This is a genomic window from Bacillus sp. AK25, assembly GCF_048270685.1.
GTDB lineage: Bacteria > Bacillota > Bacilli > Bacillales > Bacillaceae > Bacillus > Bacillus altitudinis.
Genome location: NZ_JBLUWC010000001.1, coordinates 2211981 through 2269651 on the forward strand (window position 1 = coordinate 2211981; position 57671 = coordinate 2269651).

61 protein-coding genes (1 of these 61 only partly in view) are annotated in these 57671 nt (G+C 41.3%); 10 read left to right on the top strand and 51 right to left on the bottom strand.

Features of this window, described 5'->3' with window-relative positions:
* Positions 1–77: 77 nt before the first annotated feature.
* Together ACNO7B_RS11490 and ispG are read left to right on the top strand one after the other, a co-directional pair.
* Positions 78–380 carry a hypothetical protein gene (locus ACNO7B_RS11490; protein WP_052320616.1) on the top strand — a complete coding sequence of 101 codons (303 nt, stop codon included), beginning with the start codon at positions 78–80 and terminating at the stop codon, positions 378–380.
* Positions 381–486: 106 nt separating this feature from the next.
* Positions 487–1602 (top strand): flavodoxin-dependent (E)-4-hydroxy-3-methylbut-2-enyl-diphosphate synthase, encoded by a 1116-nt coding sequence (gene ispG, locus ACNO7B_RS11495; protein WP_008342357.1) that lies wholly within the window; start codon positions 487–489, stop codon positions 1600–1602.
* A 48-nt stretch (positions 1603–1650) separates the two neighbouring features.
* Here the strand turns inward: ispG and ACNO7B_RS11500 are convergent, their stop codons facing one another.
* Positions 1651–2013 (bottom strand): DUF308 domain-containing protein, encoded by a 363-nt coding sequence (locus ACNO7B_RS11500; RefSeq protein ID WP_008342359.1) that lies wholly within the window; start codon positions 2011–2013, stop codon positions 1651–1653.
* Positions 2014–2152: 139 nt separating this feature from the next.
* Between ACNO7B_RS11500 and ACNO7B_RS11505 the strand changes: the two genes are divergently transcribed.
* Positions 2153–2731 (top strand): 5' nucleotidase, NT5C type, encoded by a 579-nt coding sequence (locus ACNO7B_RS11505; RefSeq protein WP_366964946.1) that lies wholly within the window; start codon positions 2153–2155, stop codon positions 2729–2731.
* A gap of 226 nt (positions 2732–2957) precedes the next feature.
* On the opposite strand, the gene ACNO7B_RS11510 is transcribed toward ACNO7B_RS11505, so the two are convergent.
* From ACNO7B_RS11510 to ACNO7B_RS11530, 5 genes are all read right to left on the bottom strand, one after another.
* On the bottom strand, positions 2958–3875 hold the full coding sequence (locus ACNO7B_RS11510; protein WP_417901523.1) for an ROK family protein: 918 nt from the start codon (positions 3873–3875) through the stop codon (positions 2958–2960).
* 141 nt (positions 3876–4016) lie between these two features.
* Positions 4017–4445: a Fur family transcriptional regulator gene (locus ACNO7B_RS11515; protein ID WP_003217433.1), complete on the bottom strand. Its 429-nt coding sequence runs from the start codon at positions 4443–4445 to the stop codon at positions 4017–4019.
* Positions 4423–5283 (bottom strand): metal ABC transporter permease, encoded by an 861-nt coding sequence (locus ACNO7B_RS11520; RefSeq protein ID WP_007501274.1) that lies wholly within the window; start codon positions 5281–5283, stop codon positions 4423–4425. Before ACNO7B_RS11520 ends, ACNO7B_RS11515 begins: the two co-directional genes overlap by 23 nt.
* The gene (locus ACNO7B_RS11525) at positions 5283–6059 is read right to left on the bottom strand and encodes a metal ABC transporter ATP-binding protein (RefSeq protein WP_008342368.1); all 777 of its coding nucleotides are present in this window, start codon (positions 6057–6059) and stop codon (positions 5283–5285) included. The genes ACNO7B_RS11520 and ACNO7B_RS11525 overlap by 1 nt, the downstream gene beginning before the upstream one ends.
* Positions 6060–6195: 136 nt before the next feature.
* The gene (locus tag ACNO7B_RS11530; RefSeq protein WP_007501276.1) at positions 6196–7077 is read right to left on the bottom strand and encodes a YitT family protein; all 882 of its coding nucleotides are present in this window, start codon (positions 7075–7077) and stop codon (positions 6196–6198) included.
* A gap of 140 nt (positions 7078–7217) precedes the next feature.
* Here ACNO7B_RS11530 and ACNO7B_RS11535 point away from each other — a divergent pair, with 140 nt between their 5' ends.
* Positions 7218–7472, top strand: a complete 255-nt coding sequence (locus tag ACNO7B_RS11535; protein ID WP_008342377.1) for a DUF2624 domain-containing protein — start codon at positions 7218–7220, stop codon at positions 7470–7472.
* A gap of 49 nt (positions 7473–7521) precedes the next feature.
* Here the strand turns inward: ACNO7B_RS11535 and ACNO7B_RS11540 are convergent, their stop codons facing one another.
* Together ACNO7B_RS11540 and ACNO7B_RS11545 are read right to left on the bottom strand one after the other, a co-directional pair.
* Positions 7522–8415, bottom strand: a complete 894-nt coding sequence (locus tag ACNO7B_RS11540) for a deoxyribonuclease IV (RefSeq protein WP_113747182.1) — start codon at positions 8413–8415, stop codon at positions 7522–7524.
* A gap of 9 nt (positions 8416–8424) precedes the next feature.
* Entirely contained in the window at positions 8425–9744 is a 1320-nt protein-coding gene (locus ACNO7B_RS11545; protein ID WP_417901524.1) for a DEAD/DEAH box helicase, read from the bottom strand.
* 155 nt (positions 9745–9899) lie between these two features.
* Here ACNO7B_RS11545 and ACNO7B_RS11550 point away from each other — a divergent pair, with 155 nt between their 5' ends.
* Positions 9900–10622 (top strand): YqfQ family protein, encoded by a 723-nt coding sequence (locus tag ACNO7B_RS11550; protein ID WP_254505603.1) that lies wholly within the window; start codon positions 9900–9902, stop codon positions 10620–10622.
* Positions 10623–10779: 157 nt separating this feature from the next.
* Positions 10780–11724 (top strand): 4-hydroxy-3-methylbut-2-enyl diphosphate reductase, encoded by a 945-nt coding sequence (locus ACNO7B_RS11555; RefSeq protein ID WP_007501283.1) that lies wholly within the window; start codon positions 10780–10782, stop codon positions 11722–11724.
* A gap of 36 nt (positions 11725–11760) precedes the next feature.
* Here the strand turns inward: ACNO7B_RS11555 and ACNO7B_RS11560 are convergent, their stop codons facing one another.
* The 25 genes from ACNO7B_RS11560 to rpsU form a co-directional block, all read right to left on the bottom strand.
* Positions 11761–12882 (bottom strand): Nif3-like dinuclear metal center hexameric protein, encoded by a 1122-nt coding sequence (locus ACNO7B_RS11560; protein WP_017367619.1) that lies wholly within the window; start codon positions 12880–12882, stop codon positions 11761–11763.
* A complete protein-coding gene (locus ACNO7B_RS11565; RefSeq protein WP_417901525.1) occupies positions 12875–13591 on the bottom strand; it encodes a tRNA (adenine(22)-N(1))-methyltransferase in 717 nt (238 codons plus the stop codon). The genes ACNO7B_RS11560 and ACNO7B_RS11565 overlap by 8 nt, the downstream gene beginning before the upstream one ends.
* A gap of 120 nt (positions 13592–13711) precedes the next feature.
* A complete protein-coding gene (gene cccA / locus ACNO7B_RS11570) occupies positions 13712–14071 on the bottom strand; it encodes a cytochrome c550 (RefSeq protein WP_008342390.1) in 360 nt (119 codons plus the stop codon).
* 301 nt (positions 14072–14372) lie between these two features.
* Positions 14373–15494 carry an RNA polymerase sigma factor RpoD gene (gene rpoD, locus ACNO7B_RS11575; protein WP_008342392.1) on the bottom strand — a complete coding sequence of 374 codons (1122 nt, stop codon included), beginning with the start codon at positions 15492–15494 and terminating at the stop codon, positions 14373–14375.
* 203 nt (positions 15495–15697) lie between these two features.
* Positions 15698–17527 carry a DNA primase gene (gene dnaG, locus ACNO7B_RS11580; protein WP_008342393.1) on the bottom strand — a complete coding sequence of 610 codons (1830 nt, stop codon included), beginning with the start codon at positions 17525–17527 and terminating at the stop codon, positions 15698–15700.
* A 33-nt stretch (positions 17528–17560) separates the two neighbouring features.
* Complete coding sequence (locus ACNO7B_RS11585; protein WP_008342395.1) at positions 17561–18061, bottom strand: YaiI/YqxD family protein; 501 nt, start codon at positions 18059–18061, stop codon at positions 17561–17563.
* Between the two features lie 261 nt (positions 18062–18322).
* On the bottom strand, positions 18323–19144 hold the full coding sequence (locus ACNO7B_RS11590) for a pyruvate, water dikinase regulatory protein (RefSeq protein ID WP_008342399.1): 822 nt from the start codon (positions 19142–19144) through the stop codon (positions 18323–18325).
* Positions 19145–19169: 25 nt separating this feature from the next.
* Positions 19170–19808, bottom strand: coding sequence for a helix-turn-helix transcriptional regulator (locus ACNO7B_RS11595; RefSeq protein ID WP_024423017.1), 639 nt, complete (start codon positions 19806–19808; stop codon positions 19170–19172).
* 166 nt (positions 19809–19974) lie between these two features.
* Positions 19975–22020, bottom strand: coding sequence for a glycine--tRNA ligase subunit beta (gene glyS / locus ACNO7B_RS11600; RefSeq protein WP_417901526.1), 2046 nt, complete (start codon positions 22018–22020; stop codon positions 19975–19977).
* Complete coding sequence (gene glyQ, locus ACNO7B_RS11605) at positions 22013–22900, bottom strand: glycine--tRNA ligase subunit alpha (protein ID WP_003217487.1); 888 nt, start codon at positions 22898–22900, stop codon at positions 22013–22015. Before glyQ ends, glyS begins: the two co-directional genes overlap by 8 nt.
* A 329-nt stretch (positions 22901–23229) precedes the next feature.
* Positions 23230–24000: a DNA repair protein RecO gene (gene recO, locus ACNO7B_RS11610; RefSeq protein ID WP_008342406.1), complete on the bottom strand. Its 771-nt coding sequence runs from the start codon at positions 23998–24000 to the stop codon at positions 23230–23232.
* Positions 24001–24035: 35 nt separating this feature from the next.
* On the bottom strand, positions 24036–24179 hold the full coding sequence (locus tag ACNO7B_RS11615; protein WP_008342408.1) for a YqzL family protein: 144 nt from the start codon (positions 24177–24179) through the stop codon (positions 24036–24038).
* 147 nt (positions 24180–24326) lie between these two features.
* The gene (gene era / locus ACNO7B_RS11620; RefSeq protein ID WP_007501305.1) at positions 24327–25232 is read right to left on the bottom strand and encodes a GTPase Era; all 906 of its coding nucleotides are present in this window, start codon (positions 25230–25232) and stop codon (positions 24327–24329) included.
* Positions 25225–25623 carry a cytidine deaminase gene (locus ACNO7B_RS11625; RefSeq protein WP_008342410.1) on the bottom strand — a complete coding sequence of 133 codons (399 nt, stop codon included), beginning with the start codon at positions 25621–25623 and terminating at the stop codon, positions 25225–25227. The genes era and ACNO7B_RS11625 overlap by 8 nt, the downstream gene beginning before the upstream one ends.
* Before the next feature lie 112 nt (positions 25624–25735).
* On the bottom strand, positions 25736–26122 hold the full coding sequence (locus tag ACNO7B_RS11630; protein ID WP_008342413.1) for a diacylglycerol kinase family protein: 387 nt from the start codon (positions 26120–26122) through the stop codon (positions 25736–25738).
* The gene (ybeY, locus tag ACNO7B_RS11635) at positions 26100–26579 is read right to left on the bottom strand and encodes an rRNA maturation RNase YbeY (protein ID WP_017358013.1); all 480 of its coding nucleotides are present in this window, start codon (positions 26577–26579) and stop codon (positions 26100–26102) included. The genes ACNO7B_RS11630 and ybeY overlap by 23 nt, the downstream gene beginning before the upstream one ends.
* Positions 26580–28694, bottom strand: coding sequence for an HD family phosphohydrolase (locus ACNO7B_RS11640; RefSeq protein WP_370539207.1), 2115 nt, complete (start codon positions 28692–28694; stop codon positions 26580–26582). It lies immediately after the preceding gene.
* Between the two features lie 114 nt (positions 28695–28808).
* The gene (locus tag ACNO7B_RS11645; RefSeq protein WP_008342419.1) at positions 28809–29768 is read right to left on the bottom strand and encodes a PhoH family protein; all 960 of its coding nucleotides are present in this window, start codon (positions 29766–29768) and stop codon (positions 28809–28811) included.
* Between the two features lie 3 nt (positions 29769–29771).
* The gene (gene yqfD, locus ACNO7B_RS11650; protein ID WP_041506935.1) at positions 29772–30962 is read right to left on the bottom strand and encodes a sporulation protein YqfD; all 1191 of its coding nucleotides are present in this window, start codon (positions 30960–30962) and stop codon (positions 29772–29774) included.
* An 18-nt stretch (positions 30963–30980) separates the two neighbouring features.
* On the bottom strand, positions 30981–31262 hold the full coding sequence (gene yqfC / locus ACNO7B_RS11655) for a sporulation protein YqfC (RefSeq protein ID WP_003217398.1): 282 nt from the start codon (positions 31260–31262) through the stop codon (positions 30981–30983).
* A 207-nt stretch (positions 31263–31469) separates the two neighbouring features.
* Positions 31470–31967, bottom strand: a complete 498-nt coding sequence (locus ACNO7B_RS11660; protein WP_366968155.1) for a hypothetical protein — start codon at positions 31965–31967, stop codon at positions 31470–31472.
* A gap of 31 nt (positions 31968–31998) precedes the next feature.
* The gene (floA, locus tag ACNO7B_RS11665; RefSeq protein ID WP_007501317.1) at positions 31999–32991 is read right to left on the bottom strand and encodes a flotillin-like protein FloA; all 993 of its coding nucleotides are present in this window, start codon (positions 32989–32991) and stop codon (positions 31999–32001) included.
* Between the two features lie 27 nt (positions 32992–33018).
* Positions 33019–34332 carry an NfeD family protein gene (locus ACNO7B_RS11670; RefSeq protein WP_417901527.1) on the bottom strand — a complete coding sequence of 438 codons (1314 nt, stop codon included), beginning with the start codon at positions 34330–34332 and terminating at the stop codon, positions 33019–33021.
* Between the two features lie 141 nt (positions 34333–34473).
* Positions 34474–34923: a GatB/YqeY domain-containing protein gene (locus tag ACNO7B_RS11675; protein ID WP_007501319.1), complete on the bottom strand. Its 450-nt coding sequence runs from the start codon at positions 34921–34923 to the stop codon at positions 34474–34476.
* A gap of 14 nt (positions 34924–34937) precedes the next feature.
* Positions 34938–35111: a 30S ribosomal protein S21 gene (gene rpsU / locus ACNO7B_RS11680; protein ID WP_003152957.1), complete on the bottom strand. Its 174-nt coding sequence runs from the start codon at positions 35109–35111 to the stop codon at positions 34938–34940.
* A 182-nt stretch (positions 35112–35293) separates the two neighbouring features.
* Here rpsU and ACNO7B_RS11685 point away from each other — a divergent pair, with 182 nt between their 5' ends.
* The gene (locus ACNO7B_RS11685) at positions 35294–36223 is read left to right on the top strand and encodes a Na/Pi symporter (protein ID WP_417901528.1); all 930 of its coding nucleotides are present in this window, start codon (positions 35294–35296) and stop codon (positions 36221–36223) included.
* 40 nt (positions 36224–36263) lie between these two features.
* On the opposite strand, the gene mtaB is transcribed toward ACNO7B_RS11685, so the two are convergent.
* The 12 genes from mtaB to gpr form a co-directional block, all read right to left on the bottom strand.
* Positions 36264–37622: a tRNA (N(6)-L-threonylcarbamoyladenosine(37)-C(2))-methylthiotransferase MtaB gene (gene mtaB / locus ACNO7B_RS11690; RefSeq protein WP_017367626.1), complete on the bottom strand. Its 1359-nt coding sequence runs from the start codon at positions 37620–37622 to the stop codon at positions 36264–36266.
* A complete protein-coding gene (locus ACNO7B_RS11695) occupies positions 37622–38392 on the bottom strand; it encodes a 16S rRNA (uracil(1498)-N(3))-methyltransferase (RefSeq protein ID WP_019743217.1) in 771 nt (256 codons plus the stop codon). Before ACNO7B_RS11695 ends, mtaB begins: the two co-directional genes overlap by 1 nt.
* Positions 38393–38415: 23 nt before the next feature.
* Complete coding sequence (gene prmA / locus ACNO7B_RS11700) at positions 38416–39351, bottom strand: 50S ribosomal protein L11 methyltransferase (RefSeq protein ID WP_019743216.1); 936 nt, start codon at positions 39349–39351, stop codon at positions 38416–38418.
* Positions 39352–39373: 22 nt separating this feature from the next.
* Positions 39374–40507: a molecular chaperone DnaJ gene (gene dnaJ, locus ACNO7B_RS11705; protein WP_008342467.1), complete on the bottom strand. Its 1134-nt coding sequence runs from the start codon at positions 40505–40507 to the stop codon at positions 39374–39376.
* 165 nt (positions 40508–40672) lie between these two features.
* Positions 40673–42514 carry a molecular chaperone DnaK gene (gene dnaK / locus ACNO7B_RS11710; RefSeq protein ID WP_007501326.1) on the bottom strand — a complete coding sequence of 614 codons (1842 nt, stop codon included), beginning with the start codon at positions 42512–42514 and terminating at the stop codon, positions 40673–40675.
* A 24-nt stretch (positions 42515–42538) separates the two neighbouring features.
* The gene (gene grpE, locus ACNO7B_RS11715) at positions 42539–43096 is read right to left on the bottom strand and encodes a nucleotide exchange factor GrpE (protein WP_008342471.1); all 558 of its coding nucleotides are present in this window, start codon (positions 43094–43096) and stop codon (positions 42539–42541) included.
* A gap of 63 nt (positions 43097–43159) precedes the next feature.
* Entirely contained in the window at positions 43160–44191 is a 1032-nt protein-coding gene (gene hrcA, locus ACNO7B_RS11720; protein WP_008342473.1) for a heat-inducible transcriptional repressor HrcA, read from the bottom strand.
* 81 nt (positions 44192–44272) lie between these two features.
* Positions 44273–45412, bottom strand: coding sequence for a radical SAM family heme chaperone HemW (hemW, locus tag ACNO7B_RS11725; RefSeq protein ID WP_417901529.1), 1140 nt, complete (start codon positions 45410–45412; stop codon positions 44273–44275).
* 114 nt (positions 45413–45526) lie between these two features.
* Complete coding sequence (gene lepA, locus ACNO7B_RS11730) at positions 45527–47365, bottom strand: translation elongation factor 4 (RefSeq protein ID WP_008342476.1); 1839 nt, start codon at positions 47363–47365, stop codon at positions 45527–45529.
* 165 nt (positions 47366–47530) lie between these two features.
* Entirely contained in the window at positions 47531–47863 is a 333-nt protein-coding gene (locus ACNO7B_RS11735) for a YqxA family protein (protein ID WP_017358024.1), read from the bottom strand.
* Between the two features lie 13 nt (positions 47864–47876).
* The gene (locus tag ACNO7B_RS11740; protein ID WP_410685104.1) at positions 47877–49085 is read right to left on the bottom strand and encodes a stage II sporulation protein P; all 1209 of its coding nucleotides are present in this window, start codon (positions 49083–49085) and stop codon (positions 47877–47879) included.
* Between the two features lie 66 nt (positions 49086–49151).
* Positions 49152–50267 carry a GPR endopeptidase gene (gene gpr / locus ACNO7B_RS11745; RefSeq protein WP_008342483.1) on the bottom strand — a complete coding sequence of 372 codons (1116 nt, stop codon included), beginning with the start codon at positions 50265–50267 and terminating at the stop codon, positions 49152–49154.
* A 198-nt stretch (positions 50268–50465) separates the two neighbouring features.
* Between gpr and rpsT the strand changes: the two genes are divergently transcribed.
* The gene (gene rpsT, locus ACNO7B_RS11750; RefSeq protein ID WP_008342485.1) at positions 50466–50732 is read left to right on the top strand and encodes a 30S ribosomal protein S20; all 267 of its coding nucleotides are present in this window, start codon (positions 50466–50468) and stop codon (positions 50730–50732) included.
* Between the two features lie 134 nt (positions 50733–50866).
* Here rpsT and holA read toward each other — a convergent pair whose 3' ends face one another.
* A complete protein-coding gene (holA, locus tag ACNO7B_RS11755; RefSeq protein ID WP_017358025.1) occupies positions 50867–51886 on the bottom strand; it encodes a DNA polymerase III subunit delta in 1020 nt (339 codons plus the stop codon).
* A 238-nt stretch (positions 51887–52124) separates the two neighbouring features.
* Between holA and ACNO7B_RS11760 the strand changes: the two genes are divergently transcribed.
* Positions 52125–52259: a YqzM family protein gene (locus tag ACNO7B_RS11760; protein WP_008342491.1), complete on the top strand. Its 135-nt coding sequence runs from the start codon at positions 52125–52127 to the stop codon at positions 52257–52259.
* A gap of 39 nt (positions 52260–52298) precedes the next feature.
* Here ACNO7B_RS11760 and ACNO7B_RS11765 read toward each other — a convergent pair whose 3' ends face one another.
* From ACNO7B_RS11765 to ACNO7B_RS11775, 3 genes are all read right to left on the bottom strand, one after another.
* On the bottom strand, positions 52299–54626 hold the full coding sequence (locus ACNO7B_RS11765) for a DNA internalization-related competence protein ComEC/Rec2 (RefSeq protein ID WP_417901856.1): 2328 nt from the start codon (positions 54624–54626) through the stop codon (positions 52299–52301).
* Entirely contained in the window at positions 54619–55188 is a 570-nt protein-coding gene (locus ACNO7B_RS11770; RefSeq protein ID WP_008342495.1) for a ComE operon protein 2, read from the bottom strand. Before ACNO7B_RS11770 ends, ACNO7B_RS11765 begins: the two co-directional genes overlap by 8 nt.
* A gap of 65 nt (positions 55189–55253) precedes the next feature.
* Complete coding sequence (locus ACNO7B_RS11775; protein WP_417901530.1) at positions 55254–55883, bottom strand: helix-hairpin-helix domain-containing protein; 630 nt, start codon at positions 55881–55883, stop codon at positions 55254–55256.
* 90 nt (positions 55884–55973) lie between these two features.
* Between ACNO7B_RS11775 and comER the strand changes: the two genes are divergently transcribed.
* Positions 55974–56822, top strand: a complete 849-nt coding sequence (gene comER / locus ACNO7B_RS11780; RefSeq protein WP_076822247.1) for a late competence protein ComER — start codon at positions 55974–55976, stop codon at positions 56820–56822.
* A gap of 48 nt (positions 56823–56870) precedes the next feature.
* Here the strand turns inward: comER and ACNO7B_RS11785 are convergent, their stop codons facing one another.
* Both ACNO7B_RS11785 and rsfS read right to left on the bottom strand, forming a co-directional pair.
* Positions 56871–57614 (bottom strand): class I SAM-dependent DNA methyltransferase, encoded by a 744-nt coding sequence (locus tag ACNO7B_RS11785; protein ID WP_417901531.1) that lies wholly within the window; start codon positions 57612–57614, stop codon positions 56871–56873.
* Positions 57611–57671 carry the final stretch of a ribosome silencing factor gene (rsfS, locus tag ACNO7B_RS11790; protein ID WP_008342502.1) on the bottom strand. It continues 296 nt past the right edge of the window, so the window shows 61 of its 357 coding nt (coding positions 297–357); the start codon falls outside the window, past its right edge; its stop codon occupies positions 57611–57613. Before rsfS ends, ACNO7B_RS11785 begins: the two co-directional genes overlap by 4 nt.

Below are 57671 nucleotides of genomic sequence, written 5' to 3' on the forward strand. Positions count from 1 at the left end.
TAGCTTTTCACTCTTTTTTGTTCTATCAACTCAGGGACATGCATAATCTGAAGTAAACTCTTAAAAGCGGTGAGAAAATGCGGCGAATTATTTTTTTACTAGTCAGTTTGTTTGTCCTCTTTATTATCTTTTTTGATTTGAAAAATGGAACGATCCCCGTTCAGGAAGGCCCTGCTGTTCCCGCCAGCGCCTTTCAAACAGCTGATAAACAGGCATATAAAACTGTCACTGTTAAACAAGGCCAAACCGTCGTCTCTATCGTACATACAAGTAAGCCATTAGATGAAGTGATCGAAGACTTTGAAGCACTGAATCAAGGCGTCAAAGCGAACGAAATTCGGGCAGGCAGCACATACAAGTTTCCGGTCTATAAGAGATAAAACGTTAATTCCTTGTCATTCATACAAAGAGACTGTTACAATATGAGATGTAAAACACGTCGTACACTGCAAACGAATTGCATGTACACTAAGGAGCGATTGACAAGTGAGTGAAGTCACACATCGTACAAAAACGCGTCCCGTCAAAGTGGGACCTTTAACTATAGGTGGAAACAATGAAGTCGTCATTCAAAGTATGGCGACAACCAAAACACATGATGTCGAAGCGACAGTAGCTGAAATTAAACGTTTAGAAGAAGCTGGCTGTCAAATCGTGCGTGTCGCATGCCCAGATGAGCGTGCAGCAAATGCGATTGCGGACATTAAAAAACAAATTAACATTCCCCTTGTTGTCGACATTCATTTTGACTACAAGCTTGCACTGAAAGCGATTGAAGCAGGTGCAGACAAAATTCGTATCAACCCAGGAAACATCGGAAGACGAGAAAAAGTCGAAGCTGTTGTGAAAGCGGCAAAAGAAAAAGGCATTCCAATTCGTATTGGGGTAAACGCCGGTTCACTCGAGAAAAAGATTCTTGATAAATACGGCTATCCAACAGCAGATGGTATGGTTGAAAGTGCACTGCATCACATTAAAATTTTAGAAGACCTAGACTTTCATGACATCATTGTCAGTATGAAAGCATCTGATGTAAACCTTGCGATTGAGGCATACGAAAAAGCAGCAAAAGCCTTTGATTATCCTCTTCATCTTGGGATTACAGAATCAGGTACGTTATTTGCAGGTACGGTCAAAAGTGCTGCTGGTCTTGGCGCAATCTTGAATATGGGGATTGGTAACACACTCCGTATTTCATTAAGTGCTGACCCGGTCGAAGAGGTCAAAGTGGCACGTGAATTATTAAAATCATTTGGTCTTGCATCAAATGCAGCAACACTCATCTCTTGTCCAACTTGTGGACGAATTGAAATTGACCTCATTAGCATTGCAAATGAAGTCGAAGAATATATTTCTAAAATTAAAGCACCGATCAAAGTAGCTGTTCTCGGATGTGCTGTAAACGGTCCGGGTGAAGCGCGTGAAGCTGATATCGGCATCGCTGGTGCTAGAGGTGAAGGCCTCTTATTCCGCAAAGGTGAAATTGTTCGGAAAGTGCCAGAAGAAACAATGGTCGAAGAACTGAAAAAAGAAATCGATAAAATCGCTGAAGAACATTATGCGAAAATGGAAGCTGAAAAAGCAAAACAAGCGAACGCATAACAAAGAACGCCTGACATCACTGTCAGGCGTTTTTCTGTTCCTGTCCTGTTAAAAGAACGGGGTGATAAAGATGCCGAGGATGACGGAAACGATTCCGATCCCGATTGACCATGCGCCAAGCGCATGTGCTCCTTTTCTTCTTGCAATATAACCAACGACGATTGCCGCTACGCCTAATAGCACCGGCAAGACAAATAGTGAGATAATCGCAATCGCGAGTGCTGTATAGCCTATCCCCTTACTGCCTGAATCGTCACCTACATGGTCACGTTCTCTTCTGTCTTCACGATCTCTTGATGCTTGATATGGCTCTGCTATTTCAGCAGCTGTTTCCTCTAAATAGCCATCATCATTACTAAAGTGTGTGTCGATTTCACGATCATTTCTTCTGAAATCTTCGTCTCTTTCCATGATCAATTCCCCCTTTTGGTTAATAGAAAGGAGCTTTTTTAGTATGAGCAAAAATGTCTGTTTCATGTTTGCTAAAACTTGCTGGAATTGTGAATTGATTATGTTACACTTTAAGAGGATAAATATGAGGAGTGTGGGCATGTTACGTTTAGGAATTGATATCGATGGCACAGTCACGGCGCAGGACACCTTTGTCCCCTACTTAAATGAGTCGTTTCAATGTGACATCACACTAGATGATATGACGGAATATGATTTGACGAAGCTTTTAAAGATTTCAAATGAAGAATTTTGGGGCTGGATGAATGAGTACGAGCCTCTTATTTATAAACAGGCAAAGCCTGCCGAGGGTGCAAAAGAAATCCTCAATCAAATGAAACTTCATCATCAATTGATTTATATCACAGCCAGAAGGCAGCATCACTCAGACATCACCTACAAATGGTTTGAGGAGAATCATGTCCATTATGACGATATCGAGCTTGTTGGCGGACATCATAAGGTGGAAGCTGTTCAAAAACATAAGATCGATGTGTTTTTTGAAGATCACCATGGCAATGCCACAATGATTGCAAAAGAAGCTGACATTCCAGTGATTCTGTTTAACTCACCGTATAATCAAATGCCAATTGATGAACGGATCATTCGCGTGAATAACTGGCAAGAAGCATCCCAATGGATCAAACAGTATGAAAAGCGTCTGCAAACTGCTTACTAAAACAGATCAAAAGCCGATACGTTTTTAATGTATCGGCTTCAGATTGTTGACAAAGGGCTAAAATGAACTTTATTTTAGCCCTTTGTCTTCGTTTCAGCGTGATAGAAAACCTTTGCAGTCTAGAAAGGACGAGCACCGGAGCGGAGCGAATTTGACATTCGTGAGCACCGAAGCGCAGGACTGACAAAGAATGCGAGGGTTTGTCTGCGCGCTGAAGCCGATACGTTTAATGTATCGGCTTTTTGATTGTACGATGATGTCCTTCTTTTATTAAAAAATGATAAAGTGCACCCATCATACCTGCCTGATTGAAGTAATAGCACGTTTCCAGTGTCACCTGTATGTTTTTCCATGCATGCAAAGTATGTAAATGTTTTTCAATGTTTGGAATCAAATCGGGCCTTGCACTCACGCCCCCGCCAATGAGGATTTTCTCTGGATTGAGAACTGTTGCCACATTGTAAATGCCAATTGCGATTCGCTTGTACCACTGATCAATCATCTTCTCAATGGCCGGATCTTGCTTGGCTTTTTCAAAGATTTCTTGACCGTCGATTTGCTGACTTTGTGGAATTCCTTGCTGCTCTTTGTAGCTTCGTATCAATCCAGCTGTCGAAGCACTGCTGTTGAGTGTGGTAAACTGACCATTTTCTGTTTCTGTCAGCATCATACCAAATTCACCGCCGCGAAAAGAGGCACCGCGAACAAGCTCGCCACCAGCAAAAATACCACCGCCGACACCAGTCCCAAGCGTCATACATATAAAGCTGTCACACTCTTTCGCATGACCACTAAATTTTTCAGCCAGAGCTGCACAGTTCGCATCATTTTCTACTTCTACACGAAGTGATGTTTTTTCTTCTAAAAGCGTTTTGACATTTTGGCCATTTAAAGCAATAATCGCTCCTGCAAATTCCGTATAACCCGTTTGACTGTCAACAAAACCCGGAAGACTCATCGCAATCCCTTTGATATCCCAAGTGCTTTGATACTCTTTCACCACGTTCTCCATGTCCTCTAAAAACGGCTCAAGCTGCCTGCAGTTTGTTTCGTAGTCGCCGCTCGTGATCAGCTCACCATGTCGATCCATGACCCCATGCTTTGTTTTTGTCCCGCCTACATCGAATACGATATAATACGCCACTTTTGACCCCTCCCCCTATTTCTAAAGACTCAAATCTGCTTCTATAGATGATCTGTTGTTCTCATTTTAATGAAACAGCTATCCTTTGTAAAACGTTTTCAACATGACAAAACAAAAAGCCAGCCCATCGGCTGGCTTCTTTCACGAATGAACTTCTTTCGGTTCGCAAGAAGGACACGTTCCGTAAATTTCAAATTTATGTCCGCTAATATGATAATCCTCTAGATCAGCATCAAGCTTGTCCATAGGGCAAGCGTCGATTTCCTTTGTTTTACCGCACGTCAAACAAATAAAGTGATGATGATGATGGGAAAACGAACATTTAAAACGGAACAGTTTCTCCCCTGATAATTCCGTTGTCTCTAATATCCCAAGATCTTCATATAAAGACAGGTTTCGATAAATCGTATCAAAACTAAGCCCTGGGTAATCTTCACTTAAAGCTGTTAATACATTTTTAGCGGTCAAGTATTTATCAGAATCAGAAAACAATTGAAGCATATCTTCACGTTTGCTTGTATATTTATAGCCTTTTTCCTTTAATAAATCAAGCGCTTCTTGTACGTTCATGATGATTCCCCCTTCTGAATTTCCCAATACTAATACACCCGATTAAAATCAAGATAGACAGCATCACAATGGTTCCACCCGGCGCTAAATCAAGATAATAACTTAAAATCAAGCCGACCATGACAGACAATTCCCCAAATAAGATGGAAAGGAAAATCGCCTGTTTAAACCCTTTGGCAATCCGAATACTTGCCGCAACTGGCAGTGTCATGAGTGCGGACACTAGGAGTGTACCGACAATACGCATCGATGCTGCGATGACAAGTGCAACGACTAAAATAAAAATAAAATGAATCCACTTAGCTGAAATACCAGAAGCCTTCGCATGTTCTTCATCAAAAGAAAGCAAAAACAATTCTTTATACAAGAGCACAACCACTAATACAACGACAAGTGAGATTCCAACAATAATCCAAAGATCGAGTCTTGAAACCGCACTGACACTTCCGAACAAATAACTGAACAAATCTGTATTAAAACCATTTGCAAGTGAAATGAAAATAACAGAGATCCCAATACCACCTGATAAAATAATGGGAATCGCCAGCTCCTGATAATGTTTATACACAGAGCGCAGACGTTCAATAAACAACGAGCCAGCCACAGAAAAAGCCATTCCTAAGTAAAGCGGGCTAACCCCTGTCAAAAGTCCAAACTTTTTATCAAGGAATAAACTTGCCGCTATCCCAGCAAGTGATACGTGACTAAGCGCATCTGCGATGAGAGAGAGCCTTCTCACGACAATAAATACACCAAGTAAGGGCGCAATAAAGCCGATCAGCATACCTGCGATAAACGCATTTTGTAAAAATTCATAATGAAAAAATGGAAATAGCATTATTCATGTCCCCCATGATGGTGATGATCGTGATGAATCACTTGAATGTCATGCCCGTAAAACTGAGAAAGCGCCTGATCATCCATCGAATCAAACGTTTCCGCATCTCCATGAAAATGAAGTGTCTGATTTAAACAAGCCACATGCGTGACTTTGTCAGAAACGGTTCCTACATCATGTGTAACGAGAATTAAAGACATTCCTTTTTCTTTGTTCAATGTTTCTAACAGCTGATAAAAGCCTTCTACTGTTCTTTGGTCTACACCCACAGTCGGCTCATCTAAAATAAGCAGCTTCGGCTGACTGACGAGTGCACGGGCAATAAATGTACGCTGCTGCTGCCCGCCTGAAAGCTCACCAATGTTTTGGTGTTTTAAGTCTTGTATGCCAACTGAACGTATGGCCTCATCTACTTGAAGCTTATCCTGCTTACTCATGCGTTTGAATAAACCAATCTTCGCCGTTAAACCACTTGCCACGACCTCGTATACAGAAGCAGGAAAACCTGTATTAAAGCTATTCGCCTTTTGAGAAACAAATCCAATTTGATCCCAGTCTTTAAATTTTTGAGCAGGTGTGCCAAAGAGCTTCAATTCTCCCTGCTGGGGTTTAATCAAGCCAAGCAGGCATTTTAATAAGGTTGTTTTACCAGATCCATTCGGTCCAACAAGTGCTAGAAAGTTTCCTTCCTCTACCGTTAAATGAATGTGATCGATGACATTTCGCTGTCCATATGAATACGAAATGTCCTTCATTTCAATAATTGGCTTTGCCATAAAACTTTCCACCTTTAATCCAATATAAAAAGAATGATTACGATTTATACAACAAAAAGAAAATGGCAAAAGCCATTTTCTTTGTCCATACATACATTTCATTATATAAAAGAAAGATAAAAAAGTAAAATAAAAGCTAATGAATGGCTGTTTTGAATTTACCGCCTTTTGTTTCATGCGTATCCATAATCGTAATAAAGGCTTGACCATCAATTTCAAACACGATAGATTTCAGCTTCGTAATTTCAAGTCTTGTCACGACGGCGTAAATGACATCTTTTTCTTCATCAGTATAGCCGCCTTTTCCTCTAAGCTTGGTGGTTCCCCTGCCGAGACGATGAAGGATCGCATCTGAAATTTCATCATAATAATCCGAAACGATAATGACAGCTTTTGTTTCATCTAGTCCTTGAATGACAGCATCAATTGTTTTCATTGCCAAATAATATGTCATGACAGAATACATAGCCTGCTCTGGTCCGAAGACAAAGCCTGCCCAAATAAAAATGAACACATTGACGATCATGACAAACTCACCGACGGAGAAAGGAATTTTTTTCGTCAGAAGAATTCCTAAGATTTCCGTTCCGTCCATTGAACCTCCATTCCGTATCACAAGCCCAACGCCAAACCCGAGTAACAGCCCTCCAAATACAGTAGCTAAAATCGGCTGCGTCGTAAATGCTTCTACATGATGGAGTGAAGATTCAATCACGGCCAAGCTGACAATCCCAATCACAGTGGAAATCAAGAAGGTTTTCCCAATATGTTTGTATCCTGATATCATAAATGGAATATTTAAAATGACAACAATCGTCGCAAAATTAATGAATGGGTTATCCGTAAAAAGATAATCCAAAATAAGCGAAATACCGATGATGCCTCCATCAATAATATTGTTTGGCACTAAAAATAATTCAATGCTGACTGCTGCACATGCAGCTCCTACTAGAATCAGAAAAATTCTCAAAATAAAATGAGGCACTGATTCCTTTTTATGCTGTTTACTATTTGCCATACGTTCTCCCTTCTACACATGTTTAGTTTTCAATGAACATTTTATTCACTTTACTATTTTATCATTTCACAGAGTAAAATAAAATTTTTTGCACATTTTCCGTTTTCGCCCATACATTGATACAGAGGGGAGGAATGGAATTGATTTTAATTCAAAAAATTGTGTTACAGCGTCTGAATCAGATCACAGCAAATGACTTGTTAAGGTATGCGAAACAGTATGGGGTCAGCTTAACATCCAATCAGGCTGCTGAGGTCGCCAAACTCATGAATGGGAAAAACGTCAATATTTTTAACGATGCAGAGCGCAACCGGCTGCTTAAGCAAGTGGAAGCGATTACGTCTAAACAAACTGCACAGACCGTCAATGATCTGTTTAATCAATTCACAAATTAGGCAAAAAAGGGCCGCATTTAGCGGCACCTCATCACATTGCATGCACTTTTTATTGACCCGTAATCTTATCTAGTAAACCTTCATCAAATTGCTTAGCTTTCAGCATCGCAATTTCGAATTTATAAGGTGGTTTCTTGTTCTTTTTATCTTCACCTACATAAGGCGTTTCTAGAATCTTCGGCACATCTTGAAGCTGTGGATGATGAACGATATAGCTCAGGGCATCAAAACCAATTTCTCCAAAACCGATATTTTCATGTCGGTCTTTTCTTGCGCCTTGTACATTTTTACTATCATTAATATGAAGAACTTTGATTCGGTCGATCCCGACAATTCGATCAAATTCTTCTAAAACTCCATCAAAATCACTCACAATGGGATAACCTGCATCGTGCGTGTGACACGTATCAAAGCAGACAGAAAGTGCTTCGTTATGTGTCACACCGTCAATAATTTGAGCAAGCTCTTCAAAGCTTCTTCCGCACTCTGATCCTTTTCCCGCCATTGTTTCCAGCGCAATTTGAACCTCCTGCCCCTTCACAATGACTTCATTGAGGCCTTCAATGATTTTTTGAATTCCAGCATCTGCACCTGCTCCGACATGCGCACCTGGATGAAGAACAATTTGTCTTGCACCTAGCGCTTCTGTACGCTCTATCTCAGAGCGAAGGAAATCCACTCCAAGCTCAAATGTCGCTGGATTCACTGTGTTCCCAATATTGATAATATACGGTGCATGAACGACGATATCTGTCATACCATGCTCTTTCATATGCGCTTGTCCAGCTTCAATATTGAGATCTTCAATTTTTTTACGGCGCGTATTTTGCGGTGCACCTGTATAAATCATAAAAGTATTTGAACCATAAGAGGCAGCTTCCTCACTCGCTGCAAGTAGCATATGTTTTCCGCTCATGGATACATGTGATCCAATCTTCAACAATGTGTCCCCCTACTTTCCGTTACGCTTTGACTTTCTACGTTCATGTCTTTTGATCTTATCCATCTCACGTGTCATTTTCTTTTTATATCCAGGTTTGACGGCTTTCGGTTTTCTGACAAGGCGTTTTGCTTTTTCTTCAATTTCATTTGGTGCTTTTTTACGTCTTTGACGCTTCAAACGATCATCTGCATCTCGCCATTCGCCATGAACAATTGTTTTGTTTTCAAACACAACACCCATTTTTTCAATTTGAACGAGTGCATCCTCATCAGCAAGATCATAAATGGTCATTGCAATGCCAGATGAACCAGCGCGAGCCGTTCTTCCCACACGGTGAACATAAAAATCAAGATCGGATGGGAGCTCATAGTTAATCACGTGGCTGACGCCCTTAATATCAATCCCGCGGGCAGCAAGATCAGATGCCACAATATAGGTGAACTCCAAATCTTCAATTTGTTTCATCACTTTTTTACGTTCACGAGGCGTTAAACCGCCATGAAGCACCCCAATTTTCATTCCTTTTTCCTGAAGGAATGAGGCAATTTCATCAACTGTTGATTTCGTGTTGGCAAAGATGATCCCTAAATAAGGCTGTACATTCGTCACCATTTCATGAAGTAATTTTAATTTATCACGCTGTTTAGATGGAACTAAAATATGCTGAATGTTTTCAGCCGTAATGCGTTTCGGTTCAACATGTGCATATTTCGGATTATCCATATATTTTTTGAGGAAAGGTTTTAATTTTTCTGGAATAGTTGCTGAGAACACGAGCATTTGCAACTGTTCTGGCATTTGTGAACCAATACGATCCACATCTTCTAAAAAGCCCATATCTAGCATAAGGTCTGCTTCATCAATGACAAGAGATGTTGCTTTGTACACATTCAGCGCTTGCTCATGAATAAGATCTGCAATACGTCCAGGAGTGCCGACCACTAAGTGCGGCTGATTCTTTAACTTTTGAATGGATTTCTGCTTGTCCGTTCCGCCAATGTAAAGCTTTGCCTTGATTTCTTCTTCTGGAGGCGTATTTTTTAAGATCGTTTGTGCTTCTTTAAAAATTTGATTCGCTAATTCTCGTGTTGGTGCAGTAATGACCACTTGTACTTGCTCTTTGCTTGGATCAATTGAATGAATAAGCGGCAATAAATACGCATGGGTTTTCCCTGTTCCTGTTTGAGACTGTCCAATCACACTTTCACCTTTTAAAACAGCAGGGATGATTCTTTTTTGAATATCAGTCGGCTCATAAAAACCCAGTTCATGAATAGCATCTATAATAAAAGACTTTAATTCATATGTCGTAAATTTCGTTTCTTTCATGTTTTCACTCCTTAAGGCAATGCCTTTTTGCTCATCTCCTCATTATAGCTGATTTTCAGCAAAAAAACCATGTCCGCTTTTCTCACAGGAAACCAAATGATACTTCCCTGCATAACCTATGAAGAGAAAGAGAATGCAGTAAGGGAGGTACAAGTATGTTAGGGCAAAGGCCTATGGGCGATTTTCAGCCGCATCGCCCCTCACGCCGGCACCTTGGAAATGGCGGACAGCCCGGGATTTTTCAACGGAGACAGCAGGCTCCGATCGAACAGCCTTTTCAAGGGCAAGGCAACCAATTTCAACAAATGATGCCTCGCTCTCCGTCTGTACAAGGCGGCGGTCTACGCGGGATGGGTGGCATTCCTGGAGGCGAAAGCCGTGCACTAGGCGGCGGAGCCGGAATTAAGGGCATGCTGGCAAAATTTCTTCCTGGAGCTGGAGGTGCAGGGATCTCTGGAGCTGGAGGTGGTGCGGGATTACAAGGAATCCAGAGCTTCGCAAACCCTGCGAACCTTTCAAGCATGTTAGGAAATGTTCAAAAAGTACTCGGAATGGCGCAGCAATTCACGCCTATGATTCAGCAATACGGTCCTTTAGTCAGAAATTTGCCTGCCATGATTAAACTCTATAGCCAGCTTGGCAGTGCGGATGATGATGAAACAAATACGAATGATGCAGACGAAGAACCAAAAGAAATCACTGCAGAAACAGACGTTCCGCACGAACAAACAGCACCGGTTGATGATGAAATAGAAGAAGGAAAAGAAGAAGAACCAGAGGACATCCTTGTCAAAAAAGGGACTGTACACACATCAACTGCTCCTGAAGTAAAACCGAAAAAAAGATCGGGTAGTTCCATTCCGAAACTATATGTCTAGTGATCTTTTAAAGCCGAAGTGTTTCCCATGTATAACAATCTTTGATATATGCGCTTACTTTGGCTATAATGAAGGAAGAGAATGATCAAAAGCCGTTTTTTCACGGCTTTTTATATTGTTCTTCTCTAGCAGCACTTCCCTACAGGAGGACGAATAAATGAATGTAATTAAAATTTCGCCGCGTGGCTATTGCTATGGCGTTGTAGATGCAATGGTCATTGCTAAAAATGCCGCACTTGATAAAAACTTGCCACGCCCAATTTATATATTAGGTATGATTGTGCACAACAAACATGTCACAGATGCCTTCGAAGAAGATGGAATTTACACACTGGACGGACCAAACCGTCTGGATATTTTAAAGCAGGTTGAAAGTGGTACAGTCATTTTCACCGCTCACGGCGTATCTCCTGAAGTCCGTCAAATTGCAGAAGAAAAGGGCCTTGTCGCCATTGATGCGACCTGTCCAGATGTCACGAAAACACATGAACTCATTTCAGAAAAAACAGCTGATGGATATGACATTATTTATATCGGGAAAAAGGGTCACCCTGAGCCAGAAGGAGCCGTCGGTGTTGCACCTGACAAAGTCCACCTTGTCGAAACAGAAGCTGATATTAAAGCGCTCGATTTAACGTCAGATAAACTACTCATCACCAATCAGACGACAATGTCTCAGTGGGATGTTCATGATCTGATGGAGCTCATTAAAGAAAAATATCCTCACGTCGAGTACCATCAAGAAATCTGCCTTGCGACACAGGTACGTCAGGAAGCTGTGTCACAGCAAGCAGGCCAAGCTGATCTTACCATTGTGGTCGGCGATCCAAAAAGCAACAACTCAAATCGTCTGGCGCAAGTGTCAATGGAGATTGCAGGAACGCAGGCTTACCGAATTGGTGATCTCAGTGAGTTAAAGCTTGAATGGCTCCAAGGGGTAAAAACAGTTGCCGTTACTGCAGGTGCTTCCACACCAACACCTATAACAAAAGAAGTCATTCGTTTCTTAGAAAACTACGAACCTGATGATGAATCAACATGGAAAATTGAACGGACGGTTCCTCTTTCTAAGATATTACCTCGGGTGAAAACAAAGAAATAAAAAAACGTCAGAGCTGCTATGCTCTGACGTTTTTATTTACACAAATTGAAACGGGTTTGTGTTTGATTCTGATACAAAGAATTGCACATCATATTTTTTATCTGTACATAGCGATTCTAGCTTTGTCTTCACGCCTTCTTTCATGATCTTTTCTGCGTAATGACCTGGGTCCACTACATTCAGTCCGAGCATCATGGCATCGTGAGCGACATGGAAATAAAGGTCGCCAGTCACGTACACATCTGCACCCATTCTTTTCGCTTGATGGATATATTTATTTCCGTCTCCTCCAAGCACAGCTACTTTTTTCACGACCGCTTCCTGATCTCCTACAAAACGCGCTCCATTCACATCTAACTTCGTTTTCACAAATTGAGTGAAGTCTTTAAGTGTCATAGGTTCTTTTAATTCTCCAATACGGCCAAGGCCTTTTTGAATAGGAGGAAGATCTGTCGTGTGTACACTGTAAGCCACTTCTTCATAAGGGTGTGCTTTGATCATTTCACGAATCACTTGTTTTTCAATACTTGCTGGGAAAATGGTTTCGATTCGTACTTCTTTCACAAATTCCAATTTACCCGTCTCACCAATAAATGGCACAGCTTCTTCTGATGGCAGAAAACTGCCTGTCCCTTCATTTGAAAAAGCGCAATGACTGTAGTTGCCAATATGGCCAGCTCCCGCATTTCCTAAAGCCGTCCTGATGGCCTCTTCAAATTCCACTGGGACATACAAAGCTAGCTGCTTAATTGGATCTTCGTATGTCGGAACTAGCACTTTTGTTTCCCCGAGCTCTAAAGCGTCTGCAAGCAAGTCATTGACTCCTCCATCAGCCACATCCAGGTTTGTATGTGCTACATACACCGCAATATCATGTTTGATGCATTTCTCAATGATCCGTCCTGCCGGCTGATCTGTCGCCACATGTTTTAATGGACGGAAAATTGGCGGATGGTGGGCAATAATGAGATCCACCTTCCGCTCAATTGCCTCATCTACCACATTTTCTAATACATCTAAGGTGATCATGACATTGGTCACTTTTTTATTTAGCGTTCCAATCTGGAGCCCAATTTTATCACCTTCCACCGCATATGCCTTTGGTGAGAATTGCTCAAATAATTGGATGATTTCATGCCCGTTCACTGTTTTAGCCAACAGTCAAAACCTCCTTTAGCATTTTTATTTTCGCATTCAGTTCTTTCAGACGTTCTTTGTTCTCTTCCGTCGGCGCTGCTTTTTGAATCTGGCCTTCTATATGCTCCATGTGCTGAAGCTCATTCATCCATTTGCGCTGGAAGACATCATTTTGCTCTTTGGCAAGAAACGGACCAACGAGCATGCCTGTTTCAATCGACATGCCTTCATAAGCTTTATCTTTGTCTCCTGTTTCGGCAATGATGATTTCGTATATTTTGCCATCCTCTTCTAAAATCACTTCATCCATCAGTTCATACCCCTCTTGATAGAGCCATAAACGAATATGGTGAGCATGAATATTAGGCTGAAGAATAAGCCGCTCCTGCCCTGTGAGCTTGTGTTTACCTTCATTTAGAATGCTTGCAATAAGTGCTCCGCCCATCCCTGCAATCGTGACAGCATTTACCTCGCCTTTTTCAATCACTTCAAGGCCATTTCCTTTTCTGACTGAAATTTGCTCATCTAATTCAAGCCTATGTACTTGCTGCTTCGCAGATTGAAGCGGTCCATCAGTAATTTCACCAGCAATGGCTTTCAATGCTTTATGATGTAATATCGCAAAACATGGCAAATAGGCATGATCTGAGCCAATATCAGCAAAGACCGCCTCTTTTGGTAAAAAGTCTGCGACTCTTTTTAATCGTTTTGACAAATTCATTTCATTCATCCATATCACTACTTTTCTTTAATGTTCATACTTGTCTATCTTATATAAATTATGGACTTTTTAAAAGTCGTTTTCAAATGAAAAAAGCTCTTCTGATGAAAAAGAGCTTTTTGTGCTTTATTATTTAATTTTGGATACCCATTCTGACATTTCATCGAGCTTTTCATTCGGAATTAGCCCGCCCGGCATCCCATTTCCGCCTTCTTGAATTTTCTTCTTGATGTCTGCTACTTCAAGCTTGTCGCCAACACCTTTTAATGCAGGACCAGCGCCACCTTCGTAGTTTTCCCCATGACAGCTAATACAGTTCTGCTTATACAATTCTTCCGGCGTTGCATTTGCGGTCTCTTCTTGCTTTTGCTCTTTGCCCCCAGAGGCAATTTTGTCTTCATCTTTCAGCCCCTTCATTGATAAGAAAAAAGTGAGTCCAATACCTAAAATGGCAATCAATAAGAATGGTATAAGTGGATTCCGTTTCATTTCTTTCATCCTCCCCTTTGTGAAAAACCCCTTTGAGACTATGCAAACAATTCTAATTCTACTTTAATTTTACAAAAAGTAAACGAATTATGATACAAAACTTTGGTCAAGTTCACAGATTAGACAAAAATGATTCAAAATGAGAAAAGAAGCCTTCAGCACATTTAGATGTATTTTTTATACATCTTTTCTCTAAGAACGTTGCAAATTCATTTGTTATTCAGTAAAATATAATCAGATCAAAAAAGCGTTTTCATTTTGATGAAGAAAGAACGGATCTCTCTCAAGATCCGTCCGGTTTCTATTCTAAGAAGTCTTTTAATCGTTTACTTCTGCTTGGGTGTCTTAATTTACGAAGAGCTTTCGCTTCAATTTGGCGAATACGCTCTCTTGTTACGCCAAACACCTTTCCTACCTCTTCTAATGTGCGTGTTCTTCCGTCATCTAGTCCGAAACGCAGTCTCAGCACATTTTCTTCACGGTCCGTTAGCGTATCTAATACATCTTCGAGCTGCTCTTTTAAGAGCTCATAGGCAGCATGGTCTGATGGAGAAGTCGCCTCTTGGTCTTCGATAAAATCACCAAGATGCGAGTCATCTTCCTCACCAATAGGTGTTTCTAAAGATACTGGCTCTTGCGCAATTTTAAGAATTTCTCTTACTTTCTCTGGTGTTAAATCCATGTCTTCCGCAATTTCTTCTGGCGTTGGTTCTCTACCTAGATCTTGTAGAAGCTGTCTTTGAACACGGATTAATTTATTAATGGTTTCCACCATATGAACCGGGATCCGGATTGTTCTCGCCTGATCGGCAATCGCACGTGTGATCGCCTGTCTAATCCACCATGTCGCATATGTTGAGAATTTGTATCCTTTGCGGTAATCAAACTTCTCAACCGCCTTCATGAGCCCCATGTTTCCTTCTTGAATCAAGTCAAGGAACAGCATACCACGACCAACATAACGTTTCGCAATGCTGACAACGAGACGAAGGTTCGCTTCCGCTAATCTTCTTTTTGATTCCTCATCGCCTTCTTCAATCTTTTGAGCATACGTAATCTCTTCTTTAGCAGATAGCAAATTGACGCGCCCGATCTCTTTTAAGTACATACGAACAGGATCATTAATTTTGACGCCTGGTGGTACGCTTAAATCATTCAGGTCAAATTCCTCTTCTGCCTTAGCCAGCTGCTGAACATTTGGGTCTTCAGTCTCTTCATTTTCACTGATGAGTTCTACACCCTGTTCGCCTAAGTATTCATAGTATTCATCCATCTGGTCTGATTCAATTTCAAAGCTAGACATACGCTCTGCAATTTCTTCGTATGTTAAAACGCCCCGTTTTTTACCCGTTTCAGTGAGCTTATCTCTCACCTGTTCAAAGGTTAATTCAGTTTCAGTTTCGTGGGCTTGTTTATCAGCCATTATGGATCCCTCCTTCCAAAGCTTGCAACGAATTCTAAAGTAACTTGCGATTTGCTTCTGCTCTGCCTTTCTCTCTCTATCAAACAGAATGAGCAAATAGGAATAAAATAAATAATGATGAAGGCAAGATGCTTGCGGTCTTATGCTCCTCCCATTAAAGGATTCATTGCCAGCCGTAAGTCTTGTCATAAATAGTAGACGTATTACTTCAGCGAACGGTTCAACTGAATAATTTCTTTTGCAAGTGTTGCCGCTTTGAAGAAATCTTTTTGCCTCTCCGCTTCTGCACGTTCTAGTTCTTTTTCCTTTATCATTGACAAATTCCGATGATTCAACACTTTTTTTACATAATCACTTAATTCAGCTTCACTTAGTTCGTCTCCAACTTGAATCATGAATATATCCGTCAGGAGCTGATTGATCACATCATCTTCTATACGGTTCATAAGATGCTGCGGGGTCGGCTCCTTGCCTTCTTCATACAATGCATAAATGTATGTTGCCAGCGCTCTGTGCGAATCTATATTAAATTCAAACCCTATCCTATCAAGCACTTTTCGGATCACGTCATCATTTTTCAACATATGTGCAAGGAGCATTCGCTCTGCGTTTTCATATGCCGGCCTTAGACGTTTTCGTCTTACCTGTGTTGACAGATGTGCACGCCGCTTTTCAAGCCCATTTTCTTCTTGCGAGCTCTTGGCCTCTTGTCGCTGCTGCTTTTCAAAAAGCTCCAATTGCTCCTTTAATGAGTCAAGTGAAATGGAGAACTCCCCGGCCAGCTGCTTCATGTAAATCTCTTGTTCCAAGGAACCGTTTAATCGGCTGATTTCTCGGAGAACCTGCTTCATGTAAGTCAGGCGGTCTCCTTCGTCAGACAAATTCTTTCCTCTTCGGAAAAAATTCATCTTAAATGTCATTAATGTCACACTTGCATCTATGATGTCATTCCTAAATTTCTCGCCGCCATATTTACGAATGTAATCATCTGGATCAAGTCCATCTGGTATCATGGCAACGCGAACTTTACATCCTCTTTTTCCAAGCAAATCTGATGCTTTCATGGTCGCTTCATACCCGGCCGTGTCAGAGTCATAACATAAAATGATCTCTTCTACGTTCCGCCTAAGAAGCTTTACGTGCTCTTCTGTTAAAGACGTACCCATTGTTGCAACACTTTCGCCAACACCACTTGTGACAGCCGAGATGACGTCAGCAAATCCTTCGAAAAGGACTGCACGTTCGCGTTTTCTAATATGCATACGCGCGTCATGAAAGTGATAAAGCAGCTTACTTTTATGAAAAAGTGGCGTTTCAGGACTATTCATATACTTTGGCTGCTGATCACCAAGTGATCTTCCAGAAAAAGCGACGACCGTCCCGTGATGATCATGAATTGGAAACATGACACGATCTCTAAAGCGGTCAAAAAAACCTGTGCCGTTTTCTCGTTGAATCAAAAGACCAGCTTTCTCCATCATCGCAGGATCAAACCCTCGTTTTTCTAAAAACTTGGTCACGAAATCCCACGAGTCGAGAGCATACCCGATCTCAAACTTGGCAATTGTTTCATCCGTAAAGCCCCTGGACCTTAAATAATCGAGTGCGTTTTGACCTTCCTTTGTATTTACCAGCAAATGGTGGTAAAATTTCTTAAGAAGCTCATGCGCCTCAATCATTTTATGATCTGCTGTATCCTCTTGCTGTGAGGAACTGATCTGCGCATTCGCTACATGATCCGGCAAATCAATATGGTACTTATCAGCAACATGTGAAACGGCTTCAATAAATGAGTAGCCTTCCATTTGTCTGAGGAACGAAAATACATTACCTCCTGCACCACAGCCAAAACAATGGAAGATTTGCTTATCTGCTGAAACAGAGAATGAAGGAGTATTTTCACCATGGAATGGACAAAGACCGAAGTAATTCCGACCTTGTTTTCTAAGCTGTACGTATTCTCCAATCACTTCGACAATGTCTGCGTTTTTTTGGATTTGCTCCAAAAGTTCATCTGGTATACGTTTGCTCATCCTAATAACACTCCGTCGTACATTATTCGCCTTTTAATTCAAAAATCCTTCATGATTCGACAGGATTTTTTGTAGTTGGGCAATAAATCGCTTTTTATCCTCTTCTAAAAGCTTTTTGGGACCTTTTCCGTATACACCTTTTCTTCGCTGTTTACTGGAAACATGCCTGCGTTCCAAATCAAAATCAATTGTTTCGTTTGTGTACATTCGTCCTCTTTCAGACAGAACAATGACTTGTCTTGGAAGCAGTAAGGAGGCCAGACCAATATCCTGGGTGACAACAATATCGTGCTTGACAGCTAAGTTCGCAATGACTAAATCTGCTGCTTCCTTATGTGTATCAACAAACCGCCAATCTTCAAGTGGTGATCGTTTGGTTTGAAAATGCTCATATGAAGCAATGAAAGTCACAGGTACTTGAAATTGAGATGCGACAGAAAGGATTTCGTCTTTTACAGGACAAGCATCTGCATCGACATAAATCGTTCTTTCTTTTTTACGTTCATTCAGGTGACTAATTCTCCATCCCTCCACCTTATTCCTGCTTTAGAGAAGCAAAAAGACCATACTTTTCCCCCATAAAGCAATCAACAGTAAAACTCATTTTGTCGAAAAGTTATGTTCAGAATCACTTGACTTCTGCCAATATTAGTTTATTCGTTCTTGACTTAACTTAAACCTAAAATCAATCATTTTATCACAATTTTTTATTATAATACAAATGCAGCAAATATGCTATTGTTTTTGATTACCCGTTTCCCACCATAGGAAAAACCCAGGAGGAGCATCCTGAGTTTATTCGGAACCTCTTTTGGTCAGCATTTGATGAATGACATTTGCTGTCTCCTCAACTGCTTTATTCGATACATCAACAACTTGACAGTTAATGCGGTCAACCACTTTTTCAAAATATTCTAGTTCCTCTTTAATCCGCTCGATATTCGCATAAATGGCACGGTCATTTAAACCGAGTGATTTTAAACGTTCTTTACGGATATGATTTAGTTTGTCTGGACTAATTTTCAGGCCAATGCATTTTTTGGGATCAACTGAGAATAACTCCTCTGGCGGATCAACTTCAGGAACAATCGGAACGTTTGCTACCTTCAAGCGTTTATGTGCTAAGTATTGAGAAAGTGGTGTCTTAGACGTACGCGATACACCAATCAGCACAATATCAGCCTTTAGAATACCTCTTGGGTCCCGGCCATCATCATATTTCACAGCGAACTCAATGGCTTCTACCTTTTTAAAATAGTCCTCATCTAATTGACGTACACGACCTGGCTCATGTTTCGCTTCATTTCCATATGCCGTCTCCATTTTATCAATAAGTGGACCGATAATGTCATAGTACACGACGCCATTCGCTTCTGCTTCTTCTATTAAGAATTGGCGCATTTCTGGCACAACAAGAGTAAAGCAAACGATCCCATTATCTGCTTTCGCCAATGAAATCACTTCTTTAATCGTACCGACATCCTCTACATATGGGATTCTTCTAATATTTGAATGGTCGGATGAGCCGCCATCAAATTGGCTAAGTGCCGCTTTGACCACGAGCTCTGCCGTTTCTCCTACTGAATCTGATACAACAAAAATTACGCGATTACTCATAACATCCCCTCGCAGTCTTCTGTAATTAGATAATTTCGTTCTCTGATAAGCTAACCAGTATTTTCGTCATGTTTGTTTTCGTAATTCTGCCGACCACTTCAAAGCCTTTATCCGTATCTTTTATAACAGGAAGTGCATCTATTTGCTTTTCAATCAAGTGCTTGGCCACATCCATAATAAAATCTTCTTTGCGGCAAACGGTAATGTTCGGCATTCTTGTCATAATAATATGGACAGGTATAGATGGAAGCTCTTGTTTCCCAATACTTGCTCGAAGGAGGTCTTTTCTTGATAACACGCCTGTTAAAATAGAGTGATCGTCCACAACGAATAATGTACCCACATCCTCTAAAAACATCGTACAAATCGCATCATAAACCGAAACATTCTCGTGTATCACGACCGGAATGGACTGAAAATCTTTCACTTGAAGTTTTTTCAGCTTATCTGCCAGAAGCTGCGTGCCTGTTTTGCCTGTAAAAAAGTAGCCGACCCTTGGTCTTGCTTCTAAAAAGCCAGACATCGTTAAAATGGCTAAATCCGGTCTGAGGGTAGCCCTTGTTAAGTTCAGCCGATCGGCGATATGCTCTCCAGTGATCGGACCATTCTCTTTGACAATCTGTAAAATCTGCTCTTGCCGTTTATTTAACTCGATTGTACTCACCACCTTTAAATAGAGAGAGCGAATCCTTACTTTATGTATATCAATTTCATAACTCATCATATTATAGCGCATCTTCGTCCGAATGAAACAAAAATCCACTCAAAAACCGTGAATTAAATGAGTAAAAAACGATTGCCCTTCGAAAAAGGCAACCGTTCTTAGGTATTTATTTTACAATTAAATTGTTCATATTCGCAAATGATTGAATGACTTTTGCAAGTTTGACCATTTGTGCCAAACGATTTTGTTTCAGTTTTTCATCATCGGCATGAACCATGGTATGGTCGAAATAATGAACAATTGGTGCTTTTAATGTATCTAGCGCTTCAAGTGCTGATTGGTACTGACCTTTTGCCATATACTCGTTGACGGCTTTTTCCGCTTGCTGATACGCTTCAAATAGCTTTTGTTCGTGTTCATTTTCAAACAGTTCAGGCTGAATCTGTGCGTCTTCCCCTTTTTTACTGATTGAAATGACGCGGCCTAGTGCCTCAGCCGTTTCTTTGAAACTCTCCTGTTTCACGCTCTCTTCAAGAACAGCCGCTTTTTTCACAACCGCATATGGTTCAATATTTTCAACATCAAGGACTGCTTCCACCACGTCATGACGGATATGTTCTGCTTGGAGGACATATTTCAAACGGTGTGTTAAAAATTCAATGAGAGCCGCTTCATGTTTTGCATCTACTTGAGCTAGTGCTAAAAGCTCTTTAAATGAAAGATTCCATTGGCGGTCTAGCAGGATTTGAACGATACCGCTCGCTTGTCTTCTTAATCCATAAGGATCTTGAGAGCCCGTTGGAATGACATCAATTGAGAAGAATGAACAAATAGAATCTAGCTTATCCGCCACTGCAACAATCGCCCCAATAAGTGTTGACGGCGCATCGTCACCGGCAAAACGCGGCATATAGTGCTCGTTGATACTCTCTGCCACTTCTTCATGCTCGCCAAGTGCTCTAGCATATTTTTCACCCATGATTCCTTGCAGTTCTGGGAATTCATAGACCATCTGAGTCACAAGGTCAAATTTAGAAATACTGGCTGCTCTTGCAGCGCGTTTAGACGTTTCTTCATCTGCACCCACATGACTAGCAAGGCGAACGGCAATGTCTGTTACTCTTTTCAGCTTGTCGCCAATCGTGCCAAGTTTCTCATGGAATACGACTTTATCAAGTTTTTGAATGTTGTCTTCAATGACGAGTTTTTCGTCTTCTTTATAGAAAAATGCCGCATCTGATAAACGTGCACGAAGGACCTTTTCGTTCCCTCTTGCCACATTTTCAAGTGCCTCACTGTTTCCGTTTCTGACCGTAATAAAGTGCGGCAGTAATTCCCCTTGTTCATTTTTCACTGGGAAATAACGCTGATGCTCTTTCATTGTCGTGACAAGCACTTCTTCCGGCAGCGCAAGAAATTCTTCTTCAAAAGAACCAAATAGAACGGTTGGATATTCAACGAGATCGTTCACTTCTTCTAGAAGCTCAGGATCAACTGGAATGACCCAGCCTTTTTCGGAAGAAAGCGCATGTAATTGCTCAGTAATTAATTGTTTTCTTTTATCGGAATCTACAATGACAAATTGATCTCTTAATGTTTGCTCATAAGAAGCTGGTGTGTCAATGCTGGCTGTCGTTCCTAGGAAACGATGTCCTCTAGTCTCCCGTCCGCTTTTCACTCCTGCAATTTCGACAGGAATGATCTCTTGACCAAATAAACAAACAATCCATTTAATTGGACGGATATAGCGTAAATCTTCGCTTCCCCATCTCATGTTCTTTGGAAAACTCAATGAAGCGGCAATGTCCCCCAATGCTGGAAGAAGGTCTTTGACTTGTTTTCCTTCTTGAAACTTTTGGACATGGACATAATCCACACCTTTGATGTCTTTGAAATACAGATCATCAGTTGAAGCGCCTTGTCCGCGGGCAAAACCTTCGGCAGCTTTTGTCCAATTGCCTTCAGCATCTTGAGCAATCTTTTTAGCCGGTCCTTTTGCTTCTTCTTTGATGTCCTCTTGTTTTTCTGCAACACCTTTAACGAGTACAGCTAGACGTCTTGGTGAATTAAATAAAGCAACGTCTTCGAATGAAATATTTTGCGCTACGAACCAAGCTTTTACTTTGTCACCTAGCTGCTTTGTGCTTTCTGGCATGAAACGAGCCGGCATCTCTTCTAAGCCGATTTCAAGTAATACATCTTGTTTATTCATGAGAAGCCGCCTCCTCTTTTAGCATAGGGAATCCTAGTTTTTCTCGTTCTTCGTAATATGTTTTGGCTACTTTTCTCGCTAACTGACGTACTCTTCCTATATAACCTGTTCGCTCAGTCACAGAAATCGCGCCTTTGGCATCAAGCAGGTTAAATGTGTGAGAACATTTGAGTACATAATCATATGCCGGGTGAACAAGCCCTTTGTCCATTTGGCTATGTGCTTCTTTTTCATATGTTGTAAATAAATCGAACAGCATATCCGTATTAGATGTTTCAAACGTATACACAGAATGCTCGTATTCAGCCATTAAGAATAAATCTCTTACAGTAAAGCCATCTGTCCATTCAAGGTCAAACACATTTTCTTTGTCTTGGATGTAAGAAGCAAGACGCTCAATTCCGTATGTGATTTCAACAGAAACTGGCTTACATTCTAAACCGCCGACTTGCTGGAAATACGTAAATTGCGTAATTTCCATTCCATCAAGCCAAACTTCCCAGCCAAGTCCTGCGCAGCCAAGAGATGGGTTTTCCCAGTTGTCTTCAACAAAACGAATATCATGTTTCAGTGGGTCAATGCCAAGCGCCTTCAATGATTCTAGATACAGTTCTTGAATATTGTCAGGTGATGGCTTAATGATCACTTGAAATTGATGATGTTGATACAATCTGTTTGGGTTTTCTCCATATCTGCCGTCAGCCGGGCGTCTTGAAGGTTCTACATAAGCTACCTTCCATGGCTCTGGCCCAATGCTTCTGAGGAACGTGTATGGACTCATCGTTCCAGCACCTTTTTCTGTGTCATATGCCTGCATTAATACGCAGCCTTCATTTGACCAATGCTTTTGCAGTGTCAAAATCATGTCTTGAATATTCAATGATCGCACCTCCATCTTTTTTACACCATCCGCTATGTATGGCGGTGGGGCCTAGAACCTTTTTGCAAAACACAAAAACTCCCGTCTCTATGCTCACAAGGTTCCTTGCAAACATAGGGACGAGAGTTTTTCCCGCGGTTCCACCCTATTTGCTGGTGTCGTAGCACCCAGCCGCTTTGTTTTACGTTGCTCAAGAATGCCTTTCGTTACGTGTCCATCCTTAGCTCACACCGCCCTAAGGTCGCTTTTATGGCTGATACGTAAGTACTTCTTTCTGTCAATGCAACATATTTGATCTTAGATGATCTTACAAAAAGTCACGAGAGATGTCAACTTTTGTTTTCACCGTCCATTAGTTTTTTCATGGATTCCATTTGATTCATGAATTTTTTTGATTTTAAATAAAGACCTGAATACTCTTCATAATAATGATCGAGCACTTGACGAATTTCTTGTTTCGTTTGTGGTTTCACGTCAACCTGACCAAGCCTTGATAAATCAAAATAATGAAACAAACGGAGCAGTCTTGCTGCTGCTGGGGATAAGGGCAGTTTATATGGATCTTTAGAAAAGCATTGCTTACAGATGAATCCGTTATCTCTAATTGAGAAATGGAACTGCCCTTCTTTTTGACCGCAGTGTACACATTGGTCCAGTTCAGGCTTCAACCCCATTACTGACAGCATTTTAACCTCTACGATAAATAAAATAATATCAGCATCTGTGCCTTCATTGAGATGGCGTAAAGATTGAAGAAGAAGTTCAAACAAGTAAGGGTTTGGCTTCTTTTCTTCTGTTCCTTTATCAAGTAATTCTGTCATATATGCGGCATATGCGGTCAGAAATAAATCTTCCCGAATGGTTCGCATGCTTTCCATCATTTCACCTTGCTGGAGCGTTCCAAGTCCTGTTGATGATTGGATCAGGAAGGTTCCGTATAAAAACGGCTGGCTTATGGCTGACAGGCGGCTGTTCGATTTCTTAGCGCCTCTTGCCATCACACCAATTTTCCCATGTTCTCTAGTGAGCAGCGTGACAATTTTGTTTGTTTCGCCATAATCTGTTGTTCTAAGGACGATTCCTTCACTTTTAATGAGCATTTGTCTACACTCCGAGCATTGGAGGGGGTCAAGAATTATAAGATTGGAAAATCAAGTCGTGCTATTTCTTCTTCAAGTACATCGGGTCTTTCCAGGTTCTCCTTTTCTAACTCTTTGAAAAGCAGATACGTGTCAACGCTTCCTGTTTGTGAAAATACGTTCCATGTAAAATTCAACATAAAAACCCCACCTTTCTTTATTAGAAGCAGCAACGCTACATCCAACATATTAACTTTATCTTGACCAGGCTACCTCCATTTCATGATAAACAATTTTTACTAATCGAACCGCACCATTGTCAGATCTACTAACAACTGTATCGGTTTTTAATATTCGTCTTCTCTAAATCCGAAATCACGAAGGTGTGTGGATTTATTACGCCAGTCCTTCTGCACTTTTACCCAAAGCTCTAAATACACCTTTGAGCCTAAAAGTGCTTCAATGTCTCTGCGCGCTTTTTGTCCCACTTCTTTTAATAAGCTGCCGCGCTTACCAATCACAATTCCTTTTTGTGAATCACGTTCTACGACGATGGTCGCTGCAACATGAATCTTGCCGTTTTCATCTGGCTTGATCGATTCAATCGCAACCGCAATACTGTGAGGAATCTCTTCTCTCGTTAAATGCAGCACTTTTTCACGAATTAATTCAGAAATAATAAATCGCTCTGGGTGATCTGTTACTTGGTCTGCCGGATAAAATTGAGGGCCTTCTGGAAGATAACCTTCAATTTGCTGAAGAAGCGTATCAATGTTGTTGCCTTCAAGTGCTGAAATTGGCACAATTTCCTTAAATGGGTAACGTGTGCGGTATTCATCAATTAAAAGGAACAGTTCATCCGGATGAATTTGGTCAATTTTATTGACGACAAGGAACACCGGTGTCGATGTTTGCTTTAGTCGTTCAATGATGAATTCATCACCTTTGCCATAGCCTTCCTGTGCGTTGATCATAAACAAGATCAGGTCGACTTCCTTGAGTGTATTTTGAGCCACCCTCATCATAAAATCGCCAAGTTTGTGCTTCGGTTTATGAATTCCTGGTGTATCGATAAAAATCGTTTGTGACGTGTTCGTTGTCAGAACACCTTGCACTTTGTTTCGAGTCGTTTGGGGCTTATCACTCATAATCGCAATCTTTTGTCCAATTACACGATTAAGAAAGGTCGATTTCCCTACATTTGGTCTTCCAATAATTGATACAAATCCTGATTTGAAGCTTTCGTTAGTCATTTAAATCCTCCGGTGAAAATGCGCCTGGCAATAGTTCGTTTACTGTCGTTTCGTATATATGTCCTTTTAAGTTCGTTAGAATCACTGGCATATCAGGTGCACATAGCTCTGAAATGACCTGTCTGCATGCGCCGCATGGTGAAACAGGCCGATCTGTATCAGCCACTACTGCAAGCATTTGAAAAGATGTGATGCCCTCTGAGTACGCTTTAAAAAGTGCTGTTCTTTCCGCACAATTACACATACCATATGCTGCATTTTCAATATTGCAGCCGCCATACACTTTTCCGTCATGCGATAATAATGCTGCACCGACTTTGAATTTAGAATAGGGTACATATGCAAAATCTCTTGCTTTGACTGCTTCTGAAATCAACTCTTGTTTGTTCATTCTAGTTCCCACTTTCAGAAGAAATGGTACCACTGTCACATTTATATTTTACATAATTCACGTGACATTTTCACGCCCATTTCTAAAAATGTTAATAAATAGTAATATTGTTCTATTGCATGATCTTCGGTAAGAAGATGATCAACCCAATCATAACCGAAATGGCGGCGTAAACGCAAACAGCGCCTGCTGCGGCGTCCTTCGCTCTCTCAGCAAGAGGATGCTTCTCTTCTGTGAAAAGATCTACTGTATGTTCAATCGCTGTATTCACAAGTTCTAACGCAAACATCCCGCCGCATAAAAGCAGAATGATCATCCATTCAACCGGATGAATGTGAAACCAAAAGCCGCAAATCACCACGATGATGGCTGCGACTGTGTGGAATCGAAAATTCCGTTCATTCAAGAAAGTTCGCCATATTCCTCTAAATGCATAATAAAAACTCCGAAAAAAACGGACAAGCGGCGTTCGCTTCTTACGATGATCTCGAAAGGCCATAATCATCCAAAATTTTTGTCTGTTTGGCGAACATTTCTTTTTCATCTTCTTCTGTCATATGATCATAACCAAGCAAATGAAGAAAACCATGAATCGTTAAAAATCCTAGCTCTCTCATAAAGGAATGTCCATATTCCTCTGCTTGCTCTTTCGTTCGATCAACACTAATGATAATGTCACCTAGTACTGGCGGAATGTCATCAGCACCAATGATTTCAATTTCCCCTTCGCCTTCTTCCTCAAGTGCAAATGAAATCACATCTGTTGGTGCATCTTTTCCTCGGTATTCTTTATTAATTTGATGAATTTCCTCATTCGAAACGATCGACACTGATACTTCCGCTTGATCTTTTACCTCAAGGGCATCCGCAGCAAATTGAAGAAGCTTTTCCACTTCTTCAAGCTGCTCTTTCGTTACTTGTCCTGTTTCATCTATTAAATCGATTAACAATGTCATTTACTTCACCTTCTGCTTCGGGGCATCTGGATATTCAATCCGAGAATGGAAAATCCCCTTTAATGTTGTACAAATTGTTTGGCTAATAATATTTAATTCTTTAAATGTCAGATCACATTCACTAAATTGTCCATCCTGCATCTTATCTGAAATAATGCCTTTCACAAGCTTTTCAATCCGCTCAGGGTTTGGATTATGCATCGAACGAACCGCCGCTTCCACGCTGTCAGCTACAGAAATAATGGCCGCTTCTTTCGATTGCGGTTTTGGACCAGGATAACGAAATTCTTCTTCTGTCACCTGATCATCCCGTTCTTTTGCCTTATAGTAAAAGAACTTCAGCAGAGACTTTCCGTGATGCTGTTCTGCAATGTCCACAAGTTCCTCTGGAAACTTCTTTTCTCTCAGCATTTCAGCACCATCTGTCGTATGGGCAATAATAATATTCTTGCTCAGCTGAGGAGAAAGCTTGTCGTGCGGATTATCAATGTTCATTTGGTTTTCAATAAAGTATTGGGGTCTTTTCGTTTTTCCAATGTCATGATAATAAGCTCCAACCCTTGCTAACAATCCATTTGCACCGACTGCTTCACATGCAGCATCCGCTAAATTCGCCACCATGACACTATGATGATATGTACCTGGCGTCTCTGTTAAGATCTTTTTCAGCAGCGGATGATTCGGGTTCGATAATTCAATAAGCTTCATGGTCGAAAGAATACCAAACATGCTCTCAAAGACTGGCATTAACCCAATAACCAAAATAGCCGATGCAAACCCTGACACAATCGCCATGATGAGGTTCACACCTATTTCAAGCCCTGATGGAGAAGAATTTTGAATCAGCGTAATGGACAGCACAACAAGTACATTCACCAAAGCTACCCAAAGCCCCGCCTGCAAAATTTTCGATCTCGCATTATGTTTTCTCAAAAATAAAATCCCCGCCATCCCGCTTATTAGATAATAAGCACAGATGACATAGTTAAAGACGCCTGTTACTCCTTGATTAAACATCATACTGCCGCAAAGGGCAAATACAAGGCCGGAGAAGATCGCCAGCCGCTCATTGATCAGCAGCTTAATCAGCATCGTACCAAGTGCCACAGGCACGACGTAGCCGATGGTTGTATATTTGGTTTCCTGGAAGAGACTGAATACTTCCATGATGATTAAAATAATGGTGAAAATGAGCGAGTACAGCAGTAACGATTTATTCTTATGGACGAGCGACTTTTTCCGCGATTCCAGTGAGTGGACAATCGCCGCTAAGAAAAGACCGATTAAGATGATAAGACCGCTTACAGGCTTAAACAAATTGGAACTGTTTAAAAGGCCGGTCAGTTCTAATTTGCGATACACTTCGCGGTCAATGAGCTCTCCTTCTTCCACTAAAATTTGCCCTTGCTTGATTTGAACCGGCTGGATATTATCAGCTGCTTCTTGTCTTTTCTTCTCTGTTGCCACCGGGTCAAATACATAGTTTGGAATAATCGCAAATTCACCAATTTCTTTCGCTGCATTTAAATATTTTGACGGAATCGAATTGTTTTCAAGCTCTGCTTTCACTTGTTTCTTTTCATCTTGCAGCTTAGAAGCTGTGATTTCTTTACTCATGAGAGAATTGACCACTGTGATGATGGAATCTTTTGTAAAAGAAAGATTTTCGTCACTTGCTTGGAGCAACGCTTTAATCGATTGATCCGAAACAGCTTCCTGCATATCGGTTGTGAGTTTCTCTTTTACACGCTTCACCATCTCTTGATCTGTTGGCGGGTTCTCTTTGTCATCAGCTGCTGCTTTCTTCTCCTCTTTAATGGCTTCAAAGAGGGATGAAATGAGGTCAACACGATTATCAGAATACGCTTTTTTGAGTGTATATTGGTCTTCCACTTGATCCGTTGCTTCTTGTTTCTTTTCTTCTGTAGCTTCTTGGTCATCAACGGTAGACGGAGAATAGATGGTCTGTTCGCTCACTGAAAACAAATCTAGGTCGAGCGATTCAGGCTTTACATGGAAGAAGAGCACCACAAACAGGATGGCCGCTAAACCAGCATATAGCAGTACGTTTAAATAGCGTGAGCGCTCCATTTTCTGAGGTTCTTTTTTAGACAGCAGCCTTTTGCGCTTACTGCCTTTCTGATTCTTTCTCAAGGAAAGTACCTCCTTTTTTACTTTAAACCACGATCGAAACAAAATGACCCGATTAAGGCGATCGGGTCACTCAGTTCATTTTTGCTTTTCGTATGCTCCAATGATCTTCGCCACTAGCGGGTGTCTGACCACATCTGTCTGATCTAATTCAATGAATGAGATACCCTTGATCTCAGCAAGCATGTCCTTTGCAGCCGCAAGACCTGACTGCATACCTTTAGGCAGATCAATTTGTGTAATATCTCCTGTAATGACCATTTTAGAACCAAAGCCTAGTCTCGTCAAAAACATTTTCATTTGAGCTGGCGTTGTATTCTGCGCTTCATCTAAAATCACAAATGCATCATCAAGCGTCCGCCCTCTCATATAGGCAAGAGGGGCAATTTCAATCACTCCGCGCTCAATTAAACGTTCCGTATGATCACTACCAAGCACATCGTGCAGAGCATCATATAGCGGTCTTAAATAAGGATCGACTTTTTCTTTTAAATCTCCTGGCAAAAAGCCAAGACTTTCTCCTGCTTCAACAGCTGGCCTTGTCAGGATAATCCGTTTGACATGTCCATTTTTGAGGGCATGTACGGCGTTGACCACTGCCAAATACGTTTTACCTGTACCAGCAGGTCCAATCCCAAAGACCAGATCATCTTTTTTCATTGCCGCAGCATATTCACGCTGGCCGATCGTTTTGACTCTGATCGACTTTCCTTTGGCATTTTTCGTAATTTCATCTTCATACATATTTTCAAAATAATTGAGCTTGTCTTTTTGCGCCATTTTAATGGCATAGACGACATCCCGTTCAGAAATCTCAATTCCTTTACGAATGAGATGTAAGAGAGATGTAATCAAACGGCTCACAGTATCTCTTGATGCTTCCTGACCAGAAACATACACTTTCTCTCCACGTGTAATGATGGAGACATTCAGCTCGTTTTCCATCAGTTTCAGATAAGCATCTTGATTGCCAAATAAAGCAATGGCTTCGTTTGGGCTATCCAATTTTTGTTGAATCTCAAGTAAATGTTCTGTCATTCTCTAGTCTCCCTGAACAATAGGTGTTGGTTGAACAATATCTTCTATTACTTGGTAAAGGATGATTAACTTAACTTTACCATTCCCTGTTGTCTCGTGCAAAACTTTTTCACTTTTCACCTCACCTGTTTGACCTAGCTTTTCTTCTAATTCTTTTTTACCCATTTTAATCCCTGCTTGAACCGCTTCTTTATTTGTGTATTCTCGATTTATTTTTTCACTTTCTCGTGTGATTTCCTTTTCATAGGAGAACGGCAACTGCATATTCAAGAAATGAAGCGGGTGAACTTCTTTTTCTGTTTTCGGCTGCTGAAAATCATCTTTTTTAAAGGAAAATCCCCAAAATGGGATGGAGCCTCCAAACAAGGAGAGCTTGTGCTTTGTCTTCATTTTACCCGTAAAGACATCAAAAGATGTTCGAAGAGGGACAGAAACTTCAGATCGGTACCATGTTTCACCATAGATTTTCGCTTTGGCTCCGACCGTTTTTTTCTGATCTTCACTCCCAATTAAACCTGAGACGAGCATCTGCCCTTTTTTCACATGCTCATCGACCTGGGCAAGCGGTTCCCCCTTTTCTACATACATTCTCGTGATGACCGCCTTTTTCTTGGCAACGATGTGCTGAGGACTCGTATATTTCTCCTTTTCAGGCTCATTTTTTTCGACCACTTTCATTTGAAACGTCGTTCCGTTCAATTCAACCCCGACCCATGTAATGCTCTGAATATTGGTCGTCAATGACTTTTGTATTTTTTCAGGTGTCCCCATAAGAAACTGAAAACGCCCTTTTTGTACCCCAATTTCATCTAAATGCTTTCTCATTTGATGTTCTGTTTCTGGATTCGCACCTTTAATCTCAATTTTCCACACCATATTTGAAAGAGCCAATATCGTCACTAGGAAAAAAGCCATCCCGAGGGTGAAGCCAATATTTCTTCTCGACCATAGAAGAAGAAACGGGAACCCTTTCTTTTGATGAAATGAACATTTTACCTCATGATGTCTGCGCACTTTTCTAAAGGCATGTACATCTGAGAGGCGAATAAATAAGCGCACGCTGTCTTGACGGCGGCTCACTTGAAAAATTGTGATCCCCTGTCTCGTGCACTCATTGATTAGCCGCTCAATACCGCTTCCTCTTATCTCCACTTCCACTCTGCCAATGAAATAGGCAAACCATTTGTTCTTCACGTTTCTCCCCTCCGTCAGTTAAGAATCAATATAACGGACCTCATCGATTTTCCCCTCTAATAAGATCTCTTCTGGCAAAATCGTTTTAATCACAAAGTCTTTTCCTGAAATAATGCACTGTCCTTGCTTGAGCATCAGCCTTACCTCTTGATCACTGAAAAGTAAAAGCCCTTTATGGTTCTCTATGTAAATATGGAGTCTGCCAACCATCGTAATACGGGGAAGATCCATCATCACGTCCGGAGGGATTTCAAGTGTTCTTGTCAGCCATGCTTTAAGTTGATTTTTTCTTTTTCCCATTCAATAAGAACCCCTTCCCACCTCATGTGTATGAGATCAAACTGAAAGATGGTGAGACTGATGAGAAAGCCTCTATATCATCCTATTCCTCAGCGGTTCATATCATGCTAATGAATCCCGTAAAACAGCCGTTTCATCATTTTGCTTTTAAAAAATCGCTATAAATCCACAAAAAAAGTCCCCTTTCTACCAAGGGGACTTTCTACATTATCTTTTATAGGGCCGTTTCATCGTTCTGTGAGGATTTTTTGCACGCGGCTCTCCAAATACTTCGCCAAGTAGCATGCCTTGAACAACGGTATTTTGGTTAAGCTTGTCAATGACGTGCGGCTTCATTTCCGCAGAAGAAGCTTTCGGCCTGGTCAACTGCCTTTCAAGAGATTTGAACTCTTTATTCAGCTCGCTTTTTCTTTCTTCCATTTCGGCAAGTGTAGCGGTATAACGATCCTGTAAGGACTGTGAACCTTGTTTCTTCATCCCGCCATGATCATGTACATCGCCAAAATCGTCAAGCTGGTCCGTTACGACCGGATCTGGACTTGTTTGTTTTGTTTGCTTTTGCGGCACTGGTTTACGCTGAGGAGCCGGTTTGTTTTGCTGGTTCTTTTGTTCGTTCTCCTCTTGTTTGCCGATTTTCCCAAAAACCGCAGAGATAATACCGATGATAATCGCTATTAGTAACGGATTTTCAAATAGAATGTCCAATGGGCTCCCTCCTTAAAGCGTGAGAGGATGCTTATTTGTTTTCATTATCAGATGGACCTTTTGTCATTTTGCCAAATGAATCTCTCATATCCGTATCAGCATCGATATTCTTAATGTTCATGTAGTCCATAACTCCAATATTACCTTCACGTAGTGCTTCGGCCATTGCAAGTGGTACTTCAGCCTCTGCTTCTACTACTTTCGCGCGCATTTCTTCAACTCTCGCACGCATTTCTTGTTCTTGTGCAACAGCCATCGCGCGGCGTTCTTCTGCTTTCGCCTGTGCAATGTTTTTGTCGGCTTCTGCTTGGTCTGTCTGCAGGATCGCCCCGATATTTTTACCGATATCAACATCTGCGATATCAATCGAGAGAATTTCAAATGCTGTACCTGAATCTAATCCTTTACCAAGAACCGTTTGAGAAATCATATCAGGATTTTCAAGAACCTTTTTATGATTATCTGATGAACCGATTGTAGAAACAATCCCTTCACCTACACGAGCAATGATGGTTTCTTCTCCTGCACCACCGACAAGTCTGTCAATGTTTGCACGAACTGTAATACGAGCTTTTGCTTTTACTTCAATCCCGTCCATCGCAACACCTGAGATAAATGGTGTTTCAATGACTTTAGGGTTTACACTCATTTGTACAGCTTCAAGTACGTCACGGCCTGCTAGGTCGATTGCCGCACAGCGAGCAAAATTCAATTCGATATTCGCACGCTGAGCTGCGATCAGTGCGTTAACAACTCGGTCTACGTTACCACCTGCAAGATAGTGGCTTTCTAATTGGTTAATCGTCGCATCAAGACCTGCTTTATGCGCTTTGATGAGCGGGTTGACCACTCGGTTTGGAATCACTCGGCGAAGCCTCATTCCTACAAGTGTAAAAATGCTCACTCTTACGCCAGCCGCTAGGGCAGAAATCCACAGCATCACCGGTACAAAGGTGAAGAAGATCGATAGAACGATCAAACCTGCTGCGATAATCACAAATAATAGTAAAGTAGATGGATCCATTTTATTCCTCCTATAAAATCAGTATATCTATACTTTCCTCACGACAATGCGTGAGCCTTCCGCTTTCACAATTTTTACTTGTTCATCCTTATCGATAAAAGCACCTTCTGACACAACATCAATGCGCTCGTCTCCGAATACAATCGTACCAGATGGACGAAGTGCTGTTGCTGTCACTGCGATTTGTCCTACAAGATCATCTCTTGTTTCATTTGAGACATAACCACTTTCTTTATTGGTTGAATCGGTTAAAATGAACTTTTTAAAAAATTTCATACGTTTCCCCAACACCTTTGTCAATAAAATAACTGCTATGATTGAAACAGCAGTGGCAATCAAGATGGAAATCGCCATTTCTGTAAAGCTTCCAGCTGCTAAAAATAAGCTGACAACGACACAGGTTAGTCCAATGACACCCACGATTCCCCCTGGCAAAAATAATTCCAGAATGATCAACACAATCCCTGCCAAAAACAGGAACAATGTCTCATATCCTGCAAAACCTGCCACGAGATGACCATAAAAGAATAGAAGAAGCGCTGTGACTCCCATGGTGCCTGGGACCCCAAACCCGGGAGAATATAATTCAACAATTAACCCTAAGCTCGCGATGGATAAAAGGATAGGAATGACGATCGGATGCGTGAGAAAACGCGCAACCTTTTCAGCAAAGCTCACTTCATCGTATTGAACAGAAGCGTCTGCTAAGTTCAGCTTCTGAAGCAAGTCATCCATATTTTTCGCTTCTCCTTCTGCATAACCGAACTGAAGTGCCCGATCTGTGTTAAAGGTCAGCAATTCTCCTTTTGGTGCACCAGCTTCTTTTGCGTCTATATCTACATCTGCCATCGCAAGAGCATATTTTGGATCACGCCCCTGCTTTTCAGCAGCGTCACTCATTTCAGCAAGCCATAGAGATTCAGATTTTTGATCGGCAGCGTTGCCTTCACCATCAATGATCGCAGCAGCCCCCATCTTTCCGTTTGGGGTCATATAAATTTGATCGGCATTTAAGGCAATGAATGCCCCGGCTGAAAGCGCTCTATGATTCACAAACGCTGTCACTGGGATATCGGATGCACGAATGGTATCGGCTATTTCAAGCGCCGCATCGACTGCACCACCTGGTGTATTTATGTCGAGAATGATGTGCTTCGCACGTTCCGACTTTGCCTGCTCAAATGATCGTTCAATGAATTTAGAAAGTCCTTTTTCTACTGTATCTTCAATTGGGATAACATGAACTTTCTGATCTGCTGATTTCGCGGTCAATTGAACCCCTAATAATAAGCATATTATAAAACAACTGAAGAGAGCAATAGAAATTTTCATTTTTTTCATCTATTTGGTGATCCCCCCTCTCTTTCTTTCATTTTACCGTTCCTTTACATACGTTACAAATGTATCATAGGTTTCATTTTTATATGACAGGTTTATGGAGGCATAAAAAAAGTACCCTTCTAACATGAGAAGGATACTTTTTTATTGAGACAGTTGCTCGCTGACAAGTCTGTTAATCACAGCACCATCAGCTTTACCTTTTACTTTTGGCATAATAGCGCTCATCACTTTACCCATATCAGCTTTCGATGAAGCACCGGTTTCGGCGATTGTTTCTTTCACAACCGCCTGCAGTTCTTCTTCAGAAAGCTGTTCAGGTAAATAAACGTCTAAAATGTCAATCTCTTTTTGAACTTTATCTACTAAATCTAAGCGATTAGCTTTCGAAAATTCATGGAGGGAGTCTTTACGTTGCTTAATCTCGCGGGAAAGGACGGTTAGTTCCTCATCTCCGGTCAAACTGTCTTTCTTAAGCTTTATTGCTTCATTTTGCAGTGAAGCCTTTACCATACGAATGACAATAAGCTTGTCTTTCTCTCGGTTTTTCATAAAAAGCTTCATATCAGAATTTAATTGCTCAAGAAGACTCATAAAATCCACCCTCTTTAGAATTTACGTTTTCTAGCAGCTTCAGACTTTTTCTTACGCTTTACGCTAGGCTTTTCATAAAATTCACGCTTTCTTGCTTCTTGCAATGTTCCAGTTTTGGATACACTGCGTTTAAAGCGACGAAGAGCATCTTCAAGCGATTCGTTTTTTCTAACGACCGTTTTTGACATTCTCTTTCCCTCCCTCCGAATACACCAATCGACTGCATTAAAAAAAGATATACATGCAAAACATGTACCTAGACATTATAATATAAGCCTAGGTTGAGGTCAACTAAGTGATTTGGAAATATATTTTCGTCATGAGCAGGTAGACAAGTCCATATATTCATTGGTAAGAGGAGGACTTTTCTATGATGGCGATCATTTATTTTTGTGCACTTATTTTCATTTTTTTATGGGCAATGGGTTTGCTTAGGAAAGGATTAATGGCGCTCACGTCGTCTCGTATTGAGAAATCTCTTCTTCTCTTTACAGATCATCCAGTCAAAGCATTCTTGGTCAGTATTGTGTTTACAGGGGTTCTTCAAAGCAGTTCGGCGTTTATGGTCATCGTTATCGGCTTTGTGAGTACAGGTATTCTCACGTTTAAAAAATCCATACCCATGATTCTTGGAACGAATATCGGCTCAACATTTACGACAGAATTTATTGCCATTAAGATGGACGTGTTTATGTGGGTTCTGATTGCAGCTGGTCTTTTATGTATCATTTTGGGCAGGAAGTCTTTTCGATATGCAGGAAAAAGTTTATTTGGGCTTGGCATGATCTTTTTTTGTATTCAAGGTTTTTCAAAAATTGCAGGTATGATGACCAGCCAGTCAGAGACACTGCGTTTCCTTGAAATGATGCAGCACTCCGATTGGACAGCTCTTCTCTCTGGTACAGTGCTCACGGCGATTGTTCATTCAAGTTCTGTATGTATCGGTATTTTGATGGGATTTATGAATGAAGGGACTGTCGCTCTAAAAGAAGGCATTAGCTTTGTTTTAGGGTCCAATATCGGAACATGTATTACTGCCGTGATGGCTGCTATCTCTGGCGGTTATGCAGCCCGCCAAACCGCGTATGCACACGTCGTGTTTAATGTTCTAGGTGTTCTTTTATGTTTTCCTTTTCTCACCTTTATCACAGAGTTTGTTGCACTTTTAGCAAGCTCTCCTGCCCAGCAGATTGCGCACTTTAGTCTGCTGTTTAATGTTGCAAGTTCTCTCCTCTTTTTCCCGTTCATCCGCCCTTTTCACGCCTTGATTTTGTTCCTTCTTCCGAATCGGTCAACATAAAAGAAACCGGCTTGCCTAATGGCTGCCGGTTTTTCATTCATTATGAGGTCATTCTCACTTGATCCGTCTGCACGTCATCACTTATACGGACGAATTGTCCTTCGTTATAAGGATAACCTGCTTTCGTAATCTTCACTTTTACCAATCGACCGATCATGTCCTCTGTTCCTTCAAATACGACCTTCATGTAGTTATCAGTATATCCTACATACAGATTGTGCGTTCCGTCTTGTTCTTTAAAGGATTCTTCTGGAATAATCTCTAAGACGTCGCCTTCATATGCCGATGCATATTCTTTCGCAAGCTGATCAGAAAGAGCAATGAGGCGGTGAACGCGTTCGTTTTTCACATTCTCATCTACTTGATCTTCCATTCTTGCAGCAGGCGTACCTGTCCGTTTGCTGTAAGGAAACACATGGAGCTCAGAGAATTGATGGTCTTTGACAAAATTGTATGTTTCCATAAATTCTTCTTCTGTTTCTCCTGGGAATCCAACGATCACATCTGAAGTGACAGCAAGACCTGGCAATGCTTTTTTGAGCTTCGTTAAACGCTCTGCAAAGAATTCCATTGTGTATTTACGGCGCATTCTTTTCAGTACAGTATTAGAGCCAGATTGAAGCGGAATGTGCAAGTGTCTCACAATTTTATCTGACTGATCGAGCACTTCAATCACTTCGTCTGTAATTTGACTTGCTTCAATGGATGAAATGCGGATTCGTTTTAATCCCGCCACACGTTCATCTAATTCTTTCAGAAGCTTAGCAAAGTTATAATCCTTTAAATCTTCACCGTATCCACCTGTATGAATACCTGTTAATACAATTTCTTTGTAGCCAGCATCGACAAGCTGCTGCGCTTGATTGATGACTTCTTCTGGATCTCGAGAACGCAGTAATCCGCGAGCCCAAGGGATAATGCAGAATGTACAGAAATTGTTACAGCCTTCTTGGATTTTTAATGAAGCACGTGTTCTGTCAGTAAACGCAGGAACATCTAGTTCTTCAAAGACCCGTGCTTTCATGATATTGCCAACTCCATTGATCGGCTGTCTTTCTCTTCTGTATTCTTCAATATAACCAAGCAGTTTATGTCTGTCTTGTGTGCCAACCACAATATCAACACCAGGAATCGCCATGATTTCTGCCGGAGACGTTTGTGCGTAACAGCCTGTTACACAAATGACACCATCCGGATTATGACGAATGGCTCTTCTAATGACTTGGCGGCTTTTTTTATCGCCTGTATTGGTGACGGTACATGTATTAATGACATATACGTCTGCTTTTGATTCATAATCTTTTCTTTCATAGCCAGCTTCTTTAAACAGTTGCCAGATGGCTTCTGTTTCGTAGTGATTGACCTTACAGCCAAGTGTATGGAACGCTACTGTTCCCATCATGATTCACCTCTTAATAACTCTGTTTGATAAGATATAGCAGAAAGCGCGTAAAGAGGAGCTGTTTCTGTTCTTAAAATGCGTGGTCCAAGCCCGCAAATGACTGCACCATGCGCTTCAAGTTCTTCAATTTCCTTTTCTGCTAAACCGCCTTCTGGACCAAAAACCACTAATAAGGTTTGTCCGCCCTTCATCTGTTGGAGCACCGTTTGAAACCGGCTTTGCTCGCCTTCTTTCGATGATTCTTCGTATGCAACGACACATTTATCGAATTCACCGGCCAGTTGAATCAGCTCTTTAAATGTTGATACTGGATGAACGCGCGGAATGATATTCCGGTAAGACTGCTCGGCAGCTTCTTTCGCAATTTTTTCCCAGCGATCTCGTTTTTTTAATGACTTTTTTTGGTCAAGTTTTGTAATCGAACGAGCCGCTTGAAACGGAATAAAAGCACTTGCGCCAAGCTCGGTGCCTTTTTGGATAATCCATTCAAGCTTATCCCCTTTTGGCAGACCGCTTGCAATCGTCACCTTGATCGGAAGTTCTCGATTCTGATTCGTCCAGCCTTCCAAGTGACAAATCACTTCTTCCTTTGTTATTGTATCAATTTTACTGAGCGCTTCAAAGCCGTCTGTCGTTAAGCAAAGGATGTCTTCTCCTGCTTTCATCCGCATGACGTTTGCAAGGTGATGAACATCTTCACCCTTTATGACGATGTTTCCCTTTTCCGTCACTTCTTCTTTTGTGAGGTCGATAAAATATCGTTGCATACGTGTCCTGACACCTACTCGCTTTATTTTTTCGCTATAATGCTGACCCAATCTTCCATTGACAGCACTTCAACAATCTCAAAACCGGCTTCTTCTAAAGCCGTTTTGACTTGTAATTTCTTTTGTCCGATAATGCCTGATGTAATAAAGTAACCGTCTTTCTTCAATAGATCATACGCTTGATCTGTAAAGCGCAAGATGACCTCTGCAAGGATGTTGGCCACAATCACATCGCGTTCACCTGAAATCCCATCAAGTAAATTGTTTTGTTTTACCGTTACTTGGTCGCTCACACCATTTAATTCGATGTTCTGCTTTGCACTTTCCACTGCAACGGTGTCGAGATCAAATGCATGAATGTCTTTCGCACCGAGCATTGCAGCGGCAACACTTAAAATGCCAGATCCTGTTCCAACGTCAATCACCGTGTCGTTTTCCTTCACATAGCGCTCAAGCGCCTGAATGCAAAGAACCGTTGTTGGATGTGTACCGGTTCCAAATGCCATTCCAGGGTCCATTTCGATGATCAATTCATCAGAATGAACGGGTGTGTACTCTTCCCATGTTGGGACGATGGTAAATTTCTCAGAGATTTTCACAGGATGATAGTATTTCTTCCATGCAGTCGCCCATTCTTCTTCGTTTACTTCACAAATTGACAGTGTATTTCGTCCAAGGTCAATATCGTATAGAAGAAGATTGTTGATGGCTTCTTTGATCTCATCTACCGTTTCCATCAAAAAGCTATTCATCGGAAGGTAGGCTTTGACGATAACCCCTTCCTCAGGATAATCATTCGGATCGAGCTGGTAGATCTCACCGTATACATTTTCACGTTCCTTGACTAAATCAAGCGGGTCCTCAATCACGACACCACTTGCACCTGCTTCATGCAAAATATTGGTGATCGGTTCCACCGCTTCATTTGTTGTATGGACGCTAATTTCTGACCACTTCAATACTACCAACTCCTTATCCGTCTTACTCGCCTTTAAATGCGCGTTTCACCTTATCGAAAAAGCTCATTTCTTGTTCGTCCGGTTTATTTCCGCTCACTTCAGCAAATTTTCTAATGATATCTTTTTGATTTTCAGTTAAATTCGTCGGTGTTACGACGCGTACAACGATATGCTGATCGCCTTGACCATAACCGCGTACATTTTTTACACCTTTTCCTTTGAGTCTAAACTTCGTACCCGTTTGTGTGCCTGCGGGAACTTTTAATTTGACTTTCCCATGTAATGTCGGCACTTCAATTTCATCACCTAGTGCAGCCTGCGCAAAGGTAAGCGGCATTTCGCAGTAGATGTCATCTCCATCTCGTTCGAAGAATTCATGCGCCCTCACATGGAAAACAACAAATAGATCGCCTGGAGGTCCTCCATTTACACCTGGTTCACCTTGACCAGATACTCTAAGCTGCTGACCATCGTCCACACCTGCTGGGATCGTCACATTGATTTTCTTACGCTTACGCACTTTACCAGATCCACCACATGTTGAACACTTATGTTCAATTTGTTTACCAGTTCCGCTACAATAGTTACATACTCTGCGGTTGACTACTTTACCAAATGGCGTGGATTGCTCAACATTTAGTTGACCTGATCCGCCGCAATGTGAGCATGTCTTCGCCTGTGTTCCAGGTTTAGCACCTGATCCATGACACGTTTCACATGATTCCTCGCGGGGAATCTCGATCGTTGCTTCTTTCCCAAATGCCGCTTCTTCAAATGAAAGGGTCATTGTATATTGAAGGTCCGCTCCTTGACGCGGTGCATTTGGATCTCTTCTTCTGGCTCCGCCGCCAAAAATACTAGAGAAGATGTCATCAAAGCCGCCGAAGCCGCCAAAGTCTCCTCCACCGCCAAATCCGCCGCCACCAAATCCTTGGTTTGGATCGGTGTGACCGAACTGGTCATAATGTGAACGTTTTTGATCGTCAGAAAGGGTTTCATAGGCTTCTTTTACTTCTTTGAATTTATCATCTGAGCCAGCTTCTTTATTAATATCAGGGTGATACTTTTTTGAAAGCTTGCGGTATGCCTTTTTGATTTCGTCCTTTGAGGCGCTCTTACTCACGCCAAGCACTTCATAGTAATCACGCTTACTCATCTCTTCACACTCCCGATTTTCTCACATAAATACGATTGTATCATTTTAAATTGATCTTTTTCAATTCCTTTTCATCGTTGAAAAGAAAAAAGTCAAAGCCAAGAGATCCTGACTTTGACTTTCTGACGAGTACGTTTCAGCAGTCTTTTTCAAAAGTAAAGGTGATTATTTTTTCTCTTGATCGTCGTTTACTTCTTCGTATTCTGCATCCACTACATTGTCATCTGCTTTTTGAGCACCTTCAGCGCCGCCTTCTTGCTGAGCTTGTGCTTGTTTTGCAGCTTCTTCGTAGAGCTTTGTCGTTAGTTCTTGAACGATTGTTTGTAGCTCATCTTTTTTCGCTTTGATGTCTTCAAGCTCGCCTTTTTCGATCGCAGCTTTTAGCGCATCTTTTGCATCATTCGCTTTTTTCACTTGCTCTTCATCGATTTTGCCTTCAAGATCTTTTAATGTTTTTTCTGTTGTAAAAACTAATTGATCTGCTTCATTGCGCACTTCGATTTCTTCTTTTTTCTTTGCATCTGCTTCAGCATTTTCTTCTGCTTCTTTGACCATTTTTTCGATCTCATCATCAGAAAGACCTGAAGAAGATTTGATTGTGATGTTTTGTTCTTTTCCAGTACCCATATCTTTCGCACGTACGTTGACAATACCGTTTTTATCGATATCAAAAGATACTTCGATTTGTGGTACGCCGCGTGGTGCTGGCGGGATATCAGTCAATTGGAAACGACCTAATGTTTTATTGTCTGCTGCCATTGGACGCTCACCTTGTAAGACGTGAATGTCTACAGCAGTTTGGTTGTCAGCAGCCGTTGAGAATACTTGAGATTTGCTTGTTGGAATTGTTGTATTACGTTCAATCAGCTTTGTGAATACGCCGCCCATTGTTTCAATTCCTAAAGAAAGTGGTGTGACGTCAAGAAGAACAACGTCTTTGACATCTCCTGTGATAACTCCACCTTGAATTGCCGCACCAAGTGCAACCACTTCATCAGGGTTTACGCCTTTATGAGGCTCTTTACCTGTTTCTTTTTTGATTGCTTCTTGTACTGCAGGAATACGAGTTGATCCACCAACAAGGATGACTTTATCAATCTCGCTAGCAGATAGACCAGCATCTTTCAGTGATTGACGTACAGGTGTCATTGTACGCTCTACAAGGTCTGCAGAAAGCTCTTCGAATTTAGCACGCGTTAGCGTTAATTCTAGGTGAAGAGGACCTGCATCTCCAGCTGTGATAAATGGCAGTGAGATTTGTGTAGAAGATACACCAGAAAGATCTTTTTTCGCTTTTTCAGCAGCATCTTTTAAACGCTGAAGCGCCATTTTATCTTTAGAAAGATCAATGCCGTTTTCTTTTTTGAACTCAGCCACTAGATGATCGATGATGACTTGGTCAAAATCGTCTCCACCTAGACGGTTGTCCCCAGCAGTTGAGCGTACTTCAAAGACGCCGTCTCCAAGCTCAAGGACTGATACGTCAAATGTACCGCCACCAAGGTCATATACAAGAATCGTTTGATCTTCATCTGTTTTATCTAAACCATAAGCAAGTGCAGCTGCTGTTGGTTCGTTGATGATACGTTCTACTTCAAGACCAGCAATTTTACCAGCATCTTTTGTTGCTTGGCGCTCTGCATCGTTGAAGTAAGCAGGAACTGTAATAACCGCTTTTGTTACTTCTTCGCCAAGATAAGCTTCAGCGTAAGATTTAAGGTGTTGAAGGATGATTGCAGAGATTTCCTGCGGCGTGTAGTTCTTGCCTTCAACTTCTACTTTATAATCTGTACCCATATGTCTTTTAACAGACATGATGGTGTTCGGGTTTGTAATTGATTGACGTTTCGCTACTTCACCTACTTGGCGCTCTCCATTTTTAAAAGCGACAACAGATGGTGTTGTACGTGCTCCTTCAGCGTTTGCAATAACTTTTGGCTCGCCGCCTTCGAGTACTGCAACACATGAGTTTGTTGTTCCTAAGTCAATACCAATGATTTTACTCATATTCGATGACCTCCCATTATGTAGTTATTGATTTACTTTTACCATTGATGGACGAATAACTCGGTCTTTGAGTTTATAGCCCTTTTGCAATTCTTCTACAACGATGTTTGAATCGTAGTTTTCATCTTCAACTTGCATGACGGCTTGATGAAGGTTTGGATCGAACTCTTTGCCGACAGCTTCAATTGGTTCAACGCCTTCATTTTTCAACGCTTCTACCAGCTGGCGGTAAACCATTTGCATACCTTCTAGCAAACTTTTCGTCTGCTCATTGTCTGGATCGATTCCAAGCGCTCTTTCAAAGTTGTCGAGAGCTGGGAGAAGGTCGCTGACAACATGTTGAGAACGATATTTTTGCACGGTCTCCACTTCAGTTCGAGCACGGCGTTTATAGTTTTCAAAATCTGCTTGAACACGCAGAATTTTGTTTTCTTTTTCATCTAGAAGCTGCTGCAATTCATCAATCTTCTCTTGGAAGGCAGACTGTTCATCGTGCTTTACTTCCTCAGTTTCTGCTTGAACTGCTTCTTCTTGTGCTTCAACCTCTGCTGCTTGCTCAGGTGTCTGTTTTTCTTCTGACATTGTGTTCACCTCCCTCAAAAGATTCAATTATACGAAGGGGCTGTGCCCCCACCTTTTATCACCCTACTCATCATACAAATTGGAAAGTGCGTTTGACAAGTCTTTTGATACATGATGCAAAAGACTAACGACTCGCCCGTAATCCATACGGGTTGGACCAATGACAGCGATGGAGCCGAGTGATTTTTGATCAATCGCATAAGTTGCTGTGATTAAACTGCAGTTCTCCATTGCTTCCAAATTGTTTTCTGAACCGATTTTAATGGTGATTCCTTGCTGATTTGGATGAAACAGCTGCATGACATCATTCTTTTGTTCAATCAGCATCATGAGTGAACGAATGCGGTCAATGTCATGAAACTCTGGCTGGTTCAACATATTAATCTTCCCGCCAAAGAAAAGTTTTGATTCATTTTGTGTTGAAGTGAATGTGTTACCAAGCGCATCTAAAATATGATCATAGTCTTTTAAATGCGTGCGAAGGAGCATCACTACTTCTTTATACATCCTGTCCTTCAGCTGATCCATCGGGACTCCGGCTAAGCGGCTGTTTAAAATATTCATCAGCTTCTCAATATCGGAGACATCAAGATGCTCAGAGAAGGTAATGGTTTTGTTTTCAACATGCCCGCTGTCTGTAATCATAATCGCTACTGCTTTATTAGGCTGGACGGGAACAAGCTGAATTTGCTTCAATCGATTTTCACTTAGCTTTGGACCAAGGACAATCGATGTGTAGTTTGTGAGATCTGATAAAATTTCCGCCGATTTTTGAACTGTTTTTTCCAGCTCAAAAATTTTCTCCTGAAATACTGACTGGATGAGCACAAGCTCTTTAGATGACAGTTTTCGCGGAGAGAGCAAATGATCTACATAATAACGATATCCTTTTTCGGAAGGAATTCTTCCTGATGAAGAATGGGTCTTTTCAATAAAACCGAGTTCCTCCAAATCAGCCATTTCGTTTCTAATCGTCGCAGAGCTGAATGTAATGTCTTCTTTTTTGGAAAGAGTCCTTGATCCAACTGGCTGCGCCGAACGAATAAAGTCATTAATAATGACTTGTAGAATCAAAAGCTGACGATTTGTTAACATCATCATCACCCCTGTTAGCACTCTCTTTCAACGAGTGCTAATTGTATAAACAAAATTACCAAACTCAAATTAAAATGTCAATTATAACTCACCGAGAAACGCTTGAAACACTTCATTTCCTAACAATTTTCCTTTTCTTGTTAAACGAATGCCAATCTCATCCTGTTCAATGAGACCTTTTTCTGCTATTTCTTCAAGAACGGCGGGAAAGAGTGCTTCTGGTGATGCTCCAAATTTCGCTTGAAAGTGAGCACTTTTCACGCCTTCAATTTTCCGCAAACCTAAGAACATTTCTTCTTCGATCTGTTCTGCTTTTGTCACCTGATGCGTTTCCTTATATGGAAACCCTGTTTGTTCAATGAGATCTAAGTAATGCTTCACTGGTCCAGCGTTCACATTGCGGACGCCATCTACATACCCGTGCGCTCCTGCGCCAAAACCAAAGTAATCTTCGTTGCTCCAATAGGTGAGGTTATGTTGGCTTTCAAAACCTGGTTTGGCGTAATTGCTAATTTCATATTGTTTGAGTCCGTGCCGCTCCATTTCATCCATGACGAGCTCATACATTTCAGCCTCACGTTCTTGCGGTGGTAAATGCAGTTTCCCTTTTTGCATCAAATTGTAAAAGACCGTCTTTGGCTCGACAATCAGCGAATAAACCGAATAATGTTCTGCACCTAATGAAAAAGCGGTCTCTAGTGAATGCATGACATGATGCTTCTCTTGATGAGGCAAACCAAACATCAGATCAAGACTAATGTTGTCAAACCCAACTGCTCTTGCTCGCTCGAAAGATGTGAGAACATCTTTCTTTTGATGAACCCGTCCGATTTTTTTGAGCAGGTCATCTTCAAATGTTTGAACACCAAAGCTCAGCCGATTAACACCTGCTGATTTTAAGACATTCAATTTCTCAAGCGATAGTTCGTCTGGGTTTGCTTCTACTGCAAACTCGATTAAGTTTTTGGTTGGTTTTAATACGCGGTGAATACTGTCCATAAGCTGATCTAACTGACTGGTTGTGAGTGATGTCGGGGTTCCCCCGCCAATAAAGATCGTCTTTAGTTCTTGCTCCCCTTTTTGATCGATCGTGTGCTGCATTTCTTTTTCAAGAGCGGCTAAGTATTCATCGACCGGCTGGGTTTTAATGAAAAATTTATTAAAATCACAATAGTGACAAATGTGCTCACAAAATGGAATGTGAATGTATGCTGCTTTCAATTATTGACACCTTCTTTACAGGTAAAGAGCCGCAGTTTATCGCTGCGGCCTCTTCGTTTGTTTTCGACTATAAACGTCAAGGCGAGCATTGTAAAGCAGGTTGCCTTGAGGATGTTATTTTTTCGGTGTGCTGTCGTCCATTTTCAGCACGGCCATAAATGCTTCTTGTGGGACTTCTACAGAACCCACTTGCTTCATGCGCTTTTTCCCTTCTTTTTGCTTCTCAAGAAGCTTTCTTTTCCGGGAAATATCTCCACCATAACACTTCGCTAGTACGTTCTTGCGCATTGCTTTAATGGTAGACCGAGCAACAATCTTTTGACCGATCGCTGCCTGAACTGGTACTTCAAAGTGCTGGCGCGGAATCAGTTCTTTCAGCTTTTCTACAATGATCTTTCCGCGTTCATACGCATAATCGCGGTGAACAATAAAGGAAAGCGCATCGATTTTTTCGCCATTGAGCATGATATCCATTTTCACTAGAGTGGATGGGCGATAGCCGATCAGCTCGTAATCAAAGGATGCATACCCTTTTGTATTGGACTTTAATTGATCAAAGAATTCGTATACGATCTCTGCCAGAGGAATTTCGTACACAATGCTCACGCGGTTTGCATCAAGATATTGCATATCAATGAAATTGCCGCGCTTTCCTTGGCAAAGCTCCATCACAGAACCAACATAATCATTTGGCACCATCATTGTTGCCTTCACGTATGGCTCTTCAATTCGCTCAATCTTTTGCGGATCAGGCAAATTGGATGGGTTATCTACAACGATTTTTTCTCCGTCTGTCATATACACATCGTAAATAACACTTGGCGCTGTCGTAATGAGGTCGATTTTAAATTCACGTTCAATCCGTTCTTGGATGATTTCCATATGAAGCATGCCAAGGAAGCCGCAGCGGAAACCGAAGCCTAGTGCTTGGGATGTCTCTGCCTCATATTGAAGTGAAGAATCATTTAATTCAAGCTTTTCTAACGCTTCACGCAAGTCGTTATATTTCGCTGTGTCAATTGGATAAAGGCCGCAGTACACCATTGGGTTCAGCTTTCTATATCCAGGCAGAGCTTCTTTCGCAGGGTTTACCGCACTTGTGATCGTATCCCCTACTCGTGTATCACCAACGTTTTTAATGGCAGCTGTTAAATAGCCAACATCTCCAACAGTGAGTTCGTCTGTTGGCATTGCTTTCGGTGTAAATACGCCGACTTCAAGCACTTCAAATTCTTTGCCTGTCGCCATCATCTTGATTTTTTGACCCGGTTTGACGGTTCCTTCGACAATTCGTATGTAAGCAATGACGCCACGATACGCATCGTAGAGAGAATCAAAAATGAGGGCTTGAAGTGGTGCTTCCGGATCTCCAGCTGGTGCCGGCACCTTTTCGACGATTTGTTCTAAAATATCCTCGATCCCGATGCCCGCCTTAGCAGAGGTAAGAACAGCTTCAGATGCATCCAACCCGATGACATCTTCAATTTCTTGTCTTACACGTTCAGGTTCTGCACTCGGCAGATCAATTTTGTTAATGATCGGCAGGATTTCTAAGTTGTTATCAAGAGCTAAATAAACGTTCGCTAGTGTCTGTGCTTCAATGCCTTGTGCTGCATCCACCACAAGAATTGCACCTTCACAGGCAGCTAGGCTTCGAGATACCTCATAGGTGAAGTCGACATGCCCTGGTGTATCAATCAGGTGCATAATATATTCTTCTCCATCCTTTGCCTGATATTTCAGCTGGACAGAGTTTAATTTGATCGTAATGCCGCGTTCACGCTCTAAGTCCATGGAATCAAGTAATTGTTCTTTCATTTCTCGTTGCGTAATCGCCGCTGTTTTTTCCAAAATACGGTCAGCCAATGTGGATTTCCCATGGTCAATATGGGCGATAATGGAGAAATTTCGAATTCTTGATTGCCGTTCTAATCGTTTTTCTTTATCTGTCACAATCTATCACTCCTACTATAAAACGCGGGTTGCGCTAGGTTAGATTATATCAATAGGGCTGTAAAGATTCAATCGAAATCAAGAAAAGCCGCTCATCGGTTAGCGGCTTTTGCGAAAAGGTGTGATATCTTATGAAATAACATCCAACATGATGCTTACAACAGTTTATTTACCATTCACCCAATCATAAAGTGTACGGGCTGCATGCGTCATACCATCTGATAATGCTTTTCCGGCCTTAGAGAAGGCATTAAAGCTCTCCATTTCTTCTAGCTGCTTTTGTTTTTCTGCTAAGTCCTTTTGTGTGACAGCTGTTCCGAGGATAGAAGCTTCTTTTTCTTGATCATCATTCGTTTGCACAGTGAAGGCCCCTTTTAATTGTGGATCATGATACCCTTTCATTTGCAGCATGCCATTATTGGCTTGCTGCATTCCTAAAAAGACACCGAATAGCAATACGAGCGATAAAATAATGGTTTTTCCGATAAATGAGCCCATGTCCTCCACCACCTTAAGACCGTTTTTTCTCATCCTTTGCTTTGCCGTCTACCTTTTCTGCGTCCCAGAAAATTTCACTGAACACATCAGCTGCTGCATTGGATGCGTTTTTCAGTTCTTCCATATTATTATCCACACCGCCAAATTCTAATAGGAGGGCTTTGTCAGATAAATCTTGATTATAGATTCCATTATCGCCAATTTCTCCTTTGGCAAACACACCGACACTAAGTCCTTTATATTTTTTCTCCATCAAATGGTGGAACTCTGTCGCCAGCTTTAAGTTTTTCTCATAGCTTTGATTTTTCTTCCCTACAACAAAAGCGATTCTCGCATATTTCTTGCCTTTGATTTCTACTGTCGTATCTTTCTTTCTTCTTGAATCCCGGTGAATATCGATTAAATAATCTAGATCATCATTTTTAGCTAGAGCTTCTTTTACAACCAATCTGGATTCATTATACGATTGTGGGTACTTCAACCCTTTTTTCAGCAGTCTTTTTTCAATTTCTGTTTTATCCACTGTGTTGCCGATTCCTTGCTGATCGAGCGCTTTACCAAACATCTCCCCGACAAGGGTGACGTTCACTTTTGAGTGGCGCGCATTGTTTGGGTTTGTTTCTCCTTTTAAAAATGGTAAATATGATTCCGTATTATGTGTGTGATAAATGTACACAGCTTTTCGTTTTCCTGTCGACTGGTCCGGCTCTTTTGAAGGCGTTTTCGGTTCATCTTCATCAAGCTTGTCCAGCTCAGCTAGATTTGCTTCTTTTTCATCTTTGATGACTTCACTTGGAGGCGGCGATTCCATTGGCATATTCGTATAGTCTGTACCTTCACCTGCTAGGATGATTTTTGTATCAAAATGTTCAAAGCCTGGCAGCTCTCTTCCTAGAAAACTGCGGGGGTCTTCTAAATTGATACTTGTGGCAAGTTTGAGTGACAGCCCGGAGAAATGAAATCCTTTTTGATCTTCAGGGACTGCTGAGGCAAAATATTGATTTTCCATCCCCATTAGAGTTGCAAAGAATGCCCCTGACAGCTCATCTGCCACACCATATAATGATGCTTGAGGCCTAAGCTCAGGTTTTAAAGACGTCAAAGCCCCTGACATGACAAACACAACCACCAGAGAGACAATAAACAAAAAAATACTTTTCACTACTTTTGTTCCATTAATCGCAACGACCAACTGTCGAGGACGGCGAGGTCTTTTTTTCATGATTTACTCCCTCCAGCACGCTTTCTAGTAATTACACTATGAGCGAGTTAGAGAAAGTAGAACTGTTTAATGATTATAAGAACCCATGTTGTCTTGAGAGATTTTTTGATGAAGTGCTGTATTTAACCCATTGGCGAGTACGTTCGCCATGTCATCAATGAATGTATCCACTTCCTTCGGTGTGACCATTAGATTTTGTCCAAGTGGTGCAAGTACCTCATGGATCAACTGTCTTTTTTCTTCTTCAGGAAGCGTTCCGACGATTCCTAAAAAGGATTGACGCGTTTCATCATCTGGCAAATCTTCTTCATTCAGCACTTTTTTCTTCCCAAATGTCAGACCCGCTGGTACTAAAGATCGGGAAGGTCTATCATCTTTCAGTTCTCTACCAAAATGCTTTAACACGTAATCAATCGTGTCACTTGCGATCGTGACCGCATCGACCACTGTCGGTACACCAATGGCAATGACTGGAATCCCCAAGGTCTCTTTGCTTAATTCTTTTCGTTTATTTCCGACACCCGATCCTGGATGTATACCTGTATCAGAAATTTGAATTGTCGTATTCACCCGTTCTACTGCACGTGCAGCTAGTGCATCGATGGCGATCACAAAATCTGGTTTAGATCGTTCAATGACACCTTGTATAATGTCACTTGTTTCTATACCAGTCAGTCCCATGACTCCAGGCGATAATGAAGACACTGGGCGATAGCCTTCCTGCACATTCTCAGGCTGTAATTCAAATAAGTGGCGTGTCACCAGCAAATTCTCAACTGTGAGCGGCCCTAAAGCATCAGGCGTGACATTCCAGTTTCCGAGTCCTACGACAAGACAGCTCGCATCTGCCTGAATGCCGTGATCTTTTAAAAACTGAGCAAAATGATGGGCAAAAACTTCAACCACTTTTTCTTGCATCTCAGAGTCTTTCTCCCGAATTCCTTGCGCCTCAAGCGTCAAGTATGTCCCTGCCTTTTTTCCGGTCAACTCTTCTCCTTCTGTCGTAATCTCCACAGTGCGGATGCGGATGCCGTGCTCTTCCTTCTCCTTCTCAACAATTCCTTGAATACCGTCCTTTTTGACCACATTCGGATCGTTCTCTTGTTCTAATATCTCTTTTGTTTCAACGGCCAAATCGGTCCGGATTTGATAAGCGCTTAAATCGAGTTTCTGTTTCTTCATGAAAAGACTCCTTCCATCAAGTAATTAACAGTAGTCTTTCCATCTCTTTCAAGAAACATTCGAGCGCTTCATCAATGAAAAATACTTTACATTTATATTGCATTCTAAAGGTGTGTTTGATAGAATACAATTTGTTCTATTGTGAAGATTTAACCTTAAGACAATTGTGTTTAGGTTGTATCTTAGGAGGTGAAACACATGCCAAATATTAAATCAGCGATCAAACGTACAAAAACGAATAACGAACGCCGTGCACACAACGCAACAATCAAGTCTGCGATGCGTACTGCGATTAAACAAGTTGAAGTTTCTGTAGCTAACAACGATGCTGAGCAAGCAAAAGCTGCTCTTTCTTCTGCTGCAAAACGCATTGACAAAGCCGTTAAAACTGGTCTTGTACACAAAAACGCAGCTGCGCGTTACAAATCAAGACTTGCGAAACAAGTAAACGGACTTTCTGCATAATGTTTGCAACGCCTCAGTGATGAGGCACCTGTTTAACTGTACGTCCGTCCTGAACGGCTCAGCCATAAGGACAGACTGGCAATTATACATCTAAACAAAAACGACCCTCTTTTGAGAAGGTCGTTTTTTTATGTTCAAGCCCCTAATAACCGAAGCAGGAACAATTCTAATAATAGCTGCTTGTCCTTTTTACCCGTTTTCATTTCATAATCAATCGTGGAGAGCTCTTTGACGATGTACTTCAGCTCTTCTTCTGAAAACAGTCTTGCCTGATCCATCGCGAGTTTGACCCGAAAAGGGTGGACTTTCAGGTTTGACGCAATTTGTTTTTGCCCGTATCCCTGCTGAGCAAAGTACTTTGTCTGCAATATCAACCGAAATTGATTTGAAATGAGTGCCAATATTTTAATGGGTTCCTCATTTTGCTTTAGGAGATCATAAAACATTTGCATCGCTTCAGACCGGCGCCTGTTCACGATTTGGTTAATCAGTTCGAAAATATTCTGCTCCAAACTTCGTGCAACGAGCTGATTGACATCCGCCAGCTCAATTTCCTCTCGCTGCCCAATATATGTACTTAGCTTTCGAACCTCTTGAAAAAGTGAGGACAGGCTCCCGCCACATAACATGACAAGCTGTTCTGCCGCTTCAGCAGAGATTGTTTTTCCTTCTGTTTTCACCAGCGTAATGGTGAAATCTGTTGTTTCTTTCGGATTTAACTCTTTCGCCTCAACTACAGCCGCTTTCTTTTTTAACAATTTGGTGATTTTCTTACGTTCGTCCAGTTTCTCATATGGCGCTAATAACACGAGAATCGTATAGGGTGCTGGCTTTTCTAAATAAGCTTCTAACACAGAAAGCTGATGCTCGATCTTTTCTTTTTTCTTTTCTGCAGTGAGGAAATAAGGGTTTTTGATCACAACGAGACGCCGCTCTCCCATAAACGGAAATGTTTCTGCGTCCGTCACAGCCTGCTCAAGCGGCACCTCTTCCATATCGAAGACAGAGTAATTAAAATCCTTTGTTTCTTCGTCGACGACAGCTTGTCTCAATTTTGCAGCTGTCTCTTGAAGTAAATACGTTTCTTTTCCATATAAGCAATAAACGGGATGGATATCCCCTTTTTTTAAATTGTTCCATACCTCAAAGACCATTCGCTTAAATCCCTCTCTTTCACTTCCTCCTCTATCCTAAAGTGTGTAGAGACATTAGTAAAGAGGAAGCTGAAAGTGCCGCCTCCTCATTTATAGTAAACGTCTCACGTAAGCTCCCGGGTCAGCTTACAGTCAGACGATATTCACAAAATGATCATGAAAATGGAAAACGGTTACTTTACCTTCTAGCAATTCCAAATGAGTTCAAGTATACTAAAAATAGCCAGGAGGGATGAAAATGAATGAATTTGAAAAGAATGTTCAAAGCAAGCGGAATGATGTGACCGACTCAGCTGTTGGTTTTATCGTCACATTCGGATTTTTCGCCTCAATGTTTATTTTGGCAACAGTGATACACCTCGTTGGATCTTAACTACATGAATGCAAGATGACTGCCGTTTTGGCAGTTTTTTTATTGATTTTGTAAGATATCATATGGAGGATGAGCGTAAAATGTTCCATCCTCTTCAAGAAATTCATAGGTCACACTTCCATCAATATCTGTACGATACACCTTTGTTTGATGATCATTTAATTTTTTCAAAACTTCTTGATGAGGATGGTGATACCGATTTCGTTCACCTACTGAAATCAGTGCATATGACGGGTTCAAATGCTGAAGCCATTCTTCACTTGTTGATCCTTTACTCCCGTGATGCCCAACCTTCAAGACATCCGCTCGTAGCTTGGGGTAAGCTTGAATGATGTCTCGTTCCCCTTCTTGTTCAAGATCCCCAGTCAGCATAAAACGCTTGCCGCCAAGCGTAAAGGTGAGGACCAGTGAATCATTATTTTTACTCGTCACCTGGTCACGTGCGGGATGCAGAACGTCAAATTTTTGTCCTCCAATTCTCAGCTGATCCCCTCTTTCCAACTCATCTACAGGAATCCTTTGATCAGCCGCTTCCTTTAAAAGCTGCGCATCCTCTGGATTTCGAGCAAAGCCTTTTGGGATTGCAAGGCGTTTGACTTTATTACGCTTTATTAATCGTATCGCTTCTCCCATATGATCTTGATCTGCATGGGTAAGGATGAGGACATCAAGTTTTGCTATGCCTTTAGAATGCAGAAATGGAATAAGGGTTTGATCCCCAATTGTAGATACTTTACGTCTTTTTTTCCATGGCTCTTCTTCAAAAGAAAGTCTGCCTCCTGTATCGACTAATATATGCCCGATTCGATAAGGTAACTGAATAAACAAACTATCCCCTTGTCCTACATCTAACATCGTGACCTCTCCTTTTTGAAGAAAATTCGGCGTGAAATAGTGTACAGCCAGCACACAAACGAGAATCAAAATCGGCACAAGATAAGATTTGATAGAAGTTTTACATTCCATCACAATGAATAGAAAAACAATGGAGGAAACCTCTAGGAGCACATGCCACCATGTCGATTTCATAAAAATGAGAGTAAGACCATCGTAAGCAGCCATGTGTGCTGACAATTGATGACTAAACTGGATCACCCAATCAAGCAGCTGAAACAGTGTTTGTCCAAGCGGAAGATAAATGATAGATAAAAGAAAAAAGAATAAGGACAGAGGCATGACAACCATTGTATAAAAAGGAACAAACATCATATTTAAAGGAACACTCAGCAAGGAAAATTGTTGAAAATAATATAAAAGAACAGGAAGCGAAGCAAGCTGTGCAATCAAGGAAATGAGGAATAACTGCATCACCGAACTTTTTGCTTTTGATAAAATACTAGTGGATAGCAAAATAAATAAGGTCACCACAAATGACAGCTGAAAACCGACATCAAATATATAAAGTGGTTGAATGGCTAATAAAAGCAAGAACGCTGCACTTAACACGACCGCAGAAGGCTGTTTCATTTCTTTTGGCAGGCTTGTGATGACTAAATAAATTCCAGCCATGAGACAGGCTCTTAACACAGACGGTGCAGCACCTGTTAAACAAGCATAAACCGGCAAAAAGGATAATAAAAGAATACGCGCTGTCTCTCTTGTCACGCCAGCGCGGAGTAGACACCAAAATAGACAAGCGAGCAATGTTTGAACATGAAGTCCTGAAATGGCTAATAAATGAATGATGCCAAGCATTTGATAATCTCTTAATGTATCAGGGTCTATTAAATCACGATCGCCAAAAATAAGTGCCTGCACAATCCCAATAGAATTCTTCGGAACGTGATCTTCTAGAAATTTCAACCCCTTCTGCCTAATAGATGAAAGGTCATGTGAAGGGCTGTCATGTTTCGTGCAGCTTTTCATAGACTGCGTTAAGAAAATAGCATCAATTCCTTTTGTTTTTAGAAATTGAGCATATTGAAAGCCATTCGGTATGGTTGCATGTTTAGGCAACCGCATCTCACCTGTCATATGACAGCTCATACCTGGCCCAACATCTTTTAGCGCTTCTTTTTCACGCTCTGTTTGAATCGTATAAAATGCCGCTAGTCGACGATTCTCTGATGAAACAGTCGCTGAAAAGCGATTGCCATCTATTTTCGGAATCGTTTCAATCACAACCGAATGAGAGAATGATTTTTCTTGTACGGGATGATCCGTTTCAAAAGACTGATGCACCATAAAAATGAGTATATAGATCGTTCCACACAAACTGACCATTAGAAAGAGCTGGGGTGTTTTTTTCAGCAGACTGAAAAGAAGACATACAAGAAGAAAAAGGAGAAAATACAGATGAAGATGATATGCGGCCAGAGCAATTCCAGCAGCTGCTGAAATCGCCCCGAACGGCAAATACTTAAACATAGGAAGTAAATAATTGATTCGCCTTTTCATGCATTTGACGAATTTCTGTTTCGCTACGTCCCGATTCACTTAGTTTGCCTATTAAATCCGCAACAAAGGCTAATTTTTCTTGGTTTTTTAAGTCAATAATCATCTCATCTAGTTCGACCTGTTCTGTTTGAACTCCGGCCTGTTCAAATAAATCAACAGCATATGGATGATTTTTATAATCCTTCGCATAATACACTGTTCGAATACCTGCTTGAATAATCGCTTTACAGCACTGCAAGCAAGGAAAATGCGTCACATATATTTCAGCATCAGCTGTTGGTGCACCAAATTTGGCACATTGTAAAATAGCGTTCATCTCCGCATGGATTGTACGAACGCAGTGATGATCTATCACATAGCATCCTACATCTGCACAATGCACGTCACCGGCAATGGATCCATTATATCCACCTGCGATGATGCGCTTGTCTCTTACGATCGTTGCCCCAACAGCTAGCCGCTCACAGGTGCTTCGCAAGGCAAGCAAATGGCTTTGAGCCATAAAATATTGATTCCATGAAATTCTCTCCACGAGCTGATCCCTCCAGAATGATGTATGTTATTAAGTGTACATGCCTTTCTTCTATACCGTCAATTCTACTTGACCGTCAGTTGATTTTTCAGCCGTTCAATGGTCTTCTCTCCAAAACCCGAAATATTCCGCAAATCTTCAATTTGCTGAAATTCTCCATGTTCTTCTCTATACGCAATGATGGCTTCCGCTTTGGCTGGGCCTATTCCGTTAATGGTCTGCAATTCCGCTGCATCAGCTTGATTGACATTCACCCCTTGACTCTGTTCATTTCCCGGCGGCGTATCAGCCGCTGCTGTTTGTCCTTGCTTGTCAGCCTCTCCCTTCTTTCGTACATAAATCATCATACTGTCCTCTAATTTTGCTGCTTGATTGATGTCAACTGTATCTGCCTTACTCGTAAAACCACCTGCTCTTTTAATCGCTTCTTCAACTCTGTCCTCAGCCATCAATGCATAAACGCCCGGCTTCCGTACAGCTCCTTTGACCTCTACTACGATGGATGTTGGCTCTTTTTCTGCACTCTCTTGTTTTTCTTCTAATGTGACCCGCGTTTCATGTTGTTCTTTCAATACACTTGGCTCGGCGCCGCCTTTCTCTTTTCCTACTAAAAAGCAGAAACAGATGATGAGGAGGATGATGATTCCCGCTATCAGATAGAGACTGTATTTTTTCAACGAAATGAGCTGCTTCACTTGTTCACGCTTCTTTCAATCATATTTTCACGCTGCTTCACATACTGTTTAGAAGATAACAGATCCTATGCGTCTAAGGAGGGAGAACGTTTGAATATAGGGTTAATCGGTACAGGAAACATGGGTACCATACTTACTGAGGCATTTATTGAATCAAAAGCAGTCAATCCCTCATCCATCACCATTACAAATCGGACCATCGAAAAAGCGTTCAATATAAAAAAGAATCACCCAGAGGTCGAAGTGACGAAACAGCTTTCAGGAGCTGTAACGGATAAAGATTTCATCTTTGTTTGTGTCAAACCACTTGATATTTATCCGCTTTTAAAAGAGCTGAGCCCACTTTTAAAAGAACAGCAAACCATTGTCATCATTACAAGTCCGGTTCATCCTGAACAGCTTCAAGACATTGTTCCTTGTCAAACAGCCAGACTGATCCCAAGCATCACCAACCGCGCGTTATCAGGCGCATCACTTTTAACATTTGGTTCATCATGCAATGTCACGACAAAAGCAGCGCTCAGACAACTCGCTTCCCGCATTTCAACACCAATCGAAATTCATCATTCAATCACACGGGCAGCCTCAGATATTGTCAGCTGCGGTCCTGCCTTTATTAGCTTTCTTGTTCAGAAAATGATCGAAGCCGCTGTTGAAGAAACGGATATTTCAAAAGAAGAAGCCACTACCTTATCAGAAGATATGCTTGTAGGACTTGGCCGTTTGATTGAAAAAAGGGTGTATACCCTGCCTACACTGCAAGAGAAGGTGTGTGTAAAAGGCGGCGTCACCGGCGAGGGCATTAAAGCACTTGAAGCAGGTGTTCAAGATATGTTCCATCAGCTTTTCCAGAACACTCATGACAAGTTCGATGAGGATATAGAAGCGGTTGCGCATCAATACCCACCGAGTGTGTTTACTGATGATCTCAGAAATTAAACATCTTCGCAACAAGCGAAAAAAGGGTTTTAAAAAACCATCGTTCCATTAAACGATGGTTTTTGGTTTCTTCGCTGAAATAAAATATCTTTCTGCACATTCTTGAGGTGCTTCATTTGTAAAATCAGCGGTCACTTCAATCTGTTCAAAGCCAGCGGACTCAAGGAACGCTGCATATGTCTCAAAAGGAAATGTACGCTGTTCGTGCGTTTCATCATAACGCTCATACACGTCTCCGTCTTTTACAAAAAAGCTTAAATCATGAATGACTGAAAATGGATGATCTCCTTTATCACTCTGCCAAATATAGCTGATTTCTTCATCTTGATCGGCATAAGTAGAGCCAGGAAATACCTCTTCCATTTTAAAAGGGGTATGAACATCAAACAATAAAACCCCACCTGTCTCTAAAAGCTGAAACATGTTTTTAAAGGTTTTTTTGACGTCATTTTCGTTTTTTAGATAATTCAAAGAATCACAGCAAATAACCGCTGCTTGAAAAGTTTGTTCAAACCCCTCAAGCTCTCTCATATCTTGATGTAAAAATTGAATAGACTGCTTATGAGCCTGTGCTTTTTGCTGCGCAAATGCCAGCATCTCTTCACTTAGGTCAATTCCTGTGACCATGTGGCCTTTTGCAGCTAAACGAAGAGATATCTCTCCAGTTCCACAACCTACATCGATAATCGCACTATTTGGCTTTATATACCGCTGTATCCACTGAACCCATTCATCATAAGGGGCATGTGTCATGAGCTCATCATACACACATGCAAACCCTTGATAAATCATGAGTTAATGCCAAGCGAAAGCGTTTCTCTCGGCGCATCTCCCCAAAGCTTCTCTAAG

Bases quoted from the DNA above. Each gene is read 5' to 3' on its own strand.
- ACNO7B_RS11490 (WP_052320616.1), top strand. From the start codon at position 78: ATGCGGCGAATTATTTTTTTACTAGTCAGTTTGTTTGTCCTCTTTATT.
- ACNO7B_RS11500 (WP_008342359.1), bottom strand. From the start codon at position 2,013: ATGGAAAGAGACGAAGATTTCAGAAGAAATGATCGTGAAATCGACACA.
- ACNO7B_RS11505 (WP_366964946.1), top strand. From the start codon at position 2,153: ATGTTACGTTTAGGAATTGATATCGATGGCACAGTCACGGCGCAGGAC.
- ACNO7B_RS11515 (WP_003217433.1), bottom strand. From the start codon at position 4,445: ATGAACGTACAAGAAGCGCTTGATTTATTAAAGGAAAAAGGCTATAAA.
- ACNO7B_RS11520 (WP_007501274.1), bottom strand. From the start codon at position 5,283: ATGCTATTTCCATTTTTTCATTATGAATTTTTACAAAATGCGTTTATC.
- ACNO7B_RS11525 (WP_008342368.1), bottom strand. From the start codon at position 6,059: ATGGCAAAGCCAATTATTGAAATGAAGGACATTTCGTATTCATATGGA.
- ACNO7B_RS11530 (WP_007501276.1), bottom strand. From the start codon at position 7,077: ATGGCAAATAGTAAACAGCATAAAAAGGAATCAGTGCCTCATTTTATT.
- ACNO7B_RS11545 (WP_417901524.1), bottom strand. From the start codon at position 9,744: ATGAAAGAAACGAAATTTACGACATATGAATTAAAGTCTTTTATTATA.
- ACNO7B_RS11550 (WP_254505603.1), top strand. From the start codon at position 9,900: ATGTTAGGGCAAAGGCCTATGGGCGATTTTCAGCCGCATCGCCCCTCA.
- ACNO7B_RS11555 (WP_007501283.1), top strand. From the start codon at position 10,780: ATGAATGTAATTAAAATTTCGCCGCGTGGCTATTGCTATGGCGTTGTA.
- ACNO7B_RS11565 (WP_417901525.1), bottom strand. From the start codon at position 13,591: ATGAATGAAATGAATTTGTCAAAACGATTAAAAAGAGTCGCAGACTTT.
- cccA (WP_008342390.1), bottom strand. From the start codon at position 14,071: ATGAAACGGAATCCACTTATACCATTCTTATTGATTGCCATTTTAGGT.
- rpoD (WP_008342392.1), bottom strand. From the start codon at position 15,494: ATGGCTGATAAACAAGCCCACGAAACTGAAACTGAATTAACCTTTGAA.
- dnaG (WP_008342393.1), bottom strand. From the start codon at position 17,527: ATGAGCAAACGTATACCAGATGAACTTTTGGAGCAAATCCAAAAAAAC.
- ACNO7B_RS11590 (WP_008342399.1), bottom strand. From the start codon at position 19,144: ATGAGTAATCGCGTAATTTTTGTTGTATCAGATTCAGTAGGAGAAACG.
- glyS (WP_417901526.1), bottom strand. From the start codon at position 22,020: ATGAATAAACAAGATGTATTACTTGAAATCGGCTTAGAAGAGATGCCG.
- recO (WP_008342406.1), bottom strand. From the start codon at position 24,000: ATGCTCATTAAAAGTGAAGGAATCGTCCTTAGAACAACAGATTATGGC.
- ACNO7B_RS11615 (WP_008342408.1), bottom strand. From the start codon at position 24,179: ATGTTGAATTTTACATGGAACGTATTTTCACAAACAGGAAGCGTTGAC.
- era (WP_007501305.1), bottom strand. From the start codon at position 25,232: ATGACTAACGAAAGCTTCAAATCAGGATTTGTATCAATTATTGGAAGA.
- ACNO7B_RS11625 (WP_008342410.1), bottom strand. From the start codon at position 25,623: ATGAACAAACAAGAGTTGATTTCAGAAGCAGTCAAAGCAAGAGATTTT.
- ACNO7B_RS11630 (WP_008342413.1), bottom strand. From the start codon at position 26,122: ATGGCCTTTCGAGATCATCGTAAGAAGCGAACGCCGCTTGTCCGTTTT.
- ybeY (WP_017358013.1), bottom strand. From the start codon at position 26,579: ATGACATTGTTAATCGATTTAATAGATGAAACAGGACAAGTAACGAAA.
- ACNO7B_RS11645 (WP_008342419.1), bottom strand. From the start codon at position 29,768: ATGACAGAACATTTACTTGAGATTCAACAAAAATTGGATAGCCCAAAC.
- yqfC (WP_003217398.1), bottom strand. From the start codon at position 31,262: ATGGGAAAAAGAAAAAATCAACTTAAAGCATGGCTGACAAGAACACTT.
- floA (WP_007501317.1), bottom strand. From the start codon at position 32,991: ATGGATCCATCTACTTTACTATTATTTGTGATTATCGCAGCAGGTTTG.
- ACNO7B_RS11670 (WP_417901527.1), bottom strand. From the start codon at position 34,332: ATGAAAAAAATGAAAATTTCTATTGCTCTCTTCAGTTGTTTTATAATA.
- ACNO7B_RS11675 (WP_007501319.1), bottom strand. From the start codon at position 34,923: ATGAGTCTTCTTGAGCAATTAAATTCTGATATGAAGCTTTTTATGAAA.
- rpsU (WP_003152957.1), bottom strand. From the start codon at position 35,111: ATGTCAAAAACGGTCGTTAGAAAAAACGAATCGCTTGAAGATGCTCTT.
- ACNO7B_RS11685 (WP_417901528.1), top strand. From the start codon at position 35,294: ATGATGGCGATCATTTATTTTTGTGCACTTATTTTCATTTTTTTATGG.
- mtaB (WP_017367626.1), bottom strand. From the start codon at position 37,622: ATGGGAACAGTAGCGTTCCATACACTTGGCTGTAAGGTCAATCACTAC.
- ACNO7B_RS11695 (WP_019743217.1), bottom strand. From the start codon at position 38,392: ATGCAACGATATTTTATCGACCTCACAAAAGAAGAAGTGACGGAAAAG.
- dnaJ (WP_008342467.1), bottom strand. From the start codon at position 40,507: ATGAGTAAGCGTGATTACTATGAAGTGCTTGGCGTGAGTAAGAGCGCC.
- dnaK (WP_007501326.1), bottom strand. From the start codon at position 42,514: ATGAGTAAAATCATTGGTATTGACTTAGGAACAACAAACTCATGTGTT.
- grpE (WP_008342471.1), bottom strand. From the start codon at position 43,096: ATGTCAGAAGAAAAACAGACACCTGAGCAAGCAGCAGAGGTTGAAGCA.
- hrcA (WP_008342473.1), bottom strand. From the start codon at position 44,191: ATGTTAACAAATCGTCAGCTTTTGATTCTACAAGTCATTATTAATGAC.
- ACNO7B_RS11735 (WP_017358024.1), bottom strand. From the start codon at position 47,863: ATGGGCTCATTTATCGGAAAAACCATTATTTTATCGCTCGTATTGCTA.
- ACNO7B_RS11740 (WP_410685104.1), bottom strand. From the start codon at position 49,085: ATGAAAAAAAGACCTCGCCGTCCTCGACAGTTGGTCGTTGCGATTAAT.
- gpr (WP_008342483.1), bottom strand. From the start codon at position 50,267: ATGAAGAAACAGAAACTCGATTTAAGCGCTTATCAAATCCGGACCGAT.
- rpsT (WP_008342485.1), top strand. From the start codon at position 50,466: ATGCCAAATATTAAATCAGCGATCAAACGTACAAAAACGAATAACGAA.
- holA (WP_017358025.1), bottom strand. From the start codon at position 51,886: ATGGTCTTTGAGGTATGGAACAATTTAAAAAAAGGGGATATCCATCCC.
- ACNO7B_RS11760 (WP_008342491.1), top strand. From the start codon at position 52,125: ATGAATGAATTTGAAAAGAATGTTCAAAGCAAGCGGAATGATGTGACC.
- ACNO7B_RS11765 (WP_417901856.1), bottom strand. From the start codon at position 54,626: ATGTTTAAGTATTTGCCGTTCGGGGCGATTTCAGCAGCTGCTGGAATT.
- ACNO7B_RS11785 (WP_417901531.1), bottom strand. From the start codon at position 57,614: ATGATTTATCAAGGGTTTGCATGTGTGTATGATGAGCTCATGACACAT.